At 51.9% G+C, this 56851-nt stretch carries 56 protein-coding genes (2 of these 56 only partly in view); 21 read left to right on the top strand and 35 right to left on the bottom strand.

Annotated features, from left to right (window positions below; all coding sequences use genetic code 11):
* The 6 genes from L4D19_RS14280 to L4D19_RS14255 all read right to left on the bottom strand — a co-directional run.
* Positions 1-147, bottom strand: partial view of a DUF3726 domain-containing protein gene (locus L4D19_RS14280; RefSeq protein ID WP_428453071.1) — the start only. 591 nt of this gene lie to the left of the window's left edge; only the first 147 of its 738 coding nucleotides appear in the window; the start codon lies at positions 145-147; its stop codon lies off the left edge, out of view.
* Positions 147-1886 carry a hypothetical protein gene (locus tag L4D19_RS14275; protein ID WP_428453002.1) on the bottom strand — a complete coding sequence of 580 codons (1740 nt, stop codon included), beginning with the start codon at positions 1884-1886 and terminating at the stop codon, positions 147-149. The genes L4D19_RS14280 and L4D19_RS14275 overlap by 1 nt, the downstream gene beginning before the upstream one ends.
* 113 nt (positions 1887-1999) lie before the next feature.
* Entirely contained in the window at positions 2000-3577 is a 1578-nt protein-coding gene (locus tag L4D19_RS14270) for a BCCT family transporter (RefSeq protein ID WP_428453001.1), read from the bottom strand.
* Positions 3578-3667: 90 nt separating this feature from the next.
* The gene (locus L4D19_RS14265) at positions 3668-4657 is read right to left on the bottom strand and encodes a membrane dipeptidase (RefSeq protein WP_428453000.1); all 990 of its coding nucleotides are present in this window, start codon (positions 4655-4657) and stop codon (positions 3668-3670) included.
* A 9-nt stretch (positions 4658-4666) separates the two neighbouring features.
* A complete protein-coding gene (locus L4D19_RS14260) occupies positions 4667-6115 on the bottom strand; it encodes an aldehyde dehydrogenase family protein (RefSeq protein WP_428452999.1) in 1449 nt (482 codons plus the stop codon).
* Between the two features lie 76 nt (positions 6116-6191).
* Positions 6192-6584, bottom strand: a complete 393-nt coding sequence (locus tag L4D19_RS14255) for a RidA family protein (protein WP_428452998.1) — start codon at positions 6582-6584, stop codon at positions 6192-6194.
* A 157-nt stretch (positions 6585-6741) separates the two neighbouring features.
* Between L4D19_RS14255 and L4D19_RS14250 the strand changes: the two genes are divergently transcribed.
* Entirely contained in the window at positions 6742-7632 is an 891-nt protein-coding gene (locus L4D19_RS14250) for a LysR family transcriptional regulator (RefSeq protein WP_428452997.1), read from the top strand.
* An 18-nt stretch (positions 7633-7650) separates the two neighbouring features.
* On the opposite strand, the gene greB is transcribed toward L4D19_RS14250, so the two are convergent.
* The 3 genes from greB to L4D19_RS14235 all read right to left on the bottom strand — a co-directional run bounded on the left by greB (position 7651) and on the right by L4D19_RS14235 (position 11485).
* Positions 7651-8121 (bottom strand): transcription elongation factor GreB, encoded by a 471-nt coding sequence (greB, locus tag L4D19_RS14245; RefSeq protein WP_428452996.1) that lies wholly within the window; start codon positions 8119-8121, stop codon positions 7651-7653.
* A 221-nt stretch (positions 8122-8342) separates the two neighbouring features.
* Positions 8343-10445 (bottom strand): methyl-accepting chemotaxis protein, encoded by a 2103-nt coding sequence (locus tag L4D19_RS14240; RefSeq protein WP_428452995.1) that lies wholly within the window; start codon positions 10443-10445, stop codon positions 8343-8345.
* The gene (locus L4D19_RS14235) at positions 10442-11485 is read right to left on the bottom strand and encodes an SGNH/GDSL hydrolase family protein (protein ID WP_428452994.1); all 1044 of its coding nucleotides are present in this window, start codon (positions 11483-11485) and stop codon (positions 10442-10444) included. Before L4D19_RS14235 ends, L4D19_RS14240 begins: the two co-directional genes overlap by 4 nt.
* A gap of 424 nt (positions 11486-11909) precedes the next feature.
* On the opposite strand from L4D19_RS14235, the gene ompR reads away from it, so the two are divergent.
* Together ompR and envZ are read left to right on the top strand one after the other, a co-directional pair.
* A complete protein-coding gene (gene ompR, locus L4D19_RS14230; protein ID WP_428452993.1) occupies positions 11910-12629 on the top strand; it encodes an osmolarity response regulator transcription factor OmpR in 720 nt (239 codons plus the stop codon).
* A 14-nt stretch (positions 12630-12643) separates the two neighbouring features.
* Entirely contained in the window at positions 12644-13978 is a 1335-nt protein-coding gene (envZ, locus tag L4D19_RS14225; protein WP_428453070.1) for a two-component system sensor histidine kinase EnvZ, read from the top strand.
* A 110-nt stretch (positions 13979-14088) separates the two neighbouring features.
* On the opposite strand, the gene L4D19_RS14220 is transcribed toward envZ, so the two are convergent.
* From L4D19_RS14220 to L4D19_RS14190, 7 genes are all read right to left on the bottom strand, one after another.
* A complete protein-coding gene (locus L4D19_RS14220) occupies positions 14089-15459 on the bottom strand; it encodes a uracil-xanthine permease family protein (RefSeq protein ID WP_428452992.1) in 1371 nt (456 codons plus the stop codon).
* A gap of 375 nt (positions 15460-15834) precedes the next feature.
* The gene (gene recG, locus L4D19_RS14215) at positions 15835-17916 is read right to left on the bottom strand and encodes an ATP-dependent DNA helicase RecG (protein WP_428452991.1); all 2082 of its coding nucleotides are present in this window, start codon (positions 17914-17916) and stop codon (positions 15835-15837) included.
* 21 nt (positions 17917-17937) lie between these two features.
* On the bottom strand, positions 17938-18645 hold the full coding sequence (gene trmH, locus L4D19_RS14210) for a tRNA (guanosine(18)-2'-O)-methyltransferase TrmH (protein WP_428452990.1): 708 nt from the start codon (positions 18643-18645) through the stop codon (positions 17938-17940).
* Positions 18646-18741: 96 nt separating this feature from the next.
* Positions 18742-20844 carry a bifunctional GTP diphosphokinase/guanosine-3',5'-bis pyrophosphate 3'-pyrophosphohydrolase gene (gene spoT, locus L4D19_RS14205; RefSeq protein WP_075763036.1) on the bottom strand — a complete coding sequence of 701 codons (2103 nt, stop codon included), beginning with the start codon at positions 20842-20844 and terminating at the stop codon, positions 18742-18744.
* An 18-nt stretch (positions 20845-20862) separates the two neighbouring features.
* Positions 20863-21138, bottom strand: a complete 276-nt coding sequence (gene rpoZ, locus L4D19_RS14200; RefSeq protein ID WP_036821454.1) for a DNA-directed RNA polymerase subunit omega — start codon at positions 21136-21138, stop codon at positions 20863-20865.
* Positions 21139-21188: 50 nt separating this feature from the next.
* Positions 21189-21815, bottom strand: a complete 627-nt coding sequence (gene gmk / locus L4D19_RS14195) for a guanylate kinase (RefSeq protein WP_160652576.1) — start codon at positions 21813-21815, stop codon at positions 21189-21191.
* 206 nt (positions 21816-22021) lie between these two features.
* Positions 22022-22885 (bottom strand): YicC/YloC family endoribonuclease, encoded by an 864-nt coding sequence (locus L4D19_RS14190; RefSeq protein ID WP_239413925.1) that lies wholly within the window; start codon positions 22883-22885, stop codon positions 22022-22024.
* A gap of 254 nt (positions 22886-23139) precedes the next feature.
* Between L4D19_RS14190 and rph the strand changes: the two genes are divergently transcribed.
* Both rph and pyrE read left to right on the top strand, forming a co-directional pair.
* Positions 23140-23856, top strand: a complete 717-nt coding sequence (gene rph / locus L4D19_RS14185) for a ribonuclease PH (protein WP_075763023.1) — start codon at positions 23140-23142, stop codon at positions 23854-23856.
* A gap of 117 nt (positions 23857-23973) precedes the next feature.
* The gene (pyrE, locus tag L4D19_RS14180) at positions 23974-24615 is read left to right on the top strand and encodes an orotate phosphoribosyltransferase (protein WP_428452989.1); all 642 of its coding nucleotides are present in this window, start codon (positions 23974-23976) and stop codon (positions 24613-24615) included.
* Positions 24616-24795: 180 nt separating this feature from the next.
* Here pyrE and slmA read toward each other — a convergent pair whose 3' ends face one another.
* The 3 genes from slmA to coaBC all read right to left on the bottom strand — a co-directional run bounded on the left by slmA (position 24796) and on the right by coaBC (position 27314).
* Positions 24796-25386: a nucleoid occlusion factor SlmA gene (slmA, locus tag L4D19_RS14175; RefSeq protein ID WP_428452988.1), complete on the bottom strand. Its 591-nt coding sequence runs from the start codon at positions 25384-25386 to the stop codon at positions 24796-24798.
* A gap of 247 nt (positions 25387-25633) precedes the next feature.
* Positions 25634-26089 (bottom strand): dUTP diphosphatase, encoded by a 456-nt coding sequence (dut, locus tag L4D19_RS14170; RefSeq protein ID WP_428452987.1) that lies wholly within the window; start codon positions 26087-26089, stop codon positions 25634-25636.
* Between the two features lie 10 nt (positions 26090-26099).
* On the bottom strand, positions 26100-27314 hold the full coding sequence (coaBC, locus tag L4D19_RS14165) for a bifunctional phosphopantothenoylcysteine decarboxylase/phosphopantothenate--cysteine ligase CoaBC (RefSeq protein WP_428452986.1): 1215 nt from the start codon (positions 27312-27314) through the stop codon (positions 26100-26102).
* Positions 27315-27525: 211 nt separating this feature from the next.
* Here coaBC and radC point away from each other — a divergent pair, with 211 nt between their 5' ends.
* The 6 genes from radC to L4D19_RS14135 all read left to right on the top strand — a co-directional run bounded on the left by radC (position 27526) and on the right by L4D19_RS14135 (position 31401).
* On the top strand, positions 27526-28200 hold the full coding sequence (gene radC, locus L4D19_RS14160; protein ID WP_428452985.1) for a RadC family protein: 675 nt from the start codon (positions 27526-27528) through the stop codon (positions 28198-28200).
* Between the two features lie 172 nt (positions 28201-28372).
* Positions 28373-28609 (top strand): 50S ribosomal protein L28, encoded by a 237-nt coding sequence (rpmB, locus tag L4D19_RS14155; protein ID WP_075763017.1) that lies wholly within the window; start codon positions 28373-28375, stop codon positions 28607-28609.
* 13 nt (positions 28610-28622) lie between these two features.
* Positions 28623-28790, top strand: a complete 168-nt coding sequence (gene rpmG / locus L4D19_RS14150; protein ID WP_004405486.1) for a 50S ribosomal protein L33 — start codon at positions 28623-28625, stop codon at positions 28788-28790.
* 154 nt (positions 28791-28944) lie between these two features.
* The gene (locus L4D19_RS14145) at positions 28945-29427 is read left to right on the top strand and encodes a hypothetical protein (protein WP_428452984.1); all 483 of its coding nucleotides are present in this window, start codon (positions 28945-28947) and stop codon (positions 29425-29427) included.
* 20 nt (positions 29428-29447) lie between these two features.
* Entirely contained in the window at positions 29448-30260 is an 813-nt protein-coding gene (gene mutM / locus L4D19_RS14140) for a bifunctional DNA-formamidopyrimidine glycosylase/DNA-(apurinic or apyrimidinic site) lyase (protein ID WP_428452983.1), read from the top strand.
* A gap of 136 nt (positions 30261-30396) precedes the next feature.
* Entirely contained in the window at positions 30397-31401 is a 1005-nt protein-coding gene (locus L4D19_RS14135; protein ID WP_428452982.1) for an NAD-dependent epimerase, read from the top strand.
* A 71-nt stretch (positions 31402-31472) separates the two neighbouring features.
* Here L4D19_RS14135 and coaD read toward each other — a convergent pair whose 3' ends face one another.
* Complete coding sequence (coaD, locus tag L4D19_RS14130; RefSeq protein WP_428452981.1) at positions 31473-31970, bottom strand: pantetheine-phosphate adenylyltransferase; 498 nt, start codon at positions 31968-31970, stop codon at positions 31473-31475.
* A 140-nt stretch (positions 31971-32110) separates the two neighbouring features.
* On the opposite strand from coaD, the gene L4D19_RS14125 reads away from it, so the two are divergent.
* The gene (locus tag L4D19_RS14125) at positions 32111-33142 is read left to right on the top strand and encodes a glycosyltransferase family 9 protein (protein WP_428452980.1); all 1032 of its coding nucleotides are present in this window, start codon (positions 32111-32113) and stop codon (positions 33140-33142) included.
* Here L4D19_RS14125 and L4D19_RS14120 read toward each other — a convergent pair.
* Together L4D19_RS14120 and L4D19_RS14115 are read right to left on the bottom strand one after the other, a co-directional pair.
* Positions 33111-33896 (bottom strand): glycosyltransferase family 2 protein, encoded by a 786-nt coding sequence (locus L4D19_RS14120; RefSeq protein WP_428452979.1) that lies wholly within the window; start codon positions 33894-33896, stop codon positions 33111-33113. The genes L4D19_RS14125 and L4D19_RS14120 overlap by 32 nt on opposite strands.
* Positions 33893-34957, bottom strand: coding sequence for a glycosyltransferase family 9 protein (locus L4D19_RS14115; RefSeq protein ID WP_428452978.1), 1065 nt, complete (start codon positions 34955-34957; stop codon positions 33893-33895). Before L4D19_RS14115 ends, L4D19_RS14120 begins: the two co-directional genes overlap by 4 nt.
* A 78-nt stretch (positions 34958-35035) precedes the next feature.
* On the opposite strand from L4D19_RS14115, the gene L4D19_RS14110 reads away from it, so the two are divergent.
* Together L4D19_RS14110 and L4D19_RS14105 are read left to right on the top strand one after the other, a co-directional pair.
* A complete protein-coding gene (locus L4D19_RS14110; protein ID WP_428452977.1) occupies positions 35036-35740 on the top strand; it encodes a 3-deoxy-D-manno-octulosonic acid kinase in 705 nt (234 codons plus the stop codon).
* 54 nt (positions 35741-35794) lie between these two features.
* A complete protein-coding gene (locus L4D19_RS14105) occupies positions 35795-36595 on the top strand; it encodes a glycosyltransferase family 32 protein (RefSeq protein WP_428452976.1) in 801 nt (266 codons plus the stop codon).
* A gap of 60 nt (positions 36596-36655) precedes the next feature.
* Here the strand turns inward: L4D19_RS14105 and waaA are convergent, their stop codons facing one another.
* The 7 genes from waaA to rfaD form a co-directional block, all read right to left on the bottom strand.
* On the bottom strand, positions 36656-37930 hold the full coding sequence (gene waaA / locus L4D19_RS14100; RefSeq protein WP_428452975.1) for a lipid IV(A) 3-deoxy-D-manno-octulosonic acid transferase: 1275 nt from the start codon (positions 37928-37930) through the stop codon (positions 36656-36658).
* Positions 37931-37943: 13 nt separating this feature from the next.
* Positions 37944-38972 carry a lipopolysaccharide heptosyltransferase II gene (waaF, locus tag L4D19_RS14095; protein WP_428452974.1) on the bottom strand — a complete coding sequence of 343 codons (1029 nt, stop codon included), beginning with the start codon at positions 38970-38972 and terminating at the stop codon, positions 37944-37946.
* Between the two features lie 394 nt (positions 38973-39366).
* On the bottom strand, positions 39367-39924 hold the full coding sequence (locus L4D19_RS14090; RefSeq protein WP_428452973.1) for an acyltransferase: 558 nt from the start codon (positions 39922-39924) through the stop codon (positions 39367-39369).
* 242 nt (positions 39925-40166) lie between these two features.
* Positions 40167-41186 carry a glycosyltransferase family 9 protein gene (locus L4D19_RS14085; protein ID WP_428453069.1) on the bottom strand — a complete coding sequence of 340 codons (1020 nt, stop codon included), beginning with the start codon at positions 41184-41186 and terminating at the stop codon, positions 40167-40169.
* 76 nt (positions 41187-41262) lie between these two features.
* Entirely contained in the window at positions 41263-42513 is a 1251-nt protein-coding gene (locus L4D19_RS14080) for an O-antigen ligase family protein (RefSeq protein ID WP_428452972.1), read from the bottom strand.
* A 10-nt stretch (positions 42514-42523) separates the two neighbouring features.
* Positions 42524-43651 (bottom strand): glycosyltransferase family 4 protein, encoded by a 1128-nt coding sequence (locus L4D19_RS14075; RefSeq protein ID WP_428452971.1) that lies wholly within the window; start codon positions 43649-43651, stop codon positions 42524-42526.
* A 128-nt stretch (positions 43652-43779) separates the two neighbouring features.
* Complete coding sequence (rfaD, locus tag L4D19_RS14070) at positions 43780-44721, bottom strand: ADP-glyceromanno-heptose 6-epimerase (protein ID WP_428452970.1); 942 nt, start codon at positions 44719-44721, stop codon at positions 43780-43782.
* Between the two features lie 116 nt (positions 44722-44837).
* Between rfaD and L4D19_RS14065 the strand changes: the two genes are divergently transcribed.
* Positions 44838-45482, top strand: coding sequence for a TetR/AcrR family transcriptional regulator (locus L4D19_RS14065; RefSeq protein WP_428452969.1), 645 nt, complete (start codon positions 44838-44840; stop codon positions 45480-45482).
* Between the two features lie 91 nt (positions 45483-45573).
* On the opposite strand, the gene L4D19_RS14060 is transcribed toward L4D19_RS14065, so the two are convergent.
* Genes L4D19_RS14060 through gpmM form a run of 3 tightly spaced genes read right to left on the bottom strand, consistent with a single transcriptional unit; the run spans position 45574 to position 49023 of the window.
* Positions 45574-46290 (bottom strand): divergent polysaccharide deacetylase family protein, encoded by a 717-nt coding sequence (locus L4D19_RS14060; protein WP_428452968.1) that lies wholly within the window; start codon positions 46288-46290, stop codon positions 45574-45576.
* A gap of 25 nt (positions 46291-46315) precedes the next feature.
* Positions 46316-47473 carry a peptidoglycan DD-metalloendopeptidase family protein gene (locus L4D19_RS14055; protein WP_428452967.1) on the bottom strand — a complete coding sequence of 386 codons (1158 nt, stop codon included), beginning with the start codon at positions 47471-47473 and terminating at the stop codon, positions 46316-46318.
* Positions 47474-47481: 8 nt separating this feature from the next.
* Positions 47482-49023, bottom strand: coding sequence for a 2,3-bisphosphoglycerate-independent phosphoglycerate mutase (gene gpmM / locus L4D19_RS14050; protein WP_428452966.1), 1542 nt, complete (start codon positions 49021-49023; stop codon positions 47482-47484).
* Positions 49024-49446: 423 nt separating this feature from the next.
* Between gpmM and L4D19_RS14045 the strand changes: the two genes are divergently transcribed.
* From L4D19_RS14045 to cysE, 4 genes are all read left to right on the top strand, one after another.
* Positions 49447-49896 carry a rhodanese-like domain-containing protein gene (locus tag L4D19_RS14045; RefSeq protein ID WP_428452965.1) on the top strand — a complete coding sequence of 150 codons (450 nt, stop codon included), beginning with the start codon at positions 49447-49449 and terminating at the stop codon, positions 49894-49896.
* A gap of 136 nt (positions 49897-50032) precedes the next feature.
* Positions 50033-50503: a protein-export chaperone SecB gene (secB, locus tag L4D19_RS14040; protein ID WP_075762997.1), complete on the top strand. Its 471-nt coding sequence runs from the start codon at positions 50033-50035 to the stop codon at positions 50501-50503.
* A gap of 17 nt (positions 50504-50520) precedes the next feature.
* Entirely contained in the window at positions 50521-51537 is a 1017-nt protein-coding gene (gpsA, locus tag L4D19_RS14035) for an NAD(P)H-dependent glycerol-3-phosphate dehydrogenase (RefSeq protein WP_428452964.1), read from the top strand.
* Between the two features lie 112 nt (positions 51538-51649).
* On the top strand, positions 51650-52495 hold the full coding sequence (gene cysE / locus L4D19_RS14030; protein ID WP_428452963.1) for a serine O-acetyltransferase: 846 nt from the start codon (positions 51650-51652) through the stop codon (positions 52493-52495).
* 78 nt (positions 52496-52573) lie between these two features.
* On the opposite strand, the gene trmL is transcribed toward cysE, so the two are convergent.
* From trmL to L4D19_RS14015, 3 genes are all read right to left on the bottom strand, one after another.
* Complete coding sequence (gene trmL / locus L4D19_RS14025) at positions 52574-53038, bottom strand: tRNA (uridine(34)/cytosine(34)/5-carboxymethylaminomethyluridine(34)-2'-O)-methyltransferase TrmL (RefSeq protein WP_075762995.1); 465 nt, start codon at positions 53036-53038, stop codon at positions 52574-52576.
* A 98-nt stretch (positions 53039-53136) separates the two neighbouring features.
* Positions 53137-54498, bottom strand: coding sequence for an envelope stress sensor histidine kinase CpxA (gene cpxA / locus L4D19_RS14020; protein ID WP_428453068.1), 1362 nt, complete (start codon positions 54496-54498; stop codon positions 53137-53139).
* 52 nt (positions 54499-54550) lie between these two features.
* Positions 54551-55246 carry a response regulator gene (locus L4D19_RS14015; protein ID WP_428452962.1) on the bottom strand — a complete coding sequence of 232 codons (696 nt, stop codon included), beginning with the start codon at positions 55244-55246 and terminating at the stop codon, positions 54551-54553.
* A gap of 207 nt (positions 55247-55453) precedes the next feature.
* Between L4D19_RS14015 and L4D19_RS14010 the strand changes: the two genes are divergently transcribed.
* Both L4D19_RS14010 and pfkA read left to right on the top strand, forming a co-directional pair.
* On the top strand, positions 55454-55954 hold the full coding sequence (locus L4D19_RS14010; RefSeq protein WP_428452961.1) for a CpxP family protein: 501 nt from the start codon (positions 55454-55456) through the stop codon (positions 55952-55954).
* Positions 55955-56506: 552 nt separating this feature from the next.
* Positions 56507-56851, top strand: the beginning of a protein-coding gene (gene pfkA, locus L4D19_RS14005) for a 6-phosphofructokinase (RefSeq protein WP_428452960.1). It continues 618 nt past the right edge of the window; the window shows 345 of its 963 coding nt (coding positions 1-345); it begins with the start codon at positions 56507-56509; its stop codon lies beyond the right edge, outside the window.

The raw sequence follows: 56851 nt of genomic DNA, 5'->3' as shown, positions 1-56851 counted from the left end.
CTTGACGAAGTGTTCGACGCCGTTGAGGCCGACCATTTCCAGGTCGGCAACCATATTGGCTATCATGTCGGCTTCACCACAGCTGCGTCGCAGGCCGGTAAAGGCTTTGCCTGTCAGTACGACCAGTTCGTTGTGTGAGACTTGCATCATGCGTTGTCCTCCGGCTGAGAGCTTGTGTTGGCAGTGGTGTCGGTAGCTGCGTCGGTAGTGATGTCGTTGACTGGCAGTAGCGGGAATAACCATTCGCCGTCATGTATTTCATCGCAAAGGGGCGCGCCCTGGAAAAAGGTCACCCGTACCCAGCGATCCGAGCGCGGGTCAAACTTGGTGGCACCAAACATGGCCAGCTTGCAGCGTAGAAGATGCATTGGCAGTGCCGTCTGGCTGAGCACGTTCATCTGAATGTCGCCCATCGGGCAATGGCCCAGGGTCCAGGCTCTACGGGCGATGGAGCGGAACTGTGGCTGCTTGAGCAGAAACTCCGCCAGCGAGCATTGGCCGGATTCTGCTGATAGTGCCTGGTTTAAGCGGTAAACCTGACGGGCAATATCGAGCCCGAGCTCTCGGTCTTCACCTGGTTCCTGACCTCGAATACCCATTCGCGGTTCTTCTTTGTCCTCCGAACGGTACCAGAACCAGTAGGTGTTTTCCGGCTGATTGAAATCGATGTCCAGCGCCCAGCGGTACCGGGTAGCGAGCAGTTGCTGCAGATCACTGACGGTAATACCCGGACTCAGGACTAGGTTCTCATCGGCATTCATGGTGTTTTCGAAGTTGTCGATATCCTCAGGGTAGAGCTCCAGCAGGCAGGCCAGGGCAATTTCCTGTGCCTCGTAGCTATAGCGTTGGTTCTGCTCCAGCCAGTGCTGCCAAGTGCTGCGCTGCTTGGCGGCGACGTGCAGCGAGCTGATCACAGCTTCGATGTCACTGACAGCCTGATGGTTCAATGCCCGCTGGTGATCGTCAATCGTGACGACCTGCTGCAGGTGCAGACAGGCACGCTGGAGCAGCGGAATTATTGTCTCGCAACCCGCCGGAGTCACTGCCTTATTGCTGATAGCAGCAACGGCTTTTTCTCGCTCGGACAACCACTGGTCGACGATGCGGGGGTGGTTGATGAGGTAAGGTGCCATGCCCAGTCCGGTTGCATTGCCGACACCCAGGTACCGCTGGAGGGGACGTGCCAGCTCGACAGCCTCGTCGCCACCTTGCTGCCTGGCAAGAAAGTGGATCCAGTCGAGGCTGAACTGGCGCAACATATATACGGCGCACATCTGGGCGCTGAAGGAGAGGTTGAAGTCGCAGTTGTTTTTTAAAATCTCGAAGTCGGCAATACCGAACTTGCCGTTACCGTAGACGGCAGTGGTACGCAGAATATAGCCGACACTGGCAAGTACCTGGCTGTCAGGCTGGCGGCCCCGGGACAGGGCTTCGACCAGATGGTCAAACACCCGGACGCTTTTGTTGGCTCGAGCAAGTACGAGCACTTTGCTGGAATTGCGGCCGGCTTCCTGGAGCGGCACATTGCTTTGCAGCTGGGTCAATAGCGCATCGTCTACATCGCCTTGTACCAGGGCGAAAGTGATATCCCACTTTTCCGCGATAACCCGGTCGTTACGCTCTTCATCGGCGATGGCATCGGAAAAGACTACCAGATGGTAGTGGTTCTCGGGTGTTTGCAGGCGATAGATCGCCGTACCGAATCCGAGCTCGGACAAAGCCCAGCGATATTGGCTAACTTGCCAGTGCTGATTGGCCATCCGGCGGATCAGGCTCCTGACGAAGCTGATCCGGGTCTGATGCATGGCGCCTAGTCGCTCCGGGGCCATGACGGTATCCGGGTGACGAAGTTGTGGTTGGGTTCCAGTACAACGATGTGCATCCATTTTGCTCACCATATCCAAGTTGTCTGAGCCGGTGACGGCTCACTATTATTATGGAAGGCAGCTCGACAGGCTGCCTGACCTTAGCTGTAAAGCGTGGTGTAGGGTAGTGCGGCTTATAAGCCTTGTTCCTTTGCCATCTTGAGTGCCAGCTTTGGCGCGTCCCAGAGTGACGGCAGCAAGATGAGTGAAACAGGCACTGCGGTAATGACTATGAAGGACTGCAGGGCAGAGACACCGCCCGAACCGAGCGAAATCAGGATGATTGCTGTCAGTCCCATCATGATCCCCCAGAAAGTACGAATAAACGCATTGGGCTCTGTCTCGCCGCTGATCACGACACTGATGGTATAGGTCATCGAGTCCCCGGTGGTGACGATAAAGATAGTCGTCAGGATCAGAAACAGGATAGAAACAATTAACGGGAACGGTAGTTGCTGGGTGATGGCCAGCAGGGCACCAGGCAGGTTGAAGCCTTCGAAGGCTTTGCTTACCGAGCCCGGATCGGCAATTTCAAAGGCAATCCCGGAGCCGCCGACGATAGTGAACCAGAAACAGGTGATCAGCGGAGCAATAATGCTCAGGGTCATAACCAGCTGGCGAATAGTGCGGCCGCGTGAAATTCGGGAGATAAAGATGGCCATCATCGGACCGTAACCCAGGAACCAGCCCCAGAAGAATACCGTCCACCAGCTGAGCCAGCCTTCGTCACCGCGGTAGGTTGCCATAGGCACAAAGTTGTCGAGCATGGCACCGACGCCTTGCAGGTAGCCGTTAATAATAAAGCCGGTCGGGCCAACCAGTAGCAGGTAGGCCATCAGCGCGACGGCCAGAATGATGTTCCAGCGACTCAGGAACTGGATCCCGCGGTTCAGCCCGCTCAGTGCAGACAGCGTATAGATCGCGATGGCAAAAAGGATAATGATGAACTGGGTGGTGAAGCCATCGGGAATATCGAATAATGAGTTCAGGGCGAAGCTGATTTGCAGGCCAAGGAAACCGATAGGACCGATTGTGCCGGCCGCAACTGCAATGATACAGCAGGCATCGATGGTGTTGCCCATCGCCCCTTTCAGTGCGCGCTCACCCAGCAATGGGTACAGCAGAGTGCGAGGCTGAAGCGGCAGTCCTTTGTCATAGTGCAGGTGCATCAGGACGATGGACGTCAGGCTGCCGGTAATGGCCCAGGCCAGGAATCCCCAGTGCATGAACGACTGCGACAAGGCATTGATGGCGGTCTGCCATGGGCTGTCAGGCACGCCATACAGCGGCGGCGGGCTGACATAGTGGGCAATCGGCTCTGCCGCCGCCCAGAATACGCCGCCGCCGGCGAGCAGGGTGCAGAGCAGGATGGCTATCCAGCGGAAGCTGTCGATTTCCGGTGTATCCAGGCTGCCCAGTCTGACATGGCCGGTTTTACCGGCCGCAAGGGCCAGGCCGATCAAAAAGGTCAGTAGCAGCAAGATTTGCCAGTACGGGCCGAAAAAGGTGACCGACCAGGAAAAGCCGGTATTGACGAAGGTGGAGAGCAGGGCATTGTCATACAGGGCGAGGGCAACAAACAGGGCGATAAACCCACCGCTCAGCCATTGCACCGGGCTTTTAAGTCCCAGCTTGTCTGATGCGGTTTGCTGCTTTGCCGATGGATGACGGGTCATAGGCTGTGCTTTAGCTGTGTTCATGATGTCGGACATACAATGTCTCCAGACGTTATCGGATTTGCATGGGCAAAAAACGTAATGGTGATGGCCTGCGTAAGAGTATAGTTATGGGCAGGCGGTCAGTTATTTGGCGGGCGCGAGGCCGTCTTTCAGGAAGCTGAACCAGTTTCCTCCCATGATCTGGCTTGTTTCCGTGTCGCTGAATCCTTGTTTCAACAAGCCGTTATAGATATTTTCCATCCCTTTGTTGTCACAGAACCAGGGCAGAGCATCCGGCCAGCCGGCATTGCTGGACGAGCCTTCGCCATAGTCCATGGCCTTCGACCAGCGGCCGTTGCGCATCCACTCCAGTACTGCCTGCGGTTGGTTGAGGCAAAGATCGCTGCCGATACCCAGGTGTTCCACCCCGATCAGCTCAGCGGTGTCGGCAATCATTTGACAGAAGCGTTCTAGCGAGCACTGGCTGCCGTCCGGCAGGTGAAACGGGTAGAGGCTGAAGCCGAGTAATCCGCCGCGGCTGGCCAGCGACTTGATGACCTCGTCGGATTTGTTGCGCAGCGCGTCGTGGGCCGAGGCCGGGTTGGCATGGCTGATACAGATTGGCCGGGTTGACAGGTCAATCGCCTCGAGGGTCGAGCGCTCGGCACTGTGTGACATATCGATGATCATCCCGACCCGGTTCATCTCCGCGATGGCCTGCTTGCCAAAGCGGGTGACCCCGCTGTCTTCCTGCTCATAGCAACCCGTCGCCAGCAGGCTCTGGTTGTTGTAGGTAAGCTGCATGATCAGCAGCCCCTGCTTGCGCATGACTTCGATCAGGCCGATTTCATCATCAATCGGCGAGCAATTCTGGGCCCCGAAAAAGATACCGACCTTTCCTGTTTCCTTGGCCGTTTCGATATCGGCCATGCTCATCACTGGCATGATAAGGTCACTGTGCTGCTCGAAGTGGAGGTTCCACTCGGCAAAACGGGTGAGGGTCTCACGGGCGGTTTCGTGATACACCAACGTGGCATGTACCGCGGTGATCCCGCTGGCCTTCAACGTTTCAAAGTAGGCCCGATCCCAGTTGCAGTACTGCAGCCCGTCGATGATGATGCGATCCTGATACATAAAAGCTCCTTAGTAAGGGCGCTGGTAGGCAGTTTTCACTACGGTGTAGAACTCTTTGGCGTACTGGCCCTGCTCGCGGGGACCAAAGCTTGACTGCTTGCGGCCACCGAACGGGACATGATAGTCCGTACCTGCCGTTGGCAGGTTCACCATGACGCATCCCGTTTGCGCCTGTTGCTTGAATAAGGCACTGGTTCGCAGGCTCTGGGTAATAATGCCGCCAGTCAGGCCGAAGCGAGTATCGTTGACCGTGGCAATGGCTTCATCCAGATCGGCGACACGAATAACACTGGCCATCGGGGCAAAGACTTCTTCCTGGTTGACGTCCCAGTGGTTCTCGGTACCAAGGAATAGGGTGGGTGCCATGTAGTAGCCGTCATGTTCCAGGCTGAGCTTTTCGCCACCGAAGGCCAGTTCGGCACCGTGCTGGCGGGCCTTTTCAATCCAGTCCAGGTTTGACTGCAGCTGGTTGCCATCGACTACCGGCCCCATGAACACCCCGTCTTCGAGGGCATGGCCGATTTTGAGCGTACTCATGCGCTTGATGAGTGCCTCGACATAGGCATCATGGATGCTGTCAACCACTACCAGCCGTGACGAGGCAGTGCATTTCTGGCCGGCGCCGGAGAAGGAACCCATGATGGTTGCCTCGACAGCTGTGTGGATATCGGCATCGTCGGCAACGACCAGGGCGTTTTTGCTGCCCATTTCAAGCTGACAGCGAACAAAGTTGGGTGCCGTGGCGGCAGCGACCTTGCGGCCGGTATCAACCGAGCCGGTGAAGCTGACGGCATTGATTTGCTCGGAGTTGATCAGGGTGTTGCCAACCTCGGAACCACTGCCGAGTACCAGGTTGAAGGCCCCTGCCGGCAGGCCCTGGCGGTGAATAATTTCAGTCAGGGCAACGGCACTGGCCGGAGTCAGGTTGGCCGGCTTCCAGATCACGCTGTTGCCGAAGGCCAGTGCCGGGGCAATTTTCCAGGCCGCTGTGGCTGTCGGGAAGTTCCAGGGCGAAATGATAGCCACGACGCCGACGGCTTCCCGGCTGACTTCGACCGAGACACCCGGACGAACAGACTCGGCAATGTCACCCATCTGACGCAGAACTTCGGCCGCGTAGTACTGGAAGAACTGGCCAGCCCGGTAGAGTTCTCCGCGCCCTTCGGCAAAGGGCTTGCCTTCTTCGCTCGACAGCAAAGTGCCGAGCTCGTCGCAGCGGGCGATCAGCTCGTCGCCAATGCCCTGCAGGACTTTTTGTTTTTGCTCCAGCGGCGTTTTTTCCCACTCGGGCTGTGCCGCTCTGGCGGCATCGATAGCGTGCTGAACCTGCTGCTGGCTGGCCTGGGCAAATTCTCCGAGGTTCTTGCTGATATCAGACGGGTTGATGTTGCTGATAGTCGTTGTGCCTGACTGCCACTCACCGGCAATATAGAGGGCTTTTTCTGCGTCAAATGTCATGGGACTGTCCTTGAAATAGTGCGTGATCTGATCTGGGTTTCTGATCAACCTTTATTCGTAGTGCTAGATCTGTCTGTCATTGATCACCGACGGCAGCGTAGACGACCAGTTCGACAAGCATCTCTTCCCGTGCCAGCCCGGCAACAACAACGGCGGCACGGTTAGGGTAAGGGGCGTTGAAATAATCGGCGTAAATCTTGTTGACGGTAGCCAGGTAGCTACGGTCGGTCACATAAATCAGTACCTGGAGGACGGCATCGGTCGAGACACCAGCACACTCCAGGGTGTGAACCAGGTTATCCAGGGTCTGGCGAGTCTGGGCTTCAATTCCGCCCTCGACGACGCTGCCGGATTGATCGATAGGTATCTGTGCGGTGTATAGGGTGCCGTTGTTGACGACAGCCCACTCCAGGGGAGCCTTCGAGGCAAACAGTGATGTAGGGACGGCTTTCTTTGCTGTGGCTGACATATCTCACCTGTAATGTAACGAGAATGTTTCAATATGGTTAAATAATGCACATAATAGGGTGATAAATCGAATGGTTTATTTCTGACACTTGATAAGTTTTTTTTATCAAAAGAGGCGGTGAATTGATCGCGTTGCAGGTATCAATAAGGACAATGGTATGGATATGAAGCTACAGCAGCTGAAGCACTTTTCGCTGGTTGTGCAGGAGGGGGGCTTTCGGGCGGCTTCCGCCAAGGCGAACCGTTCGCAGGCAGCGCTGTCGACGTCGGTCAAAGAGCTGGAAAAAATCCTTGGCCAGCCTTTGTTTGAGTCTGGCCATAAAGCCAAACTGACCCCTTATGGCGAGGTCTGTCTGCCGAAAGTTGATCAGTTTCTTCGGTTATATCAGGCGCTGGATAGCGACTTGCGGGCGGCGGCTATCGGCCAGCAGGGGCAGGTTAGGATTGCCTGCGTGCCGTCGGTGGCGGCAAAGCTGATCCCCAAGGTGTTGGCACAGTTCAGTACCAGCTATCCGCAGGTCGAGGTATCGCTGGTTGACGACAATGCCGCCGGGGTCGAGGCAAGGCTGCTGGCCGGGGAAGTTGACCTGGCGCTAGGCAACTGCCTGCATGTTAACGACGAGCGGATTGATTTTACGCCTTTGCTGTCTGATCGGCTGGGGGTGGTGTGCTTGCAGGATCATCCCATCGCGGCAATGGCCGACGGGGTGAAGTGGCGCCAGGTCACGGCGTATCCGTTTATCAAAAATGGCACCTGTAAGCTGCTGGATCCGACACCGGCCCGGGTCCTGAGCGAAAGTGCGTTGTATACGGTAGAAAACATTACCTCTTTGTTTTCGGTATTGTCGCTAGGGATTGGGGTGACGACACTGCCTAAGCTGGCGTTTCCCGAGACCGAAACGCCGCTGGTGTGGCGGCCTCTGGTCGATCCTAAAGTGGAGCGGCAGATTGGGATTTTCCGTCTGTTTGACCGCCACATTTCGCCGGCGGCCAATGCATTCTATGCCCTGTGCTGCGAACAGTTGCAAGACCGGGAATATGCGCAGTAACGAGCTTGTAGTGAGCTGTCAGGTATAGCGGATGCTGTTGACGAACCATTCCTTCCTGCCAGCCGGGGTGTTGACCTCGAACTCGTCGTCGACCTCTTTTTTCAGCAGCGCCCTCGCCATCGGCGAGTCGATGGAGATATAGTCATTTCGGCCATAGATTTCATCCGGGCCGACAATGCGGAAGGTTTTTGTTTCGCCGTCATCGTTCTCGATCTCGACCCAGGCACCGAAGAAGACTTTGCCGTCCTGCTGCGGGGAATAGTCAACGACCTGGACGATTTCCAGCCGTTTGCGCAAAAAGCGTACCCGGCGATCAATTTCCCGCAGGCGCTTCTTGTTGTACTGGTAGTCAGCGTTTTCGCTGCGATCGCCCAGGCTGGCTGCCCAGGTGACTTTCTTGGTCACTTCCGGCCGTTCTTCCTTCCACAGGAAGTCTAACTCCTCTCTGAGCTTGGTATATCCCTCGCGCGTAATCAGGTTGGTTTTCATGGTGTGGATCCAAATCTGGTTGTAGGCTGGATAAATCTTCTAACGCTTTGACGGTGAGGTCAATCTTCGCGCTCGAATTGCGACTGTTTCATCATGATTCGGCTTCTTCAGGAAAGCGGCGAATAAGCTGGAAAAGAAAGAAGAAAAGAGAAAAGAAAAGGCGAGAGATATTGAAATCCTCTCGCCTTTGGTTGGTAGGGTAACAATCGACCAGATAAACGTTAGTATTTAAACTTGTTTAGCTTATCTTCCACGTCGCTGGTTTGTGTCAGCATCCCCTTTGCCTCCTGGCTGGAAGTTTCTGCACTCTGGGCGGCCTTGACGGTGATATCTGTGATCGCACTGATATTACGGTTGATATCCTCTGTGACCTGATGCTGCTCCTCAGCCGCGGTAGCGATTTGGCAGACCATCTCCTGCATGGTCGAGGTGGTTGCCATCAACGCCTCAAGCTCCATGACCGCGGTGCGACTGCTTTCGATGCTGTTGCGACTGTAGGTCTGGCCGTTGGAAATCGCTTCAACTGTCAGCTGTATCTGGCTCTGGAAGCGGTCGATCATCTGCTGGATTTCTTCCGTCGAGTTCTGCGTCTTGGAAGCCAACTGGCGTACCTCATCGGCAACAACGGCAAACCCGCGACCGTGCTCGCCGGCACGTGCGGCTTCAATTGCGGCATTTAACGCCAGCAAGTTGGTCTGATCGGAAATGCTGCGAATGACCTCGAGAATGCTGCTGATCTGGTGGCTCTGGGTCTCCAGCTCAACAATGGTCTCCGTGGAGCGTTCCATCTCCTCTCCGAGCTGGCTGATCATGCTGGCACTGTCATTGACCACGTCGCTACAGCGTGTAATCGCCTGGTTGGCTTCTTCTACTGAGCTGGCGGTATTGGCCACATTGTTAGCGACCTCGCTGGCAGTACAGGCCATCTCATTGATGGCGGTAGCGACTTGTTCCAGCTCCTGGCGTTGTTGCTGCACGCCCTGGTGCGAGGTTTCGGCGATACCGGCCGAGCGATTGGCAGACAACTTCAGATTTTCTACCGAGCCGGCAATATCGCGGATCATCCCCTGCAATGAGGCCATGAGGGTGTTAAGCCCGTGCATCAGCGAACCGGTTTCGTCTTTTCTGGTGACATTCAGGCGATAGGTCAGATCGCCGCCGGCCTGACCGAGCTGGCGGACGATATCCACCACTTGCTGAATTGGTGTGGAAATCCGCTTGGCCATCAGATAGAGCACAGCAAGGGCAAAGAGGGAGATCACCACGCCTGCAATCAGCTGGCTGTTGAGGAAGTCGCCGAACGAGCTGTTCAGCTCGCGCTGCAGGGCATTAATGTCCGCTAGCAGCTCGGCCTTGGGGACCGAGATCCACAGCATCCACGGTGTATCGGTATTACCGACCCGGATTGGTGTCACCAGGCTGGAGAATTCCTCTGTCGAGTTCCAGACTTGCTTTCCGGCCTGGAACTGGGCTTTGCGCTGGCTCCAGTCAGACAGCACCTCACCGAGCGGGGAGACCGGGTTGGTGTCTCCGGCGACCACCCCGCGGTAGGTGATAATGCTGACATGGGAGTTCGGACCGAATTTATCGCGCTGGAGCTTGAGTGCCAGCTCGTTGATAAAGTTGACCGACAAATCGATGCCGAGCATACCGATAGTACGGCCGTTGGCCTTGATCGGGGTGACTAGGTTGGCCATCAGCACCTGCTTGCCTTGTACATCATAGGCCCAGGGGTCGATCAGACAGCTGCGCCCGGTTTCCAGCGGGCAGAGATACCATTCGCTGACGCGGGTACCTGTTTTGGTCTGGTCCTGGATATAAAAGCGATCGGAATCTACTGCCGAGGGCTTGAGCTGGTTATCGCTGCCGCGGGTCCAGTAGACGTTGAACTGGCCCTTGCCGTCGATGGCCTCATAGGTCGAATCTTTGCCATCCCAGGCGTCGGGCTCGAAAGCGATATAGGCCCCCAGGAACTTCTGGTTACCGGCCAGCAGATCACGGACCATCAGCGAGAGGTCTTCACGGCTCAGTCTGTTTGGCTTGTCAGTCGACCCTGCCATCCCCGAGACGACACTGGCCATGGCTTCTGCCGAGTTCATCGCTACCGAGAGCTGGTTTTGGATCTGCTCGGAATGAAACTTGCTGGTTTCCTCCAGCAGTTCGGTCAGCGTACTGTCAGCAAAGTTATAGGTTTTGCTGTGCACCATGTCCTCTAGTTGGCCGGAGTATTTCAGTCCGACCAGAAGCACCGCAACGAGCGAGAAAAACAGGCAGCTGGCTGCGCCGAGTATGATCTGATGACGTATAGACTTGAGTGAAATCATAATGCTATTCCGGCTTTGACGAGGTTGGCGGCATCCTTGGCGATCACTTTATGCATTGCTGTGGTCGGGTGCAGGCCGTCCCAGTACAGGTTGTTGTTCGGTTTGGCAATGACCTTGCCGGTAGCATAGCTGTAGGCTTCACCGGTGACATCGGTGATGGTGACAGCCAGGTCGGTATCATGGTACTGGCCGTTTTGTTTTACTTCGTTGATCACCTTGTCAAACGCAGCAAAGGCGTCGAAGTGGAAAATCTCGATGTCCGGATTGCTTGACGCCAGTTTTTCCAGACCGGCTTTGAGTGCCTGGTTGTGCTGGCCGATAAACTGGGTGACTTTGTCTTGCTGGCCGGCAAACCATGGCGCATCGACAAAGTTTGGAATGTTTGCCGCGAGGATTTGTGTAGCCCCTGCGTCAATCAGGGATTCGATATCTTTCAGGGCAAGGGCGGCGGCCTTGTCACCGCTCTGGCCGAGATCGCCAAACAGGGTGAACCATAAGTTGTTAGTACCACTCATATAGCTTACCAGCTCACTGCCGTTGAACTGCCCCTTGCTGTGAACGCGTTGCTGAATTTGCAGGCCGCTGTTTGACAGCACGTCGAGGCCTGAGTTGGCGGTGAAGCCGTTGGCGGCATCAATATCAAGGAAACGGCCCGGTCCGGACATGGCCCCACCGGTTGCCCAGTTGGTCCCGGCCAGCGGCTGATCTTGGTATTGGTAGCTGACTTGCTGGCCGTCCGGGCCCGTTAATACCAGGGTGCTTTCAATGCGGCCGTGGGCGCGTGTCGGGGCTGGCATATCGAGAAAGGTCGCCAGGTATTCGGTCCAGACCGGTCCGTTGCTGAATCGGCCATTGACGTTGGGTTCCAATGCGCGGATACCGATATTGCCGGAGGTCGCCTGATTCATATCGACAGTGATAAGGTGTTTGTTGCCCATATCGGACAGGCTATCGCCGAAGTTTGAGATTGCATTAAAGTCCGCGGCGTGCAGGCTAAGAGGAAAAAGGGCAAGAAGAGCAGGGAATGTAAATTTGTTCATATTGTACTTATCTGTTTGTTTGACGTAGTGGAGGAAGTATTGTCGCTATGTCGCACGGGTATGTTTTTCACCCGGATGCAGATAAAAACAGTTGTACTGCATTTTTTATCTGTTCGTATTTGCTCAGTGCAAATAGTTGATTTGGTCGGATTATATGGAAAGCTTTTCTATTATCAAATTTATCAATGGGTGGGGAGAGATATTCCTGACTTATGAGTTAACTTTGACTCGTTATGGCGCGGATGACGTAAATGGTGGTGAAAGTTAGATCGAATTCGCACCTTTCCGCCGGGATGGTGAACACACGACATACTCTGTAACAATTTGAGGTATGATTTAGCAGCACTGTTCAGCGTCTATCAGCTGTTGTCGAGTAAGATATGAATAGATTTCGATACTATTGTCGATGCAGGTAAGGTGAGATATGCAGGAAAATTACAAGATTCTGGTTGTTGATGATGACATGCGCCTACGCGCACTGTTGGAGCGTTATCTGTCGGAGCAGGGTTTCCAGGTACGTAGCGTGGCCAACGGTGAGCAGATGGATCGCTTGTTATCCCGTGAAACTTTTCATCTGATGGTGCTCGATTTGATGCTGCCGGGCGAAGATGGCCTGTCTATTTGTCGCCGGCTGCGTAATGCCAACAATATGTTGCCTGTCCTGATGCTGACCGCCAAAGGCGATGAAGTTGACCGTATTGTCGGGCTTGAGGTAGGGGCTGATGACTATCTGCCTAAACCTTTTAATCCGCGTGAATTGCTGGCCCGGATCCGTGCTGTGCTGCGTCGCCAGACCATAGAAGCACCCGGTGCGCCGAGTGTCGACAGTAAAGTCATTGAGTTCGGTGATTTCCGCCTAAACCTGGGCACCCGTGAGATGTTCCGTGGCGAAGAGTCGATGCCGCTGACGTCCGGTGAGTTTGCCGTGCTCAAGGCGCTGGTTACCAATGCCCGGGAACCGATGTCCCGCGACAAGCTGATGAACATGGCCCGCGGCCGTGAGTACTCGGCGATGGAGCGTTCGATTGATGTACAGATTTCCCGTTTGCGCCGGATGGTAGAGGAAGATCCGAGCCGTCCACGCTATATCCAGACAGTGTGGGGGCTAGGGTACGTATTCGTTCCTGACGGTAGCGAGGCCTAAGTGAGGCAACCATGATGCGGATGTCACCGCGCAGTACATTTACCCGTACACTTATTCTTCTGGCTGGCTTGCTGATTGCCAGCCAGATTTTTTCCTATCTGGCAGTCCTGAATTATGCGCTGTTGCCCAGCTTGCAGCAGTTCAACCGTATTCTGGCCTATGAAGTGCGGCTGATGCTGCGTGAGGATGTCGAGCTTGCCGACGGCAAGACCTTCCACCTCGATCCCCCGGTTCGTCGGCAGTTGCTCGAGCAGCTCGGAGTAACGCTGCACCTCGAGGACAGCCCTGATCTCAGCGAGTATGAGCAGGCAACCCGTATCGAGTACCTCAGCGAGGAGATGACCCGTGAGCTTGGTGCGCCTACCGAGGTGCGGTTGGTGTTGGGCGCTGATAGCTATGTGCTGTGGATGCGGTGCGATGCGATGCCAGGCTACTTTATGCGGATCCCGTTGTCGGAGCTGCAGGAAGACGATTTCTCGCCCCTGTTTCACTACAGCTTGATCATTGCCTTTATGGTGATTGCCGGTGGCTGGCTCTTTATTCGGATCCAGAACCGGCCTTTGGTTGCGTTGGAGCAGGCGGCGCTTCAGGTGGCCCGTGGTGAAACGCCGCCCCACCTGCCGGAAAGAGGGGCATCGGAAATCCGTGCGGTAACTAAGTCGTTTAATCGGATGTCCGAGGGGATCAAGCAGCTGGAAGATGACCGGGCACTGTTGCTGGCCGGGGTCAGCCATGACTTGCGCACCCCGCTGACCCGGATCCGTCTGGCTACTGAAATGATGTCGCCGGAAGACGGCTATCTGGCCGAGAGCATGATTAAGGACACCGAGGAGTGTAACGAGATCATCAGCCAGTTTATGGATTACCTGAAGTCGACCAAGCAGCTGGAAGAGGAAGATCTTGATTTGAATCTCCTGCTGCAGGAAGTGGCCGAGGCCGAAGGAGGCTACGAGTGCGAGATTGAACTCGAGCAGGGTGATATTCCCGGTATCGTGCGTGCCAATGGCGTGGCGATCAAACGCTCGGTGGCCAATCTGGTCGTCAATGCGATCCGCTACGGTAACGGATGGGTCAAGCTTTCCAGTGGGGTGACCGCTGATCGCAAAACGGCCTGGTTCTGTGTCGAGGATGACGGTCCCGGGATTGAACCGGATCAGGTCGCCAAGATGTTTCAGCCCCTGACCCGGGGAGATTCTGCCCGGGGCAGTGAAGCCGAGGGGACCGGATTGGGTCTGGCTATCGTGCAGCGGATCATCGACCAGCATGAAGGGACAATCATGGTGACCAACCGCAGTGCCGGTGGCCTGAAAGTACAGGTGAGCCTGCCGCTGGTGGTGAGCAAAAAATAGCTAAGCCTGGATTTACCCTGAAAAAGCAAACGTCACAACCAAAGCGAGAGCCAAGAGGCTCTCGCTTTTTATTTGCATATTGCTTATGTCGTTAGCGACACTTTCTTTGACTATTTATTCTCTTCCGGTAGTACCAGATTCAGCACGATGGCCGTGATACCGCCTGCCGCCATCCCCGACGATAAGATGCTTTTCACCCATTCTGGCATGAACTGGAGAATTTCCGGTTTCTGGGCAATGCCCAAGCCCATCGAGAAAGACAGGGCCATGATCAGAATGGCGCGGCGGTCGAGCTCACAGCGGGAAATAATGCGGACCCCTGAGGCGGCAATGGTACCGAACATCACGATGGTTGCGCCGCCCAGGACCGGCTCCGGGATGAGCTGAACCAGATTGGCAACACCCGGGAACAGCCCAAGCAGTACCAGCATACCGGCAACGAAGTAACCGATATAGCGGCTGGCGACACCGGTCAGCTGGATGATGCCGTTGTTCTGGCTGAAGGTTGAATTCGGGAAACTGTTTAATACCGAGGCTAGTGCTGAGTTGATACCGTCGGCCAGTACCCCGCCTTTGATGCGTTTCATGTAGACCGGTCCGGCTACAGGTTGTTCGGAGGTTTCCGAGGTTGCGGTAATATCGCCGATGGCTTCAAGTGACGTGATGGCAAAGACGATTACAAGCGGGATCAGCAGCGACCAGTCAAATCCCAGACCGTATTGCATCGGCAGCGGGATGGCTATCAGGTCGGTATCGGCTGAGCGCGAGGTATCGATCATGCCGGTCAGCCATGCCAGCACGGTGCCGGCAGCCATCGCGATAACAATCGATGAAACTCGCAGATATGGGTTCTTGACCCGGTTGAGTAGTACGATTAAACCCAGAACAGTGCCGGCCAGCATCAGGTTGTCGAGGCTACCGAAGCTGCCGTTTTCAATTGCGGCGTAGCCACCGCCCATTGACGTCAGGCCGATCTGGATCAGGGTCAGGCCAATCAGAGTCACCACGATGCCGGAGACCAGCGGGGTGATCACGCGCTGGGCATGCTGGAGAACCCGGGAGATAAAGACCTCAGTCAGCGAGGCAACCAGGATAGTACCGAAAATGGCGGCCATCATGGTTGGGATATCGGCTCCGCCGGCTTTGAGCGCCAGACCGGCACCAATAATCGGGCCGAGGAAGTTGAAGCTGGTACCCTGAATCGACAGCAGACCGGAGCCGACAGGACCAAAGGTACGAATTTGGATGAATGAAGCCAGCCCCGAGGCAAACAGGGACATACTGACGATGGTATTGGTATCGCTGGCCGGCACGCCCAGAGCTTGGCAGATGATCAGCGACGGGGTGATCACGGCAACAAACATGGCTAGCAAGTGCTGGGTGGCTGCAAACAGGGTTTGTGGCAGTGGCGGCCTGTCTTCCAGACGGTAGATCAGATCAGAATTTCGTGGTGTTTCGATGTCGCTATGCTGGCGGGTCATGGCCGTTTTTCCTTGGACTTACTTCGGTATCCCTTTGCAATACGCTGAATGGGCACTGCGTTGTGAAAGCTGGTTATATCTGTGATTGCTGTTACTCAGATCCAAGCTGACACCGGGTGAAGTGAAAGTGGGTGAAATTTGTGCGCTATTTTAATTATCTTTCTGTAAATAGCAAACGTTTGCGTGTTTTGTTTTAGATTATTTTTATTTGCATCGGAAATACAGAGCGGAAGGATAAAAACGTAAGAAATGTGCCAGAGGCGTTATTTATCCTAGGCTGCCAAGATCACAGTACGGAATTATAGTGTCAGCCAAGCGATTGCTATCAGCCAGAAAGGTATTTTTTTACCTTCTCTGGCTGAATTGCCGTATTGGTTAGGCGTTTGAGTAGTTCTCGCGTTGTCCCAGCCAGCGATCAATGATGGCCTTGGCATTGTCCGGGTAGCGGTCGTGGACATAGCGGGCCAGCTTCTGCACCTGGGGGATCAGGTGTTGGTCACGAACCAGATCGGCAATTTTGAATTCGGCGATGCCGGTCTGCTTGGTACCCAGCAGTTCTCCCGGTCCGCGAATTTCCAGATCGCGCTGGGCAATCACGAAACCGTCGCTGCTTTCACGAAGCACGGCGAGGCGTTTCTGGGCGGTCTTTGACAGCGGGGCGTGATAGAGCAGGACACAATGGCTGGCAACACTGCCCCGGCCGACCCGTCCTCGCAGCTGGTGGAGCTGCGCCAGACCGAGCCGCTCAGGGTTTTCGATGATCATCAGGCTGGCATTGGGCACGTCGACCCCGACCTCTATGACGGTGGTGGCAACCAGCAGGTGCAGCTCGCCGTCCTTGAAGCGCTTCATGATTTCTTGTTTTTCAGCCGGCTTCATCCGGCCGTGCACGAGCCCGATATTGAGATCGGGAAGCTGTGCGGTGAGCTCGTCGGCGGTGTCGGAAGCGGCTTGCGCCTCTAGGACCTCGGATTCATCAATCAGAGTACAGACCCAGTATGCCTGCCGGTCTTCGTTGAGGCAGGCTGAGCGGATGCGTTCGATAATTTCTGCCCGGCGCGAATCGGGTAGGGCGACGGTCTGGATCGGGGTCCGGCCCGGCGGCAGCTCGTCAATCACCGAGGTTTCGAGATCGGCATAGGCGGTCATGGCCAGGGTACGGGGGATCGGGGTCGCGGTCATGATCAGCTGGTGCGGGTAGCGACCTTCATTGGCCCCTTTCTCGCGTAGCTCCAGGCGCTGGTGGACACCGAATCTGTGTTGTTCATCGATGATTACCAGTGCGAGGTTGCTAAATACCACTTGCTCCTGAAACAGGGCGTGGGTGCCGACTACCATTTTGGCTTCACCGCTTTCGATGCGGGCCAGCTCGCTATCCCTTGCCTTGCCCTTGAGCTTGCCGGCCAGCCAGCCTACCTGGATACCCATCGGGTTGAGCCAGTTGGCAAAGTTGATTGCGTGCTGCTCGGCCAGTAGCTCGGTCGGGGCCATGAGGGCGACCTGATAGCCGTGTTCAATGGCGCGCAGCGCTGCCAATGCCGCCACCAGCGTCTTGCCCGATCCGACATCGCCCTGTACCAGCCTCATCATCGGGTGCGGTTTGGCCAGATCCGTCTCGATATCGGCGACAACCCTTTGCTGAGCCCCGGTCGGGCTGAACGGAAGGCTATCAAGAAGCCGGATTTTCAAGCTATCGGAGGCGGTTAGCGGCCAGGCTTCGTGCTGCTGGCTTTTGCTGCGAACAGCCAGCATCGACAGGTTTTGTGCCAGCAGCTCTTCGAGGATCAGTCGGTGCTGGGCCGGATGCTTGCCTTCCTCTAGCTGATCGAGGGAGACGTCCGGGGTCGGACGGTGCATGACATGCAGTGCTTGGGCCAGCGTCATCTGGCGATCGTACAAGCCATCAGGTAATAGCTCGCTGACGGCTGCCTTGTCGAGCAGGCGAAGGGCCTGATCGGTCAGGTTACGCAGGGTCAGCTGGCGCAGACCGTCAGTAGTCGGGTAGACCGGGGTGAGGGTTTCCTCGACGCTGAGCTCGGTCGGTTCGGAGAAGACCTTGTAATCCGGGTGGATGATTTCCAGCCCGAACTTGCCGCGCTTGAGCTCGCCGTAGGCTTTGACCTGTTTGCCTTCACTGAGGCTGTTTTTCATCGCCGCATTGAAGTTGAAAAAGCGCAGGGTCGCCGAGCCGCTGCTGTCGCTGATTTTTACCGTCAGCATCCGCCGTTTGCCAAAGCTGATATTGCTGTTTAGCACTTCGCCCTGAATAGTCAGGTACTGGCCGGGCATGGCACTGGCTATCGGCCAAATCCGGGTTCGGTCTTCATAGCGGAGCGGCAGGTGAAAAAGCAGGTCCTGGACGGTGTTCAGACCAATCTTTTCCAGCTTTTCTGCCATTTTGGCACCAACACCGGACAGTTCGGTCAGGGCTATGGTATCAAGTAGTTTTCCGCTCATCGCTAATCCCGATTGTGGCTGTTATTTGGTTTTTTTCTTTGGCTCGGTGGCCTGCATGATGCTCCACCACTGGTCATCAGCGGCAATCTGCCCATGCTCATCCAGTGGCGGGTACGGTAGCCCTTTACGGCGGGCGACTTTTGCCAGTACCGGATGGCCGCGTTCAAACAAAATCCGGTGGACGACCTCATCAGGTAGCTGGGTTTTCTCCAGATCGTACATGCCGGCATTCTGGCGCTGACGCTGGGCCTCGTAGAGGATCAGGGCGCTGGCCACTGAGACATTCAATGACTGTACCATACCGACCATCGGAATGATGATGTCCTGGTCGGCAAGGGCGAGGGCTTCAGGCGTGATCCCATTTTTCTCGCCACCGAGGATAATGGCGGTAGGTTTGGTGTAATCCACCTCACGAAAGTCAATCGCAGTATCCGACAAGTTGGTCGCCAGTACCTGCATGCCTTGCTCTTTCAGTGTGCTGACGGCATTGACCATATTGTCATGGGTTTCGAGCTCGACCCAGTTGCGGGCACCAGCCGAGGTGTGGCTCAGCACACGCATGCCTTCCTTGGGCCAGACGGCGTGGACTTTGTGTACGCCTACAGCATCGGCCGTACGGATAATAGCGGAGACGTTGTTGGGTTTATGCACTTCTTCCATGCATACCGTCAGATCCGGCTGGCGGGTCGCCAGGACAGACTGAATACGTTGAAAACGATCGGGAGTCATAGTGTTCTTTGTCGTTCTTTAATAAAGAAAACGCCCGAAAACGGGCGTTTATGTTCAGTATAGGAAAGCTGGGCTAACCAGTTGTCCTTTGGGCCATCAGTTCTTCTGGCGTGATACGCGGACCACATTCGGCATGACCCGGATACGGCGCATGATATTGGCCAGATGGATGCGTCCTTTGGTCGTCAGGCGTACCGTAATGGTATAGAGACGGCCATCTTTTTCTTCGGTTGCCAGCCCCTGGATATTGGAGCCGGTGCCCGCGATGGTATTGGTCAGATCGGCCAGCGCCCCCTGATGGTTCTGCATATCAACCTTCAGGTTGGTGACGAACTCCTGCTCGAAGTCCTCGCTCCATTCGACCGGCATGTATTTGTCCGGCTCTTTCTGGTAGCCACGGATATTGGCGCACTCTTCCCGGTGGATCACCAGGCCTTTGCCCGGGCTGACATGGGCCATGATCGGGTCGCCATGGATTGGATGACAGCAGTTGGCAAACGTCAGCAGGATACCGTCCGCACCCTGGATCGGCAGGCGATGGGTGGTTTCCTTGACGGTCAGCTCGTCGACATTGCCCAGCAGACGGCGGGCAATCACCACGCTCATCAGCTCACCCAGGCCGATAGCGGCCAGCAGGTCGTCAATGGTCTCAAGACGTAAGTCGGTCAGTACCTGATGCAGGTTGTCCGGATCGATTTGGTCGATGCTCAGCTCGCCCAGTGCATGGTTGAGCAGGCGGCGTCCCAGTGTGATGGACTCTTCGCGGCGCATGGTCTTGAGGACCTGGCGGATTTTGGTCCGCGCGCGCGACGTTACGACATAATTGAGCCAGGCTGCATTCGGGCGTGCGCCCGGTGCACTGATAATGTCAATGGTCTGGCCGTTTTTCAGCGGCTTGCTCAGCGGGTAAGGTTGTCGCTCCACACGAGCACCGACACAGGCATTGCCGACATCGGTATGGACAGCATAGGCAAAATCGACCGCCGTCGCCCCGACAGGCAGCTCGACAATCCGGCCTTTTGGCGTGAAGACGTACAGTTCATCCGGGAACAGATCTGATTTGACGTTCTCGATGAACTCGAACGAGCTACCGGCACTCTGCTGCAGTTCCAGAAGGCTCTGCATCCAGCGCTGGGCCTTAACCTGCGCTGTCGTGCCGCTGCTTTCACCATCTTTGTAGGTCCAGTGGGCAGCCACCCCTTTGTCCGCCATCTGATCCATATCATCGGTACGGATCTGGACTTCGACCGGCACCCCGTGCGGGCCGACCAGCGAGGTGTGCAGTGACTGGTAGCCATTGGCTTTCGGAATGGCGATATAGTCTTTCATCCGGCTCGGACGGGGCTTGTACAGGTTATGGACCTGGCCAAGCACGCGGTAACAGGTATCCAGATCAGTGACCAGTACGCGGAAGGCGTAGATGTCCATGATCGAGTGGAAACGCTGCTCCTTGTTCTTCATCTTGTTATAGATGGAGTACAGGTTCTTTTCGCGGCCCAGTACCTTGCCTTCGATCCCCGCATCGTCGAGACGTCCCTCGATTTCGGCGTGGATCTTGTTAATCATTTCTTTACGATTGCCGCGGGCTGCTGCCACCACTTCTTTCAGTACCCGGTAGCGATTTGGATATAGCGCTTCAAAGCCCAGCTCTTCGAGCTCGGTCTTGATGTTGTGGATACCCAGGCGGTGGGCCAGCGGAGAGAAAATCTCCAGTGTTTCGCGGGCAATACGACGGCGTTTGTCCGGACGCAAGGCGCCGAGGGTCCGCATATTGTGTGTGCGGTCTGCGAGCTTGATCAGAATAACGCGGATGTCATGGGCCATGGCCATGATCATTTTACGGAAGTTCTCGGCTTGCGCTTCTTTGCGATCGCGGAACTTCAGTTTATCCAGCTTCGATACCCCGTCGACCAGCTCGGCTACCGTTGAGCCGAAACGGCTGTCGAGATCGTCTTTGGTGACCTCGGTATCTTCGATAACGTCGTGGAGGAGGGCTGCCATCAGCGTCTCGTAGTCGAGGCGCATTTCCGCCAGGATGCGGGCTACGGCAATCGGGTGGATGATATATGGTTCGCCGCTTGAGCGGGTCTGCCCTTCGTGGGCATCTCGCGCAACGAGATACGCCTGCCTGAGCGCCTCAATTTGAGACTCAGGCAGGTATTCGATTGCGACTTCTTTCAGGCTATCAAAAAGATACAATTCGCCCGGTTCCCTGAATTAACGGTGGTCGCCTGCAATAGCGCTAACGGCTGCTAGCTCTGCTGCTTCTTGCTCTTGAAGTTCCTGACGCTCGCGAGCATCCAGGATATCTTTAGTGATCAGGCCTTCTTCGATTTCACGAAGCGCGATCACTGTATACTTATCGTTTTCTTCCGGAACCAGTGGATCCTTACCGCCAGTTTGCATCTGACGAGCGCGGCGTGAAGCAATTTGGATCAGATCGAAACGGTTGCCAATTTTATCAACAGCGTCTTGAACGGTTACGCGTGCCATGGAGGACTCCAGTGGTTATATATAAAAGATGGGAAATTGTACAAAAATTGTTACTGTTCTGCCAGTAGGGCATTGAGCATGCTGTTATATTTAGCAGCTTGTTTGTCTTGCTTCAATCGTTCTGCACGAATAATGGCTTTAAAGTCCATCAGCGCAACGTCGAAATCATCATTGACGATAACATAATCGTACTCGTCATAATGGGAGATTTCCGAGCGTGCTTCCTGCATACGACGGGCAATAATGGCATCGCTGTCCTGGCCGCGGGCGTTCAGTCGACGCTCCAGCTCCTCCTTTGACGGAGGCAGAATGAACAGGCTCTTGGCTTGTGGCATTTGCTTGCGAATCTGACGCGCACCCTGCCAATCGATATCCAGAAAGACATCGATACCTTTATTAAGCTGTTCTTCAATCCAAGGACGGGAGGTACCGTAGTAGTTGCCAAAGACTTCGGCATGTTCAAGGAATGCACCTTGCTCTGCCAGCTCAGTAAACTCTTCGACACTAATGAAATTGTAATGAACGCCGTGTTCCTCACCCGGGCGCATGCCGCGTGTGGTGTGGGATACGGATACTTTCATGTCATAGGTCGGGTTTGTTTCAAGAAGGGCGTTAATCAAGCTTGATTTACCAGCGCCACTTGGTGCCGACACGATGTATAGAGTACCTTTGCTCATTGCCTGTTTCACTCAGTGATAGAAGGGCGCGCAGATTATCATGATCTGGGCACAATTGAAATTATCTGGTTGCCTGAAAAATCATCTTTTTCAAACGTTATGGCCGTAATCTTAAGCCTAGATGGATTTCAGGCTGGTGTCTGCCTGCACAAAGCGATCAAAAAAGGCAGCGGTAGCACTGCCTTTTTGTTATACAAACGCGTTGATTACTCGATGTTCTGGATCTGCTCGCGCATCTGCTCGATCAGTACTTTCAGCTCAACGGCAGAGGCGGTGATATCGGTACTGATTGACTTGGAGGCCAGGGTGTTCGACTCGCGGTTGAACTCCTGCATCATGAAGTCGAGACGACGACCGCAGGCACCGCCTTTTTTCATGATTTTCTGGGTTTCTTTGACATGGGAATCAAGGCGGTCTAATTCTTCGGCAACATCGCTCTTTTGTGCCATCAGGATCAGTTCCTGCTCGATACGGCCCGGATCCAGCTCAACCTTGGCTTCTTCAAATCGGGTCATCAGGCGTTCACGCTGCCAGTTGATGATCTCTGGCATCTGCTCACGTACCTTGGCCGCTTCAACGGCGATGGCTTCCAGACGCTGGTCAATCAGATCCTTCATGTTCTTGCCTTCGCTGGCGCGTGCCGCGATAAAGTCATTGATGGCTTCGTCAAACCCTGCCAGCAAGTCTTTGTTGATGGCATCCAGATCTTGCTCTGGTGCTTCCATTACGCCCGGCCAGTTCAGAACCTGGAACGGACCGATACTGCCTTCGCCGGAGGTATCCTTGACCCACTTGGCCGCCTTGATCACCTGCTTGGCCAGCTCCTCGTTGATGCTCAGCTCGTTGCTGGCGGCGGTGTTGGCTTCAAAGCGCAGGTTGCACTCTACCTTGCCGCGGGCCAGACGCTTGCGGAATCGCTCGCGCAGTACAGGTTCTAAGCTGCGGAACTGTTCAGGCATACGAAGATAGGTTTCCAGGTAACGCTGGTTAACAGAACGAATTTCCCAAACGGCAGTGCCCCAGTCGCCTTTTACTTCGCGACGGGCATAGGCGGTCATGCTATGGATCATTGGCTGATGGCCCTTTTAAGATGATGGATGTAACTACTTATTTGGCTTACGACGCTGTGGCCGGAAGCGAAATAGAAACAGTCGGTGCGTAGTTACCGGATAGTGTTGATTATACTCACCATCCGGGACAAAAGAAATGAAGTGCGGCGGTATGGCCGTGTTGGCAACAGGACGGAATCGGGATTCACGTGCACTGTGCCTGAGAACTGGCTATAATCGCCGGTTAATGTAGCCCAGCTAAAGGTAAGGTCCCGATGCGTCCAAGCGGAAGAAGCACCAGTCAAGTACGTCCAATTACGATCACCCGTAACTTCACAGCTCATGCGGAAGGCTCGGTATTAGTCGAGTTCGGCGATACCAAAGTGATTTGTACAGCAAGTGTTGAAGAGAATGTACCGCGCTGGCTCAAAGGCAAGGGACAAGGCTGGGTGACGGCTGAATACGGCATGCTGCCACGCGCAACCCATTCGCGCAACCGCCGTGAAGCGGCCAGCGGCAAGCAAGGCGGCCGTACCATGGAAATTCAGCGCCTGATTGCCCGTAGCCTGCGTGCGGCGGTTGACCTGGAAGCCCTAGGCGAGCAGATGATCACCGTTGACTGTGATGTTATCCAGGCTGACGGCGGTACCCGTACGGCTTCTATTACCGGTGCAATGGTTGCTCTGGTTGATGCTATCAACTACATGATCGAGAAAGGCCTGCTGAAGGAAAGCCCGCTGAAGGGAATGGTGGCGGCTGTGTCGGTCGGTATCTATAACGGCGAGCCGATTTGCGATCTGGAATATGTCGAAGATTCCGCTGCCGAAACCGACATGAACGTGGTGATGACCGAAGAAGGCAAGATGATCGAGATCCAGGGTACGGCAGAGGGCGAGGCCTTCAGCCACGAAGAGTTACTGGCGATGCTGGCATTGGCCAAGTCCGGCATTGACGACATTATCAGCGTTCAGAAGCGAGCGTTGGAAAATTAATTATTGAGCGACTCTATTGAGTCGCTTTTTTTTGTCTAAATTTTGGTGAGAGAGTGTGAACCCGCCAAATTTGGACTTTGTGTAGCAGTACTAATACCGATAAAGATAGGAGAAACCATGAAAGCATATCAGCGTCAGTTCATCGAATTCGCCCTGGAAAAAGGTGTTCTTAAGTTTGGTGAGTTTACTCTGAAATCTGGCCGTAAGAGTCCGTACTTTTTTAATGCGGGCCTGTTCAACACAGGTCGTGATCTTGCACGTCTGGGCCGTTTTTACGCTGAAGCTTTGGTGGATGCAGGCATCGAGTATGATGTGCTGTTTGGCCCTGCGTACAAGGGGATCCCGATTGCTACCACCACGGCGGTTGCACTGGCTGATCACCATGATGTCGACACGCCTTATTGCTTCAACCGCAAAGAGGCGAAAGCGCACGGTGAGGGCGGCAACCTGGTCGGCAGCGCGCTGGAAGGCCGCATTATGCTGGTTGACGATGTGATCACGGCAGGAACAGCTATCCGTGAGTCGATGGAAATCATCAAGGCCAACGGTGCCGATTTGGCCAGTGTACTGGTGGCGATTGACCGTCAGGAAAAAGGCAAGGGTGAGCTGTCGGCGATTCAGGAAGTTGAGCGTGACTTCGGCTGTGCGGTGATTTCCATTGTGTCGCTGGGTGATGTGGTGAGCTACCTGGAAGAGCAGGACGGCATGGAAGCGCACCTTGAGGCGGTTAAAGCATACCGTGCTGAGTACGGGGTGTAATTGCGATTATAGAAAGGGGAGGGGTAAAGTTTAACCCCTCCCAGCCTCCCCCTTGAAAAGTGGGAGGAGCAAAAATTGCGTACTTTGAGTTTGGCGTGGTCTGTATAAACTAAAAAGCGAGTGGTATTTACCACTCGCTTTTTTATCTCGAAACTTGCGCCTCGGAACTTGGTTCTGGACTTAACCTAATTCCGCACTCAGCAGTCGCCAGTAGTCGTCAAAGCTCTCGGTCGGCTTGTACTTGAAATTAGAACGCACGAAGCGATTGAGACTGCCTTCTACCTGGCCCAGTAGCTGTGCTGCCAGGATGCTTTCATCGACAGGGAAGCCTTTGCCTTCGCGCAGTTTGCGCTCGCGCAGGATTTGGCGCAGCTGGGTCTCGATGCGTTCGAACAGCTGGTTGATCCGTGCCTGCAGGCGGTCTTGTTCGAACATCAGGGCGTGGCCGGTCATAATGCGGCTCAGGCCTGGATTGCGTTCGGCAAAACCGAGGATCAACTGTAATACCATGCGCAGACGGTTAAGGGTGTCCTTTTCGTCATCGAGGATGCGATTGATGCGGGTGGTGATTGAGTCTTCGATAAATTCAATCAGTCCTTCGAACATCCGTGCCTTGCTCGGGAAATGGCGGTACAGGGCGGCTTCTGAAACACCAACCTGTGCTGCCAGCTTGGCGGTGGTAATGCGTTGACTGCCCTGGGCAGACTCCAGCATTTGCGCCAGCGCTTGCAAAATTTCTTCGCGGCGATTGTTTTTTTTATTGCCAGCCATGAATAACCGTTCCTTTTCGAAATGAGTCTGTTGCCGACAGCGCTAACCTGCCGATCAAACCCGCTTATCTTAGCGATGCAGCCGCGCCGTGAAAAGCGCTGGCGTTAGATACTGATCTCTTTATCGGCAAAAAAAGCTCAACCTGAAGCGGCGAGCTTTATATTTGATCTGATTCGACTAATTCGTCATCAGCCTTGAAACCCGGTCTGAAACCAGCCCTGAGTGGAAGGCGAACCTCCGAGGTATATTATTGTCGGCCGGAGTGACCGAATCCGCCTTCGCCGCGGTCGCTGGCATCGAAGTCCGACACGATGTTGAAGTCAGCCTGCACCACAGGGACAAAGACCAACTGGGCAATACGATCGCCCGGCTCGATACTAAAGGTGCTGTGGCCGCGGTTCCACACCGAGACCATCAGCTGGCCCTGATAATCCGAGTCGATAAGCCCGACCAGGTTACCCAGCACGATACCGTGTTTATGGCCGAGCCCCGAGCGAGGCAAAATGGTGGCCGCCAGGCCCGGATCGGCAATGTGGATGGCAATGCCAGTCGGGATCAGGTGGGTTTGGCCCGGCTCGACGGTCAGGGCTTCGTCCAGACAGGCACGGAGGTCGAGGCCTGCCGATCCTTCCGTTGCGTAGGCCGGAAGCGGAAACTCGTTACCGACGCGCGGGTCGAGGATTTTCAGGTCAATGTTCTTCATGCGTGTTCTCTTAGTGTTGTTTCTTTTTAAACTGGTCAATGATTTCGCTGATCAGCTGCTGGCCGAGGTCTTGCTTTGATGCCAGTGGCAGTGCCTTGTCGCCTTCTGGCCAGTACAGATGCAGGGCATTGCTGTCGCTGTTAAAGCCCAGGCCTTGCTGGGAGACATCATTGGCACAAATTAAATCTAGGTTTTTGCGGCTCAGTTTACCGCGGGCGTATTGCTCTACGTCCTGGGTTTCTGCGGCAAAGCCGACCGTGAAGGGGCGCTGTTCGGTCAGCCCGGCGACGCTGGCAACAATATCCGGATTTTTGACCAGTCGAAGTACCATTTCGTCTTCACCGGACTTTTTCTTCATTTTCTGAGTGGCGATTTCTGCCGGGCGAAAATCAGCTACGGCGGCGCAGGAGATGAAAATATCGTGGCTGGTTGCTGCGTCCATCGCTGCCTGATGCATCTGCTCGGCACTGTCGGTGTCGACTCGCTCGACGTCCGCAGGGGTCGCCAGATTGACCGGGCCGCTGATCAGGGTGACGTGTGCGCCGCGCTTGGCGGCAGCCTCGGCTATGGCATAGCCCATCTTGCCGGAGCTGTGGTTGGTCAGGTAGCGGACCGGATCGATCGCTTCCCGTGTCGGACCGGCGGTGATAGCAATCTTGATATTGCTTAAATCGGCAGGCTGAAAGAAGTCCTCGGCACGGTGAACCAGATCCATCGGCTCGAGCATGCGCCCCGGGCCGACATCGCCACAGGCCTGCTCGCCGCTGGCCGGCCCCCAGATATGGAAGCTGCGTCGTGCCAGGGTGGCCAGGTTTTCCTGAGTCGCGATATTGCTGTACATCTGCTGGTTCATCGCCGGGGCAACGGCAATCGGCGAGTCCGTGGCAAGGCACAGGGTGCTGAGCAGATCATTGCCCATACCGGCAGCGATGCGGGCAATCAGATCGGCCGTTGCCGGTGCCAGCAGAACCAAATCGGCCCATTTGGCCAGTTCGATATGGCCCATAGAGGCCTCGGCGGCGGGGTCGAAAAGGCTATCAGAGACAGGATTTCCCGAGACTGCCTGCATGGTAAGCGGAGTAATAAACTCCTGGGCGGACTGGGTCATTACGACACGTACCTCGGCGCCGCGCTCTATCAAGCGGCGCGTCAGCTCTGCGCATTTATAAGCTGCAATACCGCCGCTGATCCCCAGAAGTATTTTTTTTCCTGCCAGTGTTTCCATTGTTCTGCCTGTCTCTGTGAGCCAATTCAATCAGGCCAACAAGATAGCACCAAAGGCCGTGAGATTCACCGTCCGAGATCAAGCTACAACCGGCGGCGGGGTGTAATGCAAGCCGAGGATATTTTTGCGAAGGTTTTCTCACAAGTAGCGACAAGTTCTTGTCTGGTGGTCGATAAAGTCCTCTTCTGTAGCTAATTACAGGAGAGACTCTATGTCTTTGAAGCAGTTACCACCGGCTTCCCGCCCGCGGGAAAAGCTATTGTCGCACGGTCCGGAAGCCTTAACCGATGCCGAGTTGCTGGCGATATTCCTGCGGACCGGTATTGCCGGGATGAATGCTATCGAGCTGGCGACATCGCTGTTGGATCAGTTTGGTTCGCTACGGGCCTTGTTGGCAGCAAGCAAGGAGGAGTTTTGCCGGCATAAAGGATTGGGACCGGCGAAGTATGCCTTGCTTCAGGCTGTATTGGCGATGAGTCACCGGCATTTTGAAGAAACACTAAAGAAAGAAGATGCCCTGACCAGCCCGGCCCATACCCGTCGTTACCTGAGCCAGAAGTTGAGGGACAGACATCGTGAAGCATTTTATGTGCTGTTTTTGGATAACCAGCATCGGGTGCTGACCGGCGAGGTTCTTTTTGAGGGGACGATCGACGCTGCAAGCGTTTATCCACGGGAAGTTGTAAAAAGATCACTGGAACTTAATGCAGCCGCGCTCATTTTAGCGCATAATCACCCGTCAGGCGTAGCAGAGCCGAGTCAGGCAGACCGTCGAATTACACGAAGAATCAGCGATGCGCTGGCCTTGGTCGATATTCGCATCCTAGATCATTTTGTTGTTGGCGATGGGGAGATAGTTTCTTTCGCTGAACGAAATTGGCTATAAAATAGCCAAAATTCGATCAAAAAGTTGAGAAAGGACTGCTCGGGACTTGAGCAACTGGTTTTGACTTAGTATAATGCGCGACCTTTGATAGCTGTGGTTGTATGTGAAAAGTTTTTTCGCATTGAATTAACCACGGTAGATATCGAGCTGAAACGATTTGGAGAAGACAGTAATGTCCCGAGTATGCCAAGTAACTGGTAAGCGTCCTGTAACGGGTAACAACCGTTCACACGCACGTAATGCCACCAAGCGTCGTTTTCTGCCGAACCTGCAAACTCATCGTTTCTGGGTAGAAAGCGAAAAACGCTTCGTTAAACTACGCCTTTCTGCGAAAGGTATGCGTATCATTGATAAGAAAGGCATCGATGCCGTTCTTGCAGATATGCGTACTCGCGGCGAGAACGTTTAAGAGGATTTGAACAATGGCTAAAGGCATTCGTGAGAAGATCCGTCTAGTATCATCTGCTGGTACAGGCCACTTCTACACTACCGACAAAAACAAGCGTAACATGCCAGGCAAATTCGAGATCAAAAAATTTGATCCTGTAGTTCGCAAGCACGTTATGTACAAAGAAGCTAAAATCAAGTAATTGATTTTTTCTGTTCTTTGATAAAAACCCGGCATTATGCTGGGTTTTTTTATGCCTGCGATTTATTGGTGGCCGCACTTGTTCGATACCGTGTGTAACGGGCTTTGGTGTTATATTCATAGAGAAGTCAGACTGGGATTACAGGGGAAGAACTATGGGGATAAAGCTGTCACGACGGGGATGGAACAACGTTATTATTATTTCCGTTGTTCTTTTTATTGCTGCTATCCAGTTTCCTGACCTGATCAGGGCGCGCCTGGAGCCGGGGGCCACACAGGCATCGCCGGAAGTGCAGGCCTTGTTGCCGGAGCAGGCTGTCATCTCGCGATTGGTCCTGCCACAGCATGTCTTCACCGCCGAGGATGGCCGTTGGACTGCCGCGCCCCAGGTTGAAGGGGCTCCCCAGACGATTGTCGAGCACTGGCAGTCGATCACCGGTACGCTTGTCGACGACAATACCATGACCCAGCTCAAACCGCAGCTGAGTGCCCCGGAGACTGTTGAAGTCTGGCTGCATTCTGCTGACGAGCCGGTACGGGTAACTGTCTATCAGCTGCCGCAGTTTTGGCTGCTAAAGAACTGGCAGGGTAACTGGCTGGCGATCTCTGTTGACGAATCTTATTTGTTCCCTCACTGATTGTTTGAATGGATTGAACCATGCCTGAATTACCTGAAGTTGAAGTCAGTAGAATGGGGATCACCCCTCATGTTACGGGCCATCGTGTGGCCGAAATCATTGTCCGTAATCCCAAGCTACGCTGGCCGGTGCCTGAAGAGATCCGCCAGATTGAAGGGCAGGTGATCCGTAGGGTCAGCCGGAGGGCGAAATACCTGTTGCTTGAAACGGATATCGGTTACGCCATTGTCCATTTAGGGATGTCGGGAAGCTTGCGCGTGCTGCCGGCCTCGGTGCCGCCAGAAAAGCATGACCATGTGGATCTGGTGCTGTCGAGCGGCGAGGTTCTGAGATATAACGATCCGCGGCGATTCGGTGCCTGGTTGTGGCAACAGCCTCTCGATGAAGAGCATACGGTGCTGAGCAAGCTCGGTCCCGAGCCTTTAAGTGATGCATTTACCGCTGATTACCTGTTTGACAGGGCGCAGGGAAAGCGAACGGCTATCAAGCAGTTTCTGATGGACAACCAGGTGGTGGTGGGCGTCGGGAACATCTATGCCAACGAGTCCCTGTTCAGTGCGGGGATCCATCCGAAAAGAGCGGCAGGCAAGATTTCCTTGCAACGGATGGCAGTCCTGGTGGCTGAGGTGAAAGCTGTCCTGGCGTTTGCTATCGAGCAGGGCGGAACGACCCTGAAAGACTTCAAAAATGCCGACGGCAAGCCGGGCTATTTTGCCCAGGAGCTATTGGTGTACGGTAAGGGCGGCGAACCATGCCCTCGCTGTGACAAGACACTGAGCGAGATGAAAATTGGCCAGCGGGCAACGGTCTATTGCTCTGACTGCCAGACATAACTGATGTGTTTGTCACCGGTTGGCTTTATTCATACCTTGGTACCATAGCGAAACAGTCAGTCTATCACTATGATTCAATGGTGATTGTATAGATTGATGATGTGTCGTGTCGGCATATCTGCCGGGAAGGGAATATATGAAATATCTTGTCACGGGTGCTGCTGGGTTTATCGGCAGTGCGGTTTCTGAGCGTCTGTGCGCGCAGGGGCACGAGGTTATCGGAATCGATAATATCAATGATTATTATGATATAAACCTCAAGCTGGCGCGGCTGGATCGTATTCGTCATCCGGCCTTTTGTCTTATCAAAATGGATCTTGCTGATCGTGACGGAATGGCTGGGTTGTTTGCCGATCATCATTTTGATCGGGTGATCCACCTTGCTGCGCAGGCCGGGGTACGCTATTCCATTGATAATCCGATGGCGTATGCCGACAGTAATCTAGTCGGGCACCTGACGATTCTCGAAGGCTGTCGCCGGCATAAAGTCCAGCATCTGGTGTATGCTTCCTCTAGTTCGGTATATGGCCTGAATCAGAAGATGCCGTTTGCGACGACGGACAGTGTTGATCATCCCATCTCACTTTATGCGGCAACCAAGAAATCCAACGAGCTGATGGCTCATACCTATTCCCACCTGTACGGTATCCCGACTACCGGTTTGCGCTTTTTTACCGTTTACGGCCCATGGGGCAGGCCAGATATGGCGCTGTTTAAGTTCACCAAGAAGATTGTTGATGGCGAGCCGATTGATGTCTACAACCATGGTGATATGCGCCGTGACTTTACTTATATTGATGATATCGTCGAAGGGATTATCCGTATTCAGGGTGTGATCCCGGCAAAGAATACTGACTGGACGGTTGAGGCGGGTACACCGGCAACCAGCTCGGCACCGTACCGTGTCTACAATATCGGCCATGGCAGCCCTGTGAAGCTGATGGATTTCATTGAGGCGCTGGAAGAAGCATTGGGTATCGAAGCCAGAAAAAATTTAATGCCGATGCAGCCGGGCGATGTGTATGCGACCTATGCGGATACAGAAGACTTGTTCAAGACCATTGATTATAAGCCGGCTGTGTCAGTGAGAGACGGGGTGAAGGCTTTTGTGGACTGGTATAGGAAGTTTTATCTTGATTAGCCGGTGTCGCATTCGGTGACAGGGACAAAGACAACAAAGGAGGCGAGCGCCTCCTTTTTGGTATATGGGCTTTATTTGCCGTGGAGCTTTTCCAGCAGGGCGTCGGTAATTTCCGGGTCGACAAACTGGCTGACATCACCGTGATGCAGCGCGACCTCCTTGACGATGGTCGAGGAGATAAATGAATTCTCTTCCGCCGGCGTTAAAAATACCGTCTCGAGCTCTGGCATCAGGCGGCGGTTCATGTTGGCGAGCTGGAATTCGTATTCAAAGTCGGATACGGCCCGCAGCCCCCGAACCAGGATATTGGCCTGGTACTCTTTGGCAAAATCAACCAGCAGTCCGGAGAAGCCGACAATCTCGACATTGGACAGGTGCTGGGTAATGCGCTTGGCCAGCCGAACCCGCTCTTCAAGATCGAACAGGGGCTTTTTGCTCGGGCTAAATGCAATGCCGACGACGACATGGTCAAACATCGCAGCAGCGCGTTCGATGAGATCAAGGTGCCCGTTGGTGATGGGATCAAAGGTGCCGGGATAGATGACACGGGTATTCTTATTGTGCTTCACAAGGAGATCCTCAATACAAAGATGACGTTATGCTATCAAAAAAGCAGCTGGCTGCTCCATCTTTCACGCCAATTGCTATGGTTAATTTTTCCCTATCTTGTATTATCCGGACGGATTGGTTTTAGTTGGAACAAGGTGCTATGAAGAAAGTTCTCGTTGTGCGAAATGATAAAATTGGCGATTTCATGCTGGCCTGGCCCAGTTTTGCGATGCTCAAGCAATCACTGCCAGAGTGTCGGGTTACTGCTCTTGTTCCCAACTATACTGCACCGGTTGCCAGACTTTGTCCGTGGATTGATGAGGTGATGATCGATCCGACTGCAAAGTCGAGCAAGGCAGAGCAGGCTGAGCTGGTATCAGATATCAAGCAACGAGGGTTTGATGCGGCAATTTGCCTGTTCTCGAATGGCTATAATGCCAAGTTGCTCTGGAAGGCTGGGATCCCTTACCGCCTGGCACCGGCCACCAAGCTCGCACAGCTACTGTTCAACCGTCGCCTGAAGCAGCGTCGCTCCCGCTCGGAAAAGCCGGAGTTTGAGTACAATCTGGATTTGATCCGGTTCTTCTTGGCGGATAACCAGATTGACTGCCACGAGCCGCAGGGTCCTTATTTGGCCTTTGACAAAGAGGTACTGGCGGCTCAAAAAGAGAAATTGGTCTCGCAGTTGGCTTTGGATAGCGGCAAACCATGGTGTTTTATCCACGTCGGCAGTGGCGGTTCTGCCAACAATCTGTCGCTGGCGCAGTATGCCGAGTTGATTAAAGGCGTGGCAAAACAGCAGCATTGTGAATTTGTACTGACTGCCGGGCCGGGCGAGGAAGCTATGGCGGCGTCGCTGTATGCATTAATCAAGACCGGGGTGTCTGCCTATGTCTATGACAAAAATGACGGCCTGCAAGATTTCACCCGTTCTCTGGCATGTGCCGATCTGTTTATGGCCGGATCGACAGGCCCGCTGCATATCGCGGCTGCCCTTGATGTGCCGACGATTGGTTTCTTCCCGAGCAAGCGCTCAGCAACCCCGTTGCGGTGGAAGACACTGAATACGGCCGGGCGTCATTTGGCGTTCTGTCCGCCTGCCGGCAAGGAGCAGGAGACGGACATGGGACTGATTGAGATTGAGACGGTGCTGGAAGACGCTAAGCCTTGGGTGGCTCAGTACTGCTCCTGATCCACAGATCGGCATATTTCACAAAAGTGGAGTGTGCCGATAGAATTGATAGCAGAAAGCCCTGCTTGCCATCAAGGAAGCCCGCTCTAAGCACATACATTTTCAGGAAGCAGCCAATAGCGTGCAGCAGGCCCTGACCGATGCTGCTGCGTTTGCCGCGCTTTTCCCGCTGTTCAGCCCAGGCTTTGGCATAGCCGGCCGATTTGACCAGATAGTGGTGCAAGTCGTTGTAGGTGAAGTGCAGCAGATCGCCTTGCAGCGGCTGTACTTTCATCTCCGGGGATAGCTCAACTTTCTCGTGTACCAGATCCTGGTTGTACTGTGTCAGCTTGGTCGGATATAGGCGGTTGACGCGATCCGGATACCAGCCACAATGGCGGATATAGCGGCCAAATACCCAGCTCAGACGTGGAATACTGTATACCGTATTGTCCTGAGGGGATGAGAGCACGTCCATGATGTTCTGCTTGAGCTCCGGAGTGACTCGCTCGTCGGCATCTAGCCACAAGATGTAGTCAGACTCAACATGGCTCTGGGCCAGTCGGCGCTGGGGGCCGAATCCCGGCCATTCGGCGTTGACGAAGAACTTGTCGGTGTGCTGACGGGCAATAGTCTCTGTATTGTCAGTACTTCCGGCATCGAGTACAACAATCTCGTCTACCCAGCCTGAGACTGACTCCAGGCAGGCCTGTAAGTTATCGGCTTCATTTTTGACGATCAGCGCAACAGCAAGGGTCGGCTTAGTGGCACTCATTGTGTCTCCTTAAGGATATGAAAATCAGATAGGGCTTTGTCGAGCATGGTAATAACGGCTTCGGCACGAATGCGCTGCATAGCATCAGGATCTTTGACCCGGCTTCGCCAGGACAGTTCGCTTAACTGTTTACCCGTTTCTGCCTCAATGGCTTCCTGGTAGGCACTGACAACGTAATCCAGGTAACGGTAGGGACCGGTTCGCTTCGGATTGTGATGGGCGTAGAGGCCAATAACCGGTGTATTGGTCGCAACGGCCATATGGGCCGGGCCGGTATCAGGTGCAATTACCAGTTTTGCCTCTGCCAACAAGGCAAGCATTTGCTTCAGACTACTCTTTCCGACCAGATTGGTCAGTGGCACGTTGCTCTGTTGGCAGACCTGCTCGGCCAGCTGTATTTCGACCTCGGCCGGACTGCCGGCCAAAATGACTTTCATTCCCCTGGCGACCGCATGCTCGGCAACTTTTGCGTAGCCATCGGCAGTCCAGTTTTTGAATGCTTTGCTGGCTGCTGGCACGATAACCAGTACTGGCGCTGAATCTGAGTATTGTTTGGCCCAGTCTTGATCTGCCTGAGAGAGTTCAAGTTCCCAGCGGGGATTGGTATCTTCAATGCCTATGGTCTGGGCAAAGGCTATAAACCCATCGAGCACATGGGGAGAGTCTGGTGATGTTACCGGGGTATTAATGAACCAGTTTTGCAGATCACTGCTTCGGGTTTTATCGAAACCGAGACGGTATTTTGCCCGGATCCCCAGGCTGGCAATGCTGGCTCTTAGTGCAGTTTGTAAATGTAACAATGCATCAAACCGTTCGCCGCGAAGCTGTTGCCATAACCGGGTATAGCCTCTCCATCCCTGCTTTTTGTCAAAGGTAATGACACGCACTCCGGGTAAATCACCCAGCAGCTGCGCTTCCGCCTTGCCCATGATCCACGTAATTTTTGTTGTGGGCCATTGGCGCTGTATCGCCTGAACCATGGCGCAGGTATTACACGCATCGCCGATAGCGGAAAGACGGAGGATACATAATGAAGACGGAGGGGACGAAAATAGGGCCATATACAATTGCTCTGGAACTCATTAACCTGCATTATGCAGCTGGGATTTAAAATTGTAAAACGACTCATCTTAACGATTATGCAAGTATTGTCACTTAATGGAAGCCGGATCTGGTTTGATGATTCGCTACTTAAAACAGAGCCAGCACGCTGCTTTGATCCTAATTACTGGCAGCAACAGGATGCGATTACCGGAAAGGCTAGTGGTCGTGGCACTACATACTTTATTTCTACTCCTCAACTGCCGATGGCCCTGCGTCATTATTGGCGTGGGGGATTATTGGGAAAGCTGGTGAAAGATCAGTATTTCTTTACCGGCTGGGAAAAGACCCGTTGTGCTGAAGAGATCAAACTATTGCAACTCTTGGCTAAAGGCGGTGTCAGAGTGCCAAGGCCGGTGGCGGCCAGAGCAGTAAGGTGCGGCTTGACATACCGTGCAGATATTCTCACCGAGCAGGTTTCTAATGCCAGGGATCTGGTTGATGTGCTGCAACAGAGAAAGTTGTCTGAAAGCGAGTGGCGGGATGTCGGGCTGTTAATTAGGAAAATGCATACTCTGCAGGTATGTCACACCGATTTGAATATACATAACATATTATTGGACGATAAGGGGCAGTTCTGGCTTATCGACTTTGATAAGTGCTATCAGAGCAAGGGTGACAAGTGGAAGCAAGGGAATCTTGAACGTTTACAACGTTCGTTGAGGAAAGAGGTACAGCGGTTTTCTATAATATGGGATGAGAGCGAATGGAATTGGCTATATAACGGCTATAAAGAAAGTTAAATACTATTGAAAAGTAAATATTTTTGACGTGAATAGAAGATAGAAAGTGAAACTATGAATGCAGTTATTTTATTGGTTAACCGGTTAAGTAAAATTATTGGCAACATCTGTAAGTTGCTCTCGTATCCATTCCATTTGTTTTTCCCAAAAAAACGGTTTGAAATACCATCGTATTCGCGAGCTAAGGTACTATCGAGCAAAACCTCTGACATTCCGAAAGTGATCTGGCAAACCAATTTTTCGAACAAATCCACGCTGCCTGTATACCTTAACTACTTGTTTAATCGCCTGATGTCACTGGATCATGACTACTATTATGTAGACAATGAGGGGATTGAAGAGTTTATCAGAGAGAACGCTTCGGAAGAGGTCTATGAGTGCTATAAAAGGATTAATGATGGCGCGGCAAAGGCTGATTTGTGGCGATTAGTCGTCCTTAATGTTAAGGGTGGCGTATACCTTGATATTGACGCCAATCTGGTTTGGCCGCTATCCAAAATTACTCAAGGCGAGAGTCAAATATTTATTAAAAATAAACAAGATAGCCAGATCACCAATTTTTTTCTGGCAACGGCACCCAATAACCCTATCTATCAGAAAACAATCGACCTTATTGTCGACAATATAAAAAACAGGGACGAAACCAAGGGAGTCTACTCAACCACAGGCCCGCAAGTGCTAAGTGATGCTCTGGAAGGCGAAGAAGGTGTTGAGTTCAGAAGTTACCGCTACACATGTATTCAGGGTAGCTTTACCAATGAGCACTTCCAGTACCTTGATAAGCCACGAGGCAAGTGGATACATACTGCACCAGAAGATTTGATCAAGGACGAGAACACAGAATCGAAAGATTAATGACTTGTTGAAGTATAGAAAGAATGCTCAGTCCTTTGCGAAAGGACTGAGCATTGTTCGTTAATGGCTGAGCACAGCTTTTAGATTGCTTATCGTTTTTTCAATCGCGCCCTGATTCAACTCCACCACCTGGAGAGCTTGCTGCCCAGTTTCTTCTCGCGATACCTCATTTTTGAACCAAGCTATGAGCTGGGCGGCTATTTCCTTGCTGTCCTGGCAAACCACACATCCATTGTTCTCGAGGAGCTGCTGGGTGATATCCGTGAAGTTGAAATAGCTGGGGCCGGTGATTATGGGTTTGCTCAGCGCTGCCGGTTCAAGCAGGTTATGGCCACCCACTTTATCTCCCAGCAAGCTGCCGCCGATGAAGGCAATATCAGCAGCAGCCAACATGACTAACATCTCGCCCATGGTATCACCCAGATAGATATCGCATTGATCGGGTACCAGATCTGTTGCCTCGGTACGGCGAACAACCATCAGGCCGCTTGAGCGACAGAGATCGGCGACTTCAGCGAAGCGCTCGGGATGGCGGGGCACCAGGATCAATAGAGAATTAGGTATTTCCGCTCTGACTTGGCTAAAGGCGTCGAGCAGTTGTTCATCCTCTCCGCGATGGGTACTGGCTGCAATCCAGATGGGGCGCTGCTGTCCGAGAAGCTGGCGGAGTTGGCTGCCATTCTTGTGGATCTCCTGATTGACCGAGATATCAAACTTTATCGAGCCGGTAACGGCAACCTGGTTTTCATTCAATCCGAGTTGCACAAAACGCTCGGCATCATCTTTGTGCTGGCACAGAAGGTGGTCAAGGTTGTTTTTGACGATATCAAAGAGTGGCTGCACCTTTTTGTATCGTTGACAGGAACGCTCCGAAAGCCGGGCATTGAGTACATAGACGGGGAGTCCGGCTCGTTTGGCCTGGGCAAGCGTATTTGGCCATAGCTCCGTTTCCATAATGAGCAGAGCCTTAGGTTTTGCCACTCGAAGGAAGCGTTTTATGGCCCAGCTAAAGTCAAGGGGCATATAGCGATGCTCAATACGCCCCGAGAGTTTCTCTGCCTGCGCGGCACCCGTGCTGGTGGTTGTGGTGATCAAAATGGCTTGATCTGGGTAATCGCGCTGAATCGCTTTGATGAGCTGCGTTGCCGCGATGACTTCACCGACAGAAACCGCATGTATCCAAACCGGGTTGTTGTGCTGCAAAGGCGGACATTGGCCAAAGTGCTCACGCCAGCGTGAGCCGTAAGCTGGTTTGTCATCCTGCGATTTGTATAACTTCTTCAGAAATAATGGTGTCGCAAGATAGAGTAAGATTGAGTACAGGCTGCGAATCATGGATGTAGACCTATTATGAAGAAAGCTTGCCGATGGCCTCTATGATACGTGACGGTGGCAGTTCATTGAGACATTTCAAGTGGCCGAATGGACATTCTCGCTTGAAACAAGGGCGACAGCTGATATCGGTATGAACGATTTCTACCTGTTGTGAAAGCGGCGGTGTGTAATCCGGTGAGGTCGAGCCATAGACGGCGATAATCTTGGTACCGACAGCCGCGGCGATATGCATTAAGCCTGAATCATTGCTTATTACGATATGACACCTTGCCAGTAGATCGACGGCTTCAACCAGTTGTGTTTTTCCTGCCAGATTGGCACAGTGCTGACGCAGCTCAGGAGCAATTTGTTGTTGGATATCTGATGTAACAGCTTGGTCTTTATTCGAACCAAACAGCCATACCTGATAGCCTTTTTGGATCATTTCACTCGCAACTTGTGCAAAATACTTGTCAGGCCAGCGCTTGGCCGGGCCAAACTCGGCACCCGGGCACATTCCGATTATCGGACGGGTTAAATCAAGGGCAAGCGTTTCAACACAGTGCTGTTGCGATGCACTGTCGACGAGTAGTTTCGGTTGGGGGATAGCGGATAGGCAGCTGCTGTCACGCATATCTTGCTTTTGGTAGGCCAGGGCACAGTAGCGCTCGACCATCAGGCCAAAGTCTTTTTTGTTCGTTCGGATATCATTGAGCAGCCCATAGCGCGACTCGCCCTTCCATCCGGTACGAGACGGAATGCCCGCGAATAAAGGTATCAAGGCTGACTTAGCCGAATTGGGAAGCACATAGGCATGGGTGTACTGCGCTTTACGCAGTTTCTTGCCGAGCTGGTAACGCCCTTTGAGATTGAACTCACCGTGGCCGATCGGCATCTCGATGGCATTGTCGATCTCGGGCATGCGTTCCAAAATAGGTCGACACCAAGCCGGTGCCATGACGTCAATTGATGCATTAGGGTGTTGTTGTTTCAGGCTGATATATAATGCTTGGGACATCACCATATCGCCCACCCAGGATGGACCTATAATCAGAATTTTCATTTTTACCACCGAAGCCTGAAAGGCTACACATCAAATTGACAATTTAGGAAGTTTATATGGAATATCATATTTAATGAATGAATTTTTGCTCTTTCATCGAAGAGAAGCCTTTAGCCGGGGCTCATGGATGATTATTACAACTAGAAAATCGACTACTGGCATTATGATTATCTGCTTCGACGGTATTATTAATCATGACGGCCATTGAGAATGGTGTATTTGGTACAAACCATACATCGTTACCTGCAGGGCAACGACAAAGCTAATCTTATGGTTGCATATTTGACTGTTTCATGAGTAACGATAGTTATTTCAGGTCTTCCTCAAACTTGGTCTACACGGCCAACTTTATTATAAGGTGAAAAGCTATGATAGCTTAGCGAGACAAGGCCAATTAACTAAAGGTTAGTTCTTCATCCCAATGGATATTGTCTTTTATTTCAACTGCAGGTACTCCAGCTGCTATTTTATTCTCTCCAATATCTTTGGTCACAAGAGAGTTAATCCCTACAACAGAACCGTTGCCAATATTGCACCCTTTAAGAACAGTGACACTATCTGCTAGCCATACATGTTCACCAATAATAATGTTCTTGGCTAGATTGATTCTTTTGTCACCGCAGAAGATATCATGACCATCACTGGTCATCAATTTTATGTTTCTGGAAAACATCGAGTTTTTGCCAATGGAAATTAATGTATCTTTCTCTCGTGATGAAAAATAACAGTTTTCACCAATAACACTGTTTTCCTCAAAGATAATAGAACAGTTGTTTCCATTTATTTCTATCTTTGAGCCTTTTATATTAACACCGTTTTTTATTATTAGTCTATTGTTGTTTCCTTTTATAGAAATGTCACATTTCCTAACTCTTGCTCCACTTGATATTGATACGGAGTTTGTTCCAGATAGTCTTACTCTATTTCTTATTTTGAAAAGGATATTTTTCATTGCTAAACAACCATGTGTGAAAAAACGTTATACACTTATTATATGCTATACAGGTTTTTGGTAACAAGTTGTTCTTATGGTTTTGAGAGGTGTAACAACTCGTTATTATTGCTGTGGATTAATTTAGCTGGATTTATTTAAGCAACGTTAAACTTGTTCTTATATTTTGGCTTTATATTCAGGCGCTTGTAGTAACACATTTCCTGCGGTATTTTTTGATATACCGCAGGATAAATCAATCATTAGTCTATATCACTTGTTGCTTTGCATATGTTATCTAAAATAGCCTCAGGGCTAGGTATGACTGCATTAGGAGTCATAGAAATATAATGTTTTTCATAAGTTGGTGTGTATCTGAATGGTACCGTGGCATAAAATATTCCAACTGTTGGAGTGTGAGTGCTAATTGCAACATTACGTATGCCTGTATCTGTACTTACAACGACTGATGCTTTAGCAATGAAACTAATGACGTCTTCAATATCCATAGAAGGCTGAATGTTTATATTTTCAGACGTTAGCTTTCCTAGCTTGGAAGCTTTTTCGCTTTCACTGATCCCTTCTAGATAGATATGCCGATAACCAGATAATTTTTCAGCGGCAAGGTTCATCAAAGACGTCAATTTATCAAAAGGGTACATTTTCCTCTCTTGTGATGCACCACCAAAATAGACAATATAAGGCTTTACACTTTCTCTTAGATTGCGGTTATCAGGGTAGCCAAAATCAAGTGGATAAGTAGGGTTATGTCCAAGAACTTTAAGCATGTGCAACATGCTTTCTACTTCTGGTGTGAAGTCAGAGCGGAAGATAGCAATATCGTATAATAACTTTGCAACTGATGAACGATATGGAAAGCCAATTTTTAGCTTTGCTTTTGTTAAAGCTAACAACCAATATGAACGGTTTGTAGCTGCAAGATCAAAAATAATATCTTGTTCACCAAGCTCTTTGGCTTTACGTATTTTTTCTAATGGGGTTACTTTGCGATCACTTTGTCTGCCAGGCATGATATGTACATCATCAACAAGATCGGATGGCATTGCATATTGGTAGTTGGAAGTTGCACAAAGAGTAATTTTCGCATTGGGAAAAAATTTTCTAGCCTCAATGAGAAATGGACGTGTGATAACTTGATCGCCTAGAGCTGCATGACGAATTACTGCAATATTCTTAACTTTGCTAGGGTCAAACTCATTAGCTTGATATGAGCGAGCCTTCTTGGAGGCATAAGCACCTTTTTCAAACCATAAGTGTTTCATATTGTACATTTCTTAATCCTTACCTGTGCATCATATTTTTTGCATATTTATTAAAGGCTTGAGTTGCAGTATATAGTCATATTTTAAGCCCAGTTTTCAACTCACTTATTTTGTCGATATTCTTACCTTCTTTTAACATAGGTAAGCACAGTGCAAGCATAAAGAAGACCGTATAAGTTTGAATTACCATTTGGTTACTGTAAAAAATCCCAATAATTAGGAATGAGGATATAACGCAAATGCCAGCTTGCTTGTATTGGTGTTTACATCTAATTAACATAAAAGTAATGTAAATCAACAAAGAAAGAAAGGTTAGCTCATAAAGTAAGCCATGTTTGACAAGGCTTTCTAGATAGGCGTTATGAGGCTCAGTAAAAGAAAAATATGCCGTTTCGTTTGTAACATTTGGGCTCGTTTTGCTTATGTAAATCTTGAACTCTTTGGTGTAGTTATTCTCACCCAGTCCAAAAATAACTTTAGTCGGAGATTCTGACCAATTATAAGATGTGAAAGCGATTGCTTTTTTCCACATAATTAATCTGGCTGTATTAGATTGATCAACTTTAGTGTCAAGAATACTTTCAACTCGATTGGTTACCCCTTCAAATTTAGTAGGGAAGACTGTGGTTAGAATGGGTAATGATATTAAACAGACCAAGAAAATTTTAAGGAAAAATTGCTTGTAACAAGATAAAAGTAATAGGTTAACTACGATAAAAGTTGCTAGCCATGGGCCTCTTGACCCTGTTAATACTAGGCACACAATGCTTAGGATTATTACGGTCATTAGCGCAAATTTGAACTTATTATTTGTTAAGTTAAACCAAAATGGAATAGAAAAAGCCAAGAAATAGCTTAAATTCTCTGACCAGCGTCCGACATCGAGAAAGCTTTCTAAGCGCAACGGGTTCAGGCCCGTTGTTTTCATTTGGATAAGGGTGTACAAGCCATAAAAAATAGATAGCAACAGGCCGAGAAGTAAACCAATAATTGCAGACTGTTTATGCTTTTTGTTATTAAATAAAATAATCAAGTAAGGGAATACCACTAAGAATAGTGATTTTCTTGCAATGTGTACAATGTCATCTAAGTTTCCTGGTGAAATAAGACAAGAAACTACAGCAATTAAATATGCTATTAATGATATTTTTGTTACTGGGGATGAAAGTGCTTTTTCTCTAAAAGCTGAGTTTGATATCAGGCTGTATAGAAACAGCATAAGTAGAATAGTTACTGATATGTTGATCCCTGCTTTTGATGTAAAAATAGAAAAGCCCAATAATCCAAGTAAAAATATTTCTAATTTTTTGATTGTTGTATCTGACATTTGTTTCTTCTCATTGCACTGCTGTTTTATTATAAACAACAGCTAAATTTTCAATATGCTTACTAATATCAAAGTGTGTTTTTGCTCGCAGGCCCAGTTTTTGACCCACTATAGAAATATTTTCTGATTCGCTGATTATTTTCACTAATTTAAGTTGTATCAGGTTTGAGTCTAAAGGGTTCACTGTAAATGGGTAACTTTCACCTAGAATTTCAGGAATTGCACCTGTGTTAGCTCCCAATATTAGTTTATTGGCAGCCATTGCTTCAATGACGGTTAAGCCAAAAGCCTCGTTGTGCGACAAGATGGCAACGATGTCCATGACGGCAAGCATATTCTCGGTATCCTTCCGAAAGCCGGGAAGATGGATCTGTTCTGATAGGCCGCTTTGCTTGATGGTTGCCTGAATCTCTTCTACTAGTTCGATATCTGAGCCTTGATCGGCTTGTAACCCGCCGACCATCAGAAGGTGAAGATTTTGCTCGGGATTTTGTCTTACCAAGGCGATAAATGCGTCAAGTAACTCTTTTTGCCCTTTCGCGTGGTTAAACCGGCCTACAGTACCGATGACTGTAGCATCGACAGGAATACCCAGTTCTTTTTTGGTTTTCAGGACAAGTTTGGTATCGTCAATGGCGGGGCGTATCTCTGTCCCCAGCCATAGGCGTTGGATTTTTTCTGCCGGTACCGGCAGTGCTTTCAGGTTACGCTTCTTGGTTGCTTCACTTATCGACAGTACTTGATCGACGTGGCTATATACCCAGCGGTGATACATATCTTTTTTCGGCCGGGTGACCCCCATGTGCTCGGTGAAGATAACTCGGTATGACGACAGTGTATCCAGCAGGGCAGCAACAACCAGGTCACCGGATTTGTGGCAATGGATCAGGTTGACACCGCTTTGTTGAAGCCATTGATGAATGCGATCAAGCTGTCTGAACGATGCAAACTTTGAGTCGACTTCATAGGTTTCGATGCCTTGCTCTCGCATCCCTTGGGCAACACGGGAGCCTTTTAGACATAGTCCGAGTACTTTCCAGCCTTTTTCTCTGAACTGACCGCCGGTTCGAATTGGGTACATCTCCAATCCACCCCAACCCTTGGATAGACAAATATGCAATACTGCTTGGTTAGACATGACTTAAAAACCTTTGGGTGCCGGCAGGCAACTCGCTTCGTCGGTTGAAGATCCGTTGTTTGATATTGAGATAACAAGACAAGCTGGGTATGCCCAGCTTGCCTTGTTGGATTTATCTCGTCAGCTTACTAATTAATTAGCGACATGTACTCAGCAACACCTTCGGCGACAGACTTGAATGGTTTGTCGTATCCGGCTGTGCGCACTTTGGTCAGATCGGCCTGAGTAAAGGCCTGGTAGCGACCTTTCAGGTGCTCTGGGAACGGAATTTCCTCGACCTCACCTTTACCGTGATGCTTGATAACGGCTTTGGCTACTTCACGGAAAGACTCGGCATTGCCGGTACCGCAGTTGAAAATGCCTGAGACATTGTTTTCCCAGAACCAAAGGTTCATCTGGCAGACATCACCGACATAGACAAAGTCACGCTTGAACGTATCGGAGCCTTCGAACAGTTTCGGATTATCACCTTTGTTGATCTGGGTGTTCAGGTGAAAGGCGACCGAGGCCATGCTGCCTTTATGCTGCTCGCGAGGACCATAGACGTTAAAGTAGCGGAAACCTGTGATTTGAGACAAGGTCTCACCATGCTCCTCGGCATCTTGCCACAGACGACGGACATAGTTGTCAAACTGCTGCTTGGAGTAGCCGTAAACGTTCAGCGCACCCTCATACTGCTTCTCTTCGATGAAGTCATGATCGCGACCGCCGTATGTAGCTGCCGAAGAAGCATATAGGAACGGGATTTGACGCTCAAGGCAGTAATGTAACAATTCTTTTGAATATTCATAATTGTTAAGCATCATGTACTTGCCATCCCACTCCGTGGTTGCAGAACATGCGCCTTCATGAAAAATGGCATCGATTGGACCAAATTCGTCACCGGCCATGATTTGAGTAATGAAGTCTTCCTTATCCATGTAATCAGCGATATCCAGATCAACCAAGTTGGCAAACTTGGTTCCGTCCTTCAGGTTATCCACAACTAGGATGTCGTTGCGTCCTTGCTCGTTCAGAGCCTTTACGATATTGCTGCCGATCATGCCGGCGCCACCAGTTACGATAATCATGGCTATTCCAGTCTTTAATACATTGGGACAACGGCCGCATAACAGCCACCGCTATAAATATTCTTTGTGATAACATTACACTATTGCCATTGGGCGACGGAAGTAGTGAGAAGCAAATGAAGACCCGCGACAGAATTATTCAGGCAGCACTGGAGCTTTTCAATGAAAGCGGTGAGCCAAACATAACCACGAACCACATTGCCGCTCATCTGGGGATCAGCCCCGGCAATCTGTATTATCATTTTCGCAATAAAGAAGAGATTATACACAGTATTTTTGACGAATACGCCCGTGATTTGAGTATTCGTTTCCAGCCTCAAGGAGAATCTAAGGTAACTGCCGATAATTTATTGGGTTATCTCGATGCGGTATTTATGTTGATGTGGCGGTATCGTTTTTTCTACGCCAACCTGCCCGATATCCTACGCAGGGATCTCGAGCTACAGGAAAAATACCTGGCGGCGCAAGAAGGGCTGCATCAGAACATTATGGGGATGATGAATAGCTTCCGTGCCAGCGAGTTGCTTGACCTTGATGATGATGAACTGCTTAGCCTGGCCAATACGCTTAAGCTGGTTGCCTCTAGCTGGATTTGCTACCAGACGACCCAGGCTGTCGGGGCAAAAATCACCAAGGCGGTGATCTACCAGGGCGTGTTGCAGATGCTGAGTATTGTGCGGCCGCTGACAACGGCGAAAGGAAAAGAGCAGGTGATCCTGCTTGAATCGCACTACTGCGAGCAGGTAAAGCGTAATGCTTAAGTGTTGATAGCCCGGCTCTGAGGTGTCTGAGCGGATATGTCAGGGCGCTCTTTGAGATTTCCGCTGAGAGCTGAAAGCTGAAGGTAGGGAGTTAGGGGTATAGCGCTGAAATACGTACCAGTTGGATGTCTTGTTTAGCCAGCTCCGGCAGCTGCTCCTCGAGTGTTGCCAGTGTAACGGGGTAGGGGTGGCCAATGGCAACGGCATACCCGTTGCGCTTGGCCCGCCTGACCGCTTGAGCAAGTTGCTGGCGAACAAACTGCGGGGTACGGTAATGGTCGAGAAAGATGTGGCGGCGCAATGCAGGGATCCCCTGGGCGCGCGCCTGCTTGAGAGCGACTGACTTTGCCGTTGTTCGGCTGTCGAGAAAATTGACTCCCTGCTCCCCCAGGACATCCATGACCCAGCCCATCGCCTCGGTATTCTGGGTAAGGGCACTGCCCATATGATTATTCATGGCGACGGCATTTGGCACCCGGCTCAGGGCATGGCGCAGGGTTTGCTGGAGCTCGGCCTGTGACATTTTCCCGGTAAGAGTCGTCAGCTCCAGCGGCGCCGTACGTTGTGGCTCCATCGGCATATGCAGCAGGGTATCACGCTGCTCCAATCCAGCCTGTTTGGCCGTGGCAAGATCATAAGGGGTGTCCGGCAGGATAGAGATACTGACTTCCGGCGGCAGGGTCGACAGTGCAGCAGGCATGGCCCGGTAACCCAAGTCATCAATGACGATGGCGAGTTTGGCTGCGAGGCTGTGTCCTGGCAGCGCCAAGCTGAAGAGCAGAGAAAACCAGAGTGCAATCCATCGCATGTCAGGTGTCCTTATCGGTACAAGCTTATCTTTTCAGCCAGCCTTTGGGGTTAGTGGGATTGCCTTTACGGCGGATTTCAAAATACAGTCCCGAACGTTCCTGTCCGCCGCTGTCACCGACAAGTGCAATGGCTTCGTTGGCCTGTACCACATCACCGACTTTTTTGAGCAAGGTCTGGTTGTAACCGTAGAAGCTCATATCGCCTTTGCCATGGTCGATAACCAGCATCAGGCCATATCCGCGTAACCAGTCGGCAAATACAATTTTGCCGGAATACACGGCCTTGACCTGACTGCCGGCCGGGTTGCCAATCACCATTCCTTTCCAGCGCAGCTCCCCTTGCTGGCTTGTGCCGTATTGATGAAGGACAGAGCCCTTCACCGGCCACGGCAGCTTGCCTTTGTGTCTTGCCAGCCCGTCCATCGGTACGCGTCTTGCTGCCTCGGCAGCCGCTTTGGCCTTGGCAATCTCTTTGACCAGGCGCTGTTCGTTGCTCTTGAGCTCGGACAGGTACTGAGAGTCTGATTTTAGCTGGCCCCTGATAGTACGCACTGTTTTATGGCGTTGTCGTTGCTCGTTCTCCAGCGTACTTTTCTCGGTTTTGAGCTGGGTCAGCAATGTTTTTTGCTGCTGACGCTGCTGGGTCAGCTGGTGTGCCTTCAGCTGTAGTTCCGTTGTGGTGGCGGCGAGTTCGTCCAGGGTCTTGGCGCGCGCTTCACTGAGGCGTTCGGCATAGATTGACATTCGGTCAAGCTCGGTGCTGTCTTCGCCACTGAGCAACGAGGCTAGCTGGCTGTTTTTTCCCTGACGGTATTGGGTATTGAGCAGTTCTTTCAGCATCTCTTGCTGGCCGAGCTGCTGTTGCTGAAGGCGTTGCTGTTCTTGCTGAAGCTTACTGATGGAGCGGTCGAGCTGCTTGAGCTGATTATCGGCCTTGTGGATTTTTTTGGCGGTTGTTGCGATAGCAAGCTCTTGCTGTTTTAGGGATTGTTGCAGCGTATTGATTTTTTTTTGCTTGGTGCTTAGCTGATCCTGCTGGCGTGAGATTTCCTTTTTGACGCCTTCAAGCTGGTTCTGGTTGCTCGCCAGGCTTGGTTGTGCAAATGTCAGGCATAACAAAGCGCCAGTGCATAATGCACTGGCGCGGAGGATGTTGCCCAGGTATTTGATCTTATCCCGCATGGGGGAGATTATTTCAGATCAAACAGCACCTGACCAGTCATCTCTGCAGGGATTTCCATATCTGTTAGCGCCAGCATAGTTGGTGCTAGATCAGACAGTTTACCGTCATCTTTCAGGGTCAGAGATTTGTCACCGACGTAAACCAGCGGTACCGGCAGGTTGGTGTGCGCGGTGTGGATACCACCGGTTTCAGGGTTGATCATCATTTCGGCGTTACCGTGGTCGGCAGTGATCAGCAACTGACCGTCGACTTCTTTGATTGCCTCAACCACTTGGCCAATGCAGCTATCCAGTGCTTCACAAGCCTGGACTGCAGCATCGTAAACACCGGTATGGCCAACCATGTCGCCATTCGGATAGTTACAGATGATGGTATCGAATTCACCGCCCTTGATGGCTGCAACCAGCTTTTCAGTCAGTTCCGGTGCACTCATTTCAGGCTGTAGATCATAGGTCGCCACTTTTGGTGAAGCGACTAGCGAGCGAGATTCGCCATCAAACTCGTTTTCGACACCGCCGTTGAAGAAGAACGTCACGTGCGCGTACTTTTCAGTTTCAGAGATTCGCAGCTGTTTCTTGCCTTTCTTCGATAGCCACTCGCCCAGCGTGTTATCAAGGGTTGCTGGTGGGTAAGCAATAGCCAGGTTAATATCAGCAGCGTACTGAGTTAGCATCACAAAATCAGCTAACGCAGGCACTTTAGCACGTTCGAAGCCAGCGAAGTCTGTCTCGAAGGCACGGGTGATTTGACGGGCACGGTCAGCACGGTAGTTCATGAAGATAACGGCATCGCCATCTTCCATCGCTGCCACGTCCTGGCCTTCGGCGCGGATTTCAGTGGCTTTCACGAACTCATCGTTTTCATCACGCGCGTAGGCGGCTTCAAGGCCTTCTACGGCAGATGCCGCTGAGAACTCGGCTTTCGCTGCAGTAAGCAGGTCGTAAGCGACTTCAACACGGTCCCAGTTGTTGTCACGGTCCATTGCGTAGTAACGGCCCACCAGTGACGCTACGCGGCCTTTGCCTAGTTCGGCAAACAGGGCATCGAAGCGCTCCAGTGATGCCTGTGCGCTGCGTGGTGGTGTATCACGGCCGTCCAGGAAGCAATGCAGGTAGATTTTTTCTGCGCCGCGCTTGGCTGCCATTTCAACAGCTGCTGCAATGTGGTCTTCATGGCTGTGAACACCGCCCGGAGACATCAGGCCCATGATGTGAACGGCTTTGCCAGCATTGATAGCCTTGTCCATTGCCGCAACCAGTGCTTCGTTTTCGAAGAAGTCGCCGTCGGCAATAGATTTGGTGATGCGTGTCAGATCCTGATAAACAACGCGACCGGCACCAATGTTGGTGTGACCAACCTCAGAGTTACCCATCTGACCGTCTGGCAGACCCACATCCATGCCAGAAGCAGAAATTAGGGTGTTGGCTTCATTTGCCATCAAGCCGTCCATCACTGGTGTGTTTGCGTTTGCAATTGCGTTGTCGGAATTGTCTTCGCGGTAACCCCAGCCATCCAGGATAACTAAAGCCAGTGGCTTCTTAGCAGACATATGCTGTCCTCTCGTAAAGTTAGAAATCTGAGTGTAATTTAGACCAATTACCTTAAATATCTGCGAACTATCTAAGGTGATTAGTCTGGTTGTATGTAATTTTACTACAAGTCATGGCTAAAACTGTAGGGCAAGATCAAACAATGCTGTAAATGGATTGTTATCTTCCTACGTGAAATATATGCATTTCTGCCTTTGAGTGTAAGCCCTGATTGAGAGTTTTTTTCTATTTCATTGAAAGGTGGAAGCTGAAAACGATTGTTCAAGGCGTATACTATTATCGCCGGAATCGAGTGAGCCAATACGCGGAATTGTTGACGCCTGCTGTACAACAACGTTGCCGCGGGTATACTCAGGTTCCTTTTTGGTGGAGTCTGGCCCTGATTTTCAGGTGTCTAGTATTAGGAAAATAGAGCGAAAGTCATGCAGCAATACATCGATTTTGTTACAAGTAATCCAATGTTATCCCTAGCGTGGGTGGGTATAGCCGTGGCGCTTGTGGCGTCTTATGTGAAACAGAAGGCCGCGGGCTATAAAGTTGTTACCCCCAATGAAGCGACGGTCATGGTGAACCGTGAAGACGGCGTATTCATCGATATCCGTAGCCGTGATGAGTACCGCCAGGGTCATATTTCGGGTGCCCTTCACATTTTGCCGAGCCAAATTAAAGAACAGAACTTTTCAGAGCTTGAAAAGCACAAAACAGCCCCAATCATTGTGGTATGCAAGACAGGCCAGACAGCACAAGAGAGTGCCAATCTGTTACATAAAGCCGGTTTTGAGAATGTTAATTTGCTGAAGGATGGCCTGATTTCTTGGAATGAAGCCAATCTGCCGCTGATCCGCAGCAAATCCAGCAAGGGCAAGAAGTAACCCCTTGTCGCTCGGAACGCGCCATACTAGGCAGTGTCTCCGATGCAAACCGAATTTGTGCAGCGTGTGATAATTATCATGGTTGCGAATATTTATGATCTCATGTGATGAGATTGAGAGAGAAAAGGACACGAAAATGGCTGAAGCAGCAAACAACGAAGCACAACAGAACTTCCAGATCCAGCGTATCTTCCTGAAAGATGTTTCTTTCGAAGCGCCGAATTCACCTGATATGTTCCAGAAAGAGTGGAACCCTGATGTGAAACTGGACCTGGATACCCAGAGCCGCGAGTTGGGTGAAGGTGTTTTCGAAGTGATTCTTCGTCTGACTGTAACTGTGAAGAACGCCGATGACACGGCATTCCTGTGTGAAGTTCAGCAGGGCGGTATTTTCTCTGTTTCAGGCATGGAAGCGCCTCAGCTTGCACATTGTCTTGGTGCATTCTGCCCGAATATCCTATTCCCATATGCGCGTGAAACTATTTCAAGCCTAGTGGTTAAAGGTACTTTCCCTCAGTTGAACCTGGCACCTGTTAACTTTGATGCTTTGTTCATGAACTACCTTCAGAACCAGGCGCAAGCTAACCCTGAAAGCACTGAAGCCTAATCGCTAAAGTGGCCGTTATGAATCAGAACGTAGACAAAGCAATCACGATGACAGTGCTGGGTGCCGGCTCTTACGGCACCTCCCTGGCCATCTCTCTGGCCCGAAATGGCGCTAACGTCATATTGTGGGGCCATGAGCCTGAGCATATGGCGCAGCTCGAGATTGACCGTGCCAATGAGGCTTTCCTGCCGGGCGTTCCGTTTCCCGATTCGCTGATTGTCTCGGCGGATCTGGAGGCATCAGTTCAGGCCTGTCAGGATTTGCTGGTGGTCGTTCCGAGCCATGTGTTTGGTGAAGTACTGTCGAATGTGAAGCCTTACCTGCGTGATGATTCACGTATTTGCTGGGCAACCAAAGGACTTGAGCCTGACACCGGGCGCTTGCTCAAAGAGGTTGCCATCGATGCATTGGGTGAGGATGTTCCGCTAGCCGTGCTTTCCGGTCCTACGTTTGCCAAAGAGCTGGCAGCGGGGATGCCGACGGCGATCGCCGTGTCTTCTCCCGATGAGGTTTTCGTCCGTGAGCTGCAGGAAAAAATTCACTGCAGCAAGACATTCCGTGTCTACAGCAATACCGATTTTATCGGCATGCAGCTGGGCGGTGCGGTGAAGAACGTGATTGCGATTGGTGCCGGTATGTCTGATGGTATTGGCTTTGGTGCCAATGCTCGTACCGCATTGATCACTCGCGGTCTGGCGGAAATGTGTCGCCTTGGCGCTGCCCTGGGTGCCCAGCCGGAAACCTTTATGGGGATGGCGGGACTGGGGGACTTGGTGCTGACATGTACCGATAACCAGTCACGTAATCGTCGTTTTGGTCTGGCCCTGGGCCAGGGCAAAACGGTTGATGCGGCACAGGATGACATTGGCCAGGTGGTAGAAGGCTATCGCAACACCAAGGAAGTCTGGGTACTCTCCCAGCGCTACGGGGTTGAGATGCCGATTACCGAACAGATCTATCAGGTTCTTTATCAGGGCAAAGATGCCCGTGAAGCAGCCAAAGATCTGCTAGCCCGTGAGAAAAAAGACGAGTAACGGCAATTTACGCTGTCGTGGACAGGATTAAGAGCAAGATAACAACGCGTGCCTGCAAAGCCCGCGTTGTTTTTTTTTTCAAGCACGTTAAAGTTAAACAGATACCGACTTGATGACAAAACGAACAGAGGGTGATGTGAGGGAGTGTCAACAACATGAGATCTGGCAGGCTATCAAGCGGGAAGCGCGGGAGCAGTCAGAGCAAGAACCGATGCTGGCCAGCTTTTATCATGCAACTATTATCAAGCATGATAATTTAGCCGCTGCGCTTAGTTATATACTGGCCAATAAGTTGGCGACGCCATCTATGCCGGCGATGGCGGTGCGCGAGGTCATTGAAGAAGCCTTCGCTGCCGACTGTATGATCACCGAATCGGCAGCCTGCGATATCCGTGCCGTGGTTGAACGAGATCCTGCGGTAGAGATGTACTCCATTCCCCTGTTATATCTGAAAGGTTATCACGCCTTGCAGGGTTATCGAGTCGCCAACTGGCTGTGGAAACAAAAGCGGGTTGCTCTTGCTGTTTATCTGCAAAATCAAATTTCGGTCGCCTGTCAGGTAGACGTGCACCCTGCGGCGACGATTGGTCAGGGGATCATGTTTGACCATGCGACCGGTATTGTGATTGGTGAAACAGCCGTGATCGAGAATGATGTTTCGATCCTTCAGGACGTTACCCTGGGTGGTACGGGTAAGGAAGGCGGCGATCGTCATCCGAAGATCCGCGAAGGCGTGATGATCGGTGCTGGTGCCAAGATACTGGGCAATATCGAAGTCGGCGAAGGGGCGAAAATCGGATCCTGCTCGGTGGTGCTCAATCCGGTGCCTTCGCATACCACGGTGGCCGGGGTGCCGGCGAAAATTGTTGGTCGTCCAAGTAGCGAGAAGCCTGCGATGGATATGGATCAGCAATTTAACGGCAACGGCCAAACCTTTATGGCCGGTGACGGTATTTAAGTACGGTGTTGTGGTTCCAGATAGCAAAAGCGAGAGTTTAACGGCTCTCGCTTTTTTGTTTCTTATCGGGAGGTTGATCTATACCGCCCCTTTAAATCCAAGCTGACGCCAGGCTTCGTAACCGATGATGGCAGCGGCATTGGACAGGTTCAGACTGCGACTGTCCGGATGCATTGGGATACGCAGGCGCTGCTCGAGTGGCAGGCTGTCAATCAGCTCGGCTGGCAGGCCACGGGTTTCCGGACCGAACAACAGCACATCCCCTTCTTCGAACTTGGCGTTGGTATGGAAGTTGGTGGTTTTGGTGGTACAGGCAAAAATCCGACGGTTTTCCATCGCCGCCATGAAGGCATCGAAGTTTTTGTGGCGATGAACGTGCGCCAGATCGTGATAATCCAGCCCGGCACGACGTAGTTTCTTTTCTTCCAGGTCAAAACCGAGCGGCTCGATCAGGTGCAGGTTGGCACCGCAGTTGGCGCATAGGCGAATTATATTGCCCGTATTGGGGGCGATTTCAGGTTCGTACAGGGCGATATCAAACATTGTCTGGCTGTCAGTTTGCAAATTTGGCCATATTGTAGCGAAAAAAGCAGGCTTTCAGACAGCAGATTGTCTGAAAGCCATGCAGTTATGCCGGTTGATTAGAGAGTCAGGGGCAGGGTGATGGTGATCCGTAGCCCGCCAAGTGGACTGCGGCTGGCCATGATGGTACCGCTATGCTGGCGGATGGCGCTCTCGGTAATGGCCAGTCCCAGCCCGGTGCCGCCGCTACTGCGGTCCCGTGCCGTCGAAACCCGGTAGAACGGACGGAAAATATCATCCAGTTCATTGTCGGGCACCCCTTCACCGTTATCGTCGATGACGATATTGAGGGTGTGGTCCCTGACACTGAAGTTGACCTCGATGACATCGTTGCCGTATTTGATAGCATTGCGAACGACATTTTCCAGGGCGCTGATCAGCAGGTTGGGATTTCCGCTGACAGGCCATTCGCCCAGGTCATTGACTTTGAAAACTTTGTTGTTTTGCTCGGCCTCGAAACGGGCATCTTCCAACATCTCATACCATAGGCTGCGCGCATCGGAGTGTTCGCGAAGCTCATGGCTGTTGACCTGCATTCGCGACAGTTCCAGCAGTTCGCTGATCATCTTTTCCAGCCGCTCTGCCTCGGTATCGATACGGCTGAGCTCTTTGCTCTCTCCCTGCTTGCGTTGGGCCAGGGCGGTAGCCATTCTCAGGCGGGTTAGCGGCGAGCGCAGCTCATGGGAGATATCCGATAGCAGCCGCTGCTGACCCCCGATCATCTGGTTGATGGCCTGAACCATCTGATTGAAGCTGGCCCCGGCCTGCTTGAACTCCCTCGGCCCAGCCTCCAGTTTCGGATCGGCCTCGAACTGCCCGGTTGCCACCCGTTCCGCGGCTTGTTGCAGCCGACGGGCCGGAATACTGATTGCCCATGCCAGCCAGAGCAGCAGGGGCGTACTGACCAGCATAGTGACGAGGAGCAGCTGGAACGGCTTATCCAGGATCTGAATAAAAAATGGCGGAGGCTTGCGCCAGACCCGGCCGACATACATCAGCACGGTTTGCTGCTCGTAGCTGAAGGCAAACGGCCCGGCCATCATCCAGCGCCCGTATAGTTTCTGTTTGGGCGCACTAGGGCTATCGGCCATGGTGATAAAATTACGCAGTGCCTTGTTACGGCCATCCGGCGTAATAATTTCACCTTCCTCGGTGGTGAAATATAGCTGAAATCCCTTGTGGCGGTCGTGGTTGGTAAATCGCTGTAGCCTGTATTTGAGTGGCCCCCTGTCGCGGGTGATTTTCTCGGCAATGCTCTGGGCCGAGTCCTGAAAGCGTTTTTGCTGCTGTTCCGGGATAGTATGTTGGGCCCGGGGATCGAGATTGGGTAGCAACAAAACTGTCACGACGACAATCAGCAGTGTCAGCCAGAATACGGCGAAAATCCGGCCATACAGGCTGGAAAAACGAGGTAGCTTCATCATCTGCCTCCTTGTCGGTCGCGTCGGTTAGTTGCCAGTGAGCCAGGCTGCATTATATTTCCTCGACTAACAGGTAGCCTTTACCGCGAAGGGTCTTGATGCGAGGCTTGCCGTCAGTTCGCTCAGGCAGTTTTTTGCGTAGGTTTGACACATGCATATCAATGGCACGATCGAACTGCGCCAGGCGCTTGCCCAGCACCTCAAGGCTGAGCTCATTCTTGGCAATGATTTTGCCCGGATGCTGAATAAAGTAACTTAGCAAGGCCAGTTCGGTGCCGGTCATTTCTATCTGCTCTCCCTTGCAGAAGACTTCCTGTCGCCCCGGATAGATATCGATATCCTGATAGGTCAGGCAGTCGGGGGTATTATTGCGCGAGTCGTTACCGGCCGTTTGTGTCCGGCGCAAAATAGCACGCATTCGTGCCAGCAGTTCGCGATCACTGAAGGGTTTGGGCAGGTAGTCATCGGCACCGAGCTCCAGCCCCAGCACCCGGTCAATCTCTTCGCCTTTCGCCGTCAGCATGAGTACCGGCGTCGAATAGCTTTCCCTGAGTTTGCGCAGCATTTCGGTACCGTTCATTTTCGGCATCATGACATCGAGCAGGATCAGATCGATACTGTCATCGACTTTGCTGAGGCCCTGCTCGCCGTTATTGGCCTCCAGGATCTCGAACCCCTCCATTTCGAGGATGTCGCTGAGTAATGAGGTCAGCTCCGTATCGTCGTCGACCAGCAGAATTTTTGCCATGTTAGCTACCTTATTGTTTCCGTCTCGCCCTATGCAGGTACATACGCGACAGGATGAATGAGATAGCCTCAGTATCGCTAATCTCACCGCGGGAACCAAGTTAATGTCAGTTGGCTTTACGCAGTTTTACGTTCTTTAGACAGCAGTTTACCTTGTAGTCGTTATTCTTAACTCATACCCGCTGACGGACATTTGGAGAAGAACATCATGACTACTTTCAAGAAAACACTGGTAATGGCAATTGCACTTCCTCTGGCTCTCGGCTCTGCCTCTGTGCTGGCTTTTGGCGGTGGTAAAGATGGTCACCACGGCGGCTATTATGGTGGTAAAGGTGGCTGCGGTATGAAAGAGGGCTACAAGGTTTTCCGCAAGCTGGATCTGACTGATGAGCAGAAGCAGAAAATGCAGGATATGCGTGAAACCAACCGCGAGGCGATGAAAGCCAGTTTCGGTGAGCAGCATGCCGAAATGCAGGCTAACCACCAGAAAATGCAATCTTTGCTGCTGGCGGCTGATTTTGATGAAAACGCAGTCCGCGAACTGGCCCAGCAGATGTCAGAGCAGCAGGTTGAGCGCCGGATCACCATGATGAAGAAGCGTCACGAAATGCTAAATATTCTGACCGCCGAGCAAAAAGCAGAATACCAGCAGCTACAGGCAGACCGCGCCGAGCAATGCCAGGCTCGCTGGGCCGAGAAGAATCAGTAAGTTGGTTCTCACGGATGAAGCCGCAGCCTAGGTTGCGGCTTACATTCCGTTACTCAAACCAATAAATCCCTCAGTAAATTACCTTTCTCTATTATTTTTGTTATTAATTTTCACCGTAAAAAAGCTATACTGCGTGACATTGCCCAGTGAGTGCTTATGAAAAGTGTGATTATTATGGATGAAAATGCACAGTCGCCCGCGGTTATCACTCTCCCTAGATGCACAACTGGTGGCTCTGATGGCAGGATATATACTTAAGGCATGATCAAGCCTTACATGCGGTATCTCCTTGGTCGTCAACCAGAACGCTAACAGTTTCGTTTCATATTCGTTGTCGGATCAGGCAAATATCATGCTGCTGGCTGAAGTCAGGGATGATTGTGATATGAATCAACAAAATTTTTTATCAAAATTGTAATACTTCTACATTAGTAGGAAAGTTACAGTTTACACGAGCATAAGCCCGGCATGTCGGCTTATGGTGCCGAGAGGGGGAACCTCGGTAACTCGTGCCGGATTTGATTTTTCAATTCCCAAAGTCAGAGGGTAACCATGATTAAAAAGATTGGTGTATTGACCAGTGGTGGTGACGCACCTGGTATGAATGCGGCGGTTCGCGGTGTTGTTCGTGCTGCATTGTCAGAAGGCCTGGAAGTTTATGGTGTATATGACGGCTATCAGGGCCTGCATCAGAACCGTATTGAGAAGCTGACTCGCTCTAGCGTGTCAGATGTGATCAATAAAGGTGGTACATTCCTGGGTTCAGCACGTTTTCCTGAGTTTAAAGACGAGAAGGTACGTGCACAGGCTATCGAGAACCTGAAAATTCACGGTATCGACGCACTGGTTGTGATCGGCGGTGACGGTTCGTACATGGGTGCGAAGAAGCTGACTGAA

This window comes from Photobacterium kasasachensis, from assembly GCF_050336885.1.
Classification (GTDB): Bacteria; Pseudomonadota; Gammaproteobacteria; order Enterobacterales; family Vibrionaceae; genus Photobacterium; species Photobacterium kasasachensis.
This window is presented reverse-complemented; position numbering and strand designations above follow the sequence as displayed.

Coding starts and splice junctions, on each gene's coding strand:
- rfaD (WP_428452970.1), bottom strand. CDS start 44,721: ATGATTATCGTAACTGGTGGCGCCGGCATGATCGGCAGCAATATCGTA.
- radC (WP_428452985.1), top strand. CDS start 27,526: ATGTCTTTGAAGCAGTTACCACCGGCTTCCCGCCCGCGGGAAAAGCTA.
- L4D19_RS14260 (WP_428452999.1), bottom strand. CDS start 6,115: ATGACATTTGACGCAGAAAAAGCCCTCTATATTGCCGGTGAGTGGCAG.
- L4D19_RS14010 (WP_428452961.1), top strand. CDS start 55,454: ATGACTACTTTCAAGAAAACACTGGTAATGGCAATTGCACTTCCTCTG.
- L4D19_RS14240 (WP_428452995.1), bottom strand. CDS start 10,445: ATGATTTCACTCAAGTCTATACGTCATCAGATCATACTCGGCGCAGCC.
- waaA (WP_428452975.1), bottom strand. CDS start 37,930: ATGATTCGCAGCCTGTACTCAATCTTACTCTATCTTGCGACACCATTA.
- ompR (WP_428452993.1), top strand. CDS start 11,910: ATGCAGGAAAATTACAAGATTCTGGTTGTTGATGATGACATGCGCCTA.
- L4D19_RS14125 (WP_428452980.1), top strand. CDS start 32,111: ATGAAGAAAGTTCTCGTTGTGCGAAATGATAAAATTGGCGATTTCATG.
- L4D19_RS14105 (WP_428452976.1), top strand. CDS start 35,795: ATGAATGCAGTTATTTTATTGGTTAACCGGTTAAGTAAAATTATTGGC.
- L4D19_RS14275 (WP_428453002.1), bottom strand. CDS start 1,886: ATGGATGCACATCGTTGTACTGGAACCCAACCACAACTTCGTCACCCG.
- slmA (WP_428452988.1), bottom strand. CDS start 25,386: ATGGCTGGCAATAAAAAAAACAATCGCCGCGAAGAAATTTTGCAAGCG.
- L4D19_RS14250 (WP_428452997.1), top strand. CDS start 6,742: ATGGATATGAAGCTACAGCAGCTGAAGCACTTTTCGCTGGTTGTGCAG.
- mutM (WP_428452983.1), top strand. CDS start 29,448: ATGCCTGAATTACCTGAAGTTGAAGTCAGTAGAATGGGGATCACCCCT.
- trmH (WP_428452990.1), bottom strand. CDS start 18,645: ATGACTCCCGATCGTTTTCAACGTATTCAGTCTGTCCTGGCGACCCGC.
- rpoZ (WP_036821454.1), bottom strand. CDS start 21,138: ATGGCACGCGTAACCGTTCAAGACGCTGTTGATAAAATTGGCAACCGT.
- gmk (WP_160652576.1), bottom strand. CDS start 21,815: ATGAGCAAAGGTACTCTATACATCGTGTCGGCACCAAGTGGCGCTGGT.
- dut (WP_428452987.1), bottom strand. CDS start 26,089: ATGAAGAACATTGACCTGAAAATCCTCGACCCGCGCGTCGGTAACGAG.
- coaBC (WP_428452986.1), bottom strand. CDS start 27,314: ATGGAAACACTGGCAGGAAAAAAAATACTTCTGGGGATCAGCGGCGGT.
- L4D19_RS14110 (WP_428452977.1), top strand. CDS start 35,036: ATGCAAGTATTGTCACTTAATGGAAGCCGGATCTGGTTTGATGATTCG.
- L4D19_RS14265 (WP_428453000.1), bottom strand. CDS start 4,657: ATGTATCAGGATCGCATCATCATCGACGGGCTGCAGTACTGCAACTGG.
- L4D19_RS14115 (WP_428452978.1), bottom strand. CDS start 34,957: ATGGCCCTATTTTCGTCCCCTCCGTCTTCATTATGTATCCTCCGTCTT.
- L4D19_RS14060 (WP_428452968.1), bottom strand. CDS start 46,290: ATGCGATGGATTGCACTCTGGTTTTCTCTGCTCTTCAGCTTGGCGCTG.
- L4D19_RS14045 (WP_428452965.1), top strand. CDS start 49,447: ATGCAGCAATACATCGATTTTGTTACAAGTAATCCAATGTTATCCCTA.
- waaF (WP_428452974.1), bottom strand. CDS start 38,972: ATGAAAATTCTGATTATAGGTCCATCCTGGGTGGGCGATATGGTGATG.
- cysE (WP_428452963.1), top strand. CDS start 51,650: ATGACAAAACGAACAGAGGGTGATGTGAGGGAGTGTCAACAACATGAG.
- L4D19_RS14085 (WP_428453069.1), bottom strand. CDS start 41,186: ATGAAACACTTATGGTTTGAAAAAGGTGCTTATGCCTCCAAGAAGGCT.
- L4D19_RS14145 (WP_428452984.1), top strand. CDS start 28,945: ATGGGGATAAAGCTGTCACGACGGGGATGGAACAACGTTATTATTATT.
- greB (WP_428452996.1), bottom strand. CDS start 8,121: ATGAAAACCAACCTGATTACGCGCGAGGGATATACCAAGCTCAGAGAG.
- L4D19_RS14135 (WP_428452982.1), top strand. CDS start 30,397: ATGAAATATCTTGTCACGGGTGCTGCTGGGTTTATCGGCAGTGCGGTT.
- trmL (WP_075762995.1), bottom strand. CDS start 53,038: ATGTTTGATATCGCCCTGTACGAACCTGAAATCGCCCCCAATACGGGC.
- L4D19_RS14075 (WP_428452971.1), bottom strand. CDS start 43,651: ATGTCTAACCAAGCAGTATTGCATATTTGTCTATCCAAGGGTTGGGGT.
- L4D19_RS14055 (WP_428452967.1), bottom strand. CDS start 47,473: ATGCGGGATAAGATCAAATACCTGGGCAACATCCTCCGCGCCAGTGCA.
- L4D19_RS14270 (WP_428453001.1), bottom strand. CDS start 3,577: ATGTCCGACATCATGAACACAGCTAAAGCACAGCCTATGACCCGTCAT.
- envZ (WP_428453070.1), top strand. CDS start 12,644: ATGCGGATGTCACCGCGCAGTACATTTACCCGTACACTTATTCTTCTG.
- L4D19_RS14015 (WP_428452962.1), bottom strand. CDS start 55,246: ATGGCAAAAATTCTGCTGGTCGACGACGATACGGAGCTGACCTCATTA.
- L4D19_RS14235 (WP_428452994.1), bottom strand. CDS start 11,485: ATGAACAAATTTACATTCCCTGCTCTTCTTGCCCTTTTTCCTCTTAGC.
- gpmM (WP_428452966.1), bottom strand. CDS start 49,023: ATGTCTGCTAAGAAGCCACTGGCTTTAGTTATCCTGGATGGCTGGGGT.
- secB (WP_075762997.1), top strand. CDS start 50,033: ATGGCTGAAGCAGCAAACAACGAAGCACAACAGAACTTCCAGATCCAG.
- L4D19_RS14120 (WP_428452979.1), bottom strand. CDS start 33,896: ATGAGTGCCACTAAGCCGACCCTTGCTGTTGCGCTGATCGTCAAAAAT.
- L4D19_RS14090 (WP_428452973.1), bottom strand. CDS start 39,924: ATGAAAAATATCCTTTTCAAAATAAGAAATAGAGTAAGACTATCTGGA.
- L4D19_RS14080 (WP_428452972.1), bottom strand. CDS start 42,513: ATGTCAGATACAACAATCAAAAAATTAGAAATATTTTTACTTGGATTA.
- recG (WP_428452991.1), bottom strand. CDS start 17,916: ATGAGCGGAAAACTACTTGATACCATAGCCCTGACCGAACTGTCCGGT.
- pyrE (WP_428452989.1), top strand. CDS start 23,974: ATGAAAGCATATCAGCGTCAGTTCATCGAATTCGCCCTGGAAAAAGGT.
- L4D19_RS14220 (WP_428452992.1), bottom strand. CDS start 15,459: ATGACCCGCCAGCATAGCGACATCGAAACACCACGAAATTCTGATCTG.
- L4D19_RS14255 (WP_428452998.1), bottom strand. CDS start 6,584: ATGTCAGCCACAGCAAAGAAAGCCGTCCCTACATCACTGTTTGCCTCG.
- rpmB (WP_075763017.1), top strand. CDS start 28,373: ATGTCCCGAGTATGCCAAGTAACTGGTAAGCGTCCTGTAACGGGTAAC.
- cpxA (WP_428453068.1), bottom strand. CDS start 54,498: ATGAAGCTACCTCGTTTTTCCAGCCTGTATGGCCGGATTTTCGCCGTA.
- L4D19_RS14065 (WP_428452969.1), top strand. CDS start 44,838: ATGAAGACCCGCGACAGAATTATTCAGGCAGCACTGGAGCTTTTCAAT.
- rpmG (WP_004405486.1), top strand. CDS start 28,623: ATGGCTAAAGGCATTCGTGAGAAGATCCGTCTAGTATCATCTGCTGGT.
- L4D19_RS14190 (WP_239413925.1), bottom strand. CDS start 22,885: ATGATCCATAGCATGACCGCCTATGCCCGTCGCGAAGTAAAAGGCGAC.
- gpsA (WP_428452964.1), top strand. CDS start 50,521: ATGAATCAGAACGTAGACAAAGCAATCACGATGACAGTGCTGGGTGCC.
- rph (WP_075763023.1), top strand. CDS start 23,140: ATGCGTCCAAGCGGAAGAAGCACCAGTCAAGTACGTCCAATTACGATC.